The following is a 54,420-nucleotide window of genomic DNA, read 5'->3' on the forward strand; positions in this document are numbered from 1 at the left end:
CCGGCCTGGCGGTCACGGTAACCGGCAGCCTGTCAGTGTTCCAGTTGGACTTCTTTCACGGCAAGGGATGGGGCGAGACCTTCCGCAACCTCCACCGCATCGCCGTGATCGCCACTATCGTCGAGCGGGTCCCGGCCGAGCAGCGTCCCGCCCTGCTCCCCGCCCTGAACGACAGCCGCCTGACCGTGGCCTGGGAACCGCACGCAACCCCGGCGGCGCTGCGCCAGAGCGGCATGACCCGGCACCTGGCGCGAGACATTCGGGTTCTGGCGGAGACACGCGGGCTGGAACGGGTCGAGGCCGGCTATCCGGCAGGCACGGCGGCGCCGCGCTGGTTCCGGCCGGGGCCGTCTGAGGTATGGGTCGGGCTGTCAGACCGGACCTGGCTGCGCTTCGTCATCGGCGGGGAGGAGATTGGGGGCCTTTGGCCCCTCCGATTGGCGGTGTCGGCGGGCCTGATGCTCATCGGCATCGCGGCGCTGGGCGTCTGGGCCGCCCGCAAGGTGACCGCCCCGCTGGGCCGCTTCGCCCTGGCGGCCGAGCGCCTGGGCGCCAACGTGGACGCCCCGCCCCTGCGCGAACAGGGGCCCGGCGAAATCCGACAGGCGGCCAAGGCCTTCAACGGCATGCAGGCGCGCATCCGCCGGCTGATCGACGACCGCACCCTGATGCTGGCCGCGCTGTCCCATGACCTGCGCACCGCTCTCACCCGGCTGCGCTTCCGCACCGAATTCATCACCGACCCGGAACAGCGGAGCAAGGCCGACATCGACCTGGACCAGATGCAGGCCATGCTCCAGTCCGCCCTTACCTTCGCCCGCGACGACGCCGCCAGCGAGCCCACGACCCGGATCGATCTGGCCATGCTCTTGCAAAGCCTCTGCGACGACCTGCAGGATGCCGGGAAAACGATCTCCTATGCCGGGCCGGTGCACCTGAACTACCAGGGCCGTCCGGTGTCCCTGCGCCGCGCCTTCGTCAACCTCCTCGACAATGCCCTGGCTTATGGACGCGAGGTGGAAGTAACTCTGGGGGAAAGCGGCGAGGCCGTCGAGATCACCGTCTGCGACCGCGGTCCGGGCATCCCCGCGGCGATGCGGGAGCAGGTATTCGTGCCATTCTTCCGACTGGAAGCCTCCCGGAATCGTGAAACCGGCGGGGTAGGCCTGGGGCTGACGGTAGCCCGCACGGTCGTCCGCCGCCACGGCGGCGAGATCATTCTGGATGACCGTCCCGGCGGCGGTCTCCTGGTCCACATCCAGCTTCCCCTTGCCCCGAAGCCGAGTGGGTTTGGTCCGGATTGGTCAGCTTATGGTGATTGTGGTCCGGGGCCGGGAAATGGCTGTGATCAGTAAGATGACGACTGCTTCGTCATAATTGTGGTTTGGGCGCCGTCTTTTTAGCGCACCGGTGCCGTCGCGGTGGACCTTGATAATCGTACTATCGAGGCACATGGCTTCGATCTTGATCCGGATGATCTGCTGTTACTAAAGTGCTTCGATCAGCCGGTCCAAGACGCCGTTCTTCGCCTAGCGCATCACGCGGGTGTATACGGTATGCCACGGGCTGAACCGGCAGGCCGCGCCACTTACACCCATGCTCCGCCACGTAGAGGATGGGGTTGAGCACTTGAGGATTCGACAGTCGCACGTTGCCGCGCTAACGCGGCAACCCCCCGCAGAAGTCTTTCAGTGGGATATCCTCAGCTCAATAAACGGCGTTGCACTTCAGACTTGAAACCGCCCTGATTGGGTTCGGTCCCATTGTGGTTGTTTCCATCTTGGTGACCCTTCCTTGCTTGTTTGTCCTGGGGTGAAAGCTATCCAATCTCTTTCGGAAGATCAGGTTTTAAATACGCTCGATTTTGAGCCGCAACCCTCAAAAACACTAGGATGGAAAATGATCTACACCTTGCTGAAATTCGTCCATGTCTTGGGCGCCATCCTGATCGGCGGCGGACTCATTGGCGTGTGGATCTCCGATCTGCGCTCGCGGCAGGTGCGCGAACTCCCCCAGATTGCCGAAGCCGTCCGCAGCATCGCGGTGTTCTACGACGGCGTCGTGGTTCCCGGTGCGCTCCTATTGCTGGCGTCGGGAACGTGGCTGATCGTCCGTTTCTTCGGCGGCTGGGATTTCGCCGGCACGCCGTGGCTGGCCGGGATGGTAGCCTTGTTCGTCTTCGAGTTCGTGGAAGGCAACACAGTCACCCGGCTCTATTTCATACGCTTGCGCCGGCTGACTCGGGAGGCACTGTCGGCTGGCGTCATCACGCCCGAGTTGGAGAAGGCGCGGGCGGAACATCTGCCGACTTTTACGCATTTTCTGGATTTGCCTATGCTGTTCGTCATCGTTGCCTTGGGGGTGATCAAGCCGACGACCTGGATGCTGTTTATCTTCGGCACCGTGGTGGCCATCGTATCGGCAGGCTTTCTGACTCTCCTCGTACCTCGTCTTCATCCGTGGAACTCAAAGACCGTTAACCGGTCGCCGCAGACGACAGGACCTTAAACATCATGACTTGGCCGAAATCGTGAGGATTCGGGCTGCGACTCCGAACGATGCGTCCGCGATCAGTACCCTGATCCGTGCCCTGGCAGTTCGATACATAGCCCAGGAGTTTCCCGCCGATGCGGCGAATCGTCTGCTCGGCTCTATGGAAGAGTCGGCGATTCAGGGCTATATGGCCTCCGCTTACCGCTACCACGTGGCCGAGGAGAGGCACCAATTGGCCGGTGTCGTCGCGGTTCGGGACAACCGCCATCTTTATCATCTGTTCGTGTCCGAACATTTTCAGGGCAGGGGCTTGGCCCGGGAACTGTGGGAGGTGGCCAAGGCCGCCAGCCTCGACGCCGGCAATTCCGGCGTGTTCACCGTGAATTCTTCGCGCTACGCCGTCGGCATGTACGAGAAGTTCGGCTTCGTCAGGCAAGCTGAGGTGGTGGATGCGGCCGGTGTCATCTGTATCCCCATGAAACTGGAACCGACCTGAGGTGCAATTTGCCTTGACAAATCGGCAATTCGGTTCGGACCAAGGCCGGCTTGTGGTCTATTTCCACGGCGCTCCCGGTGCTCCCGGCGAAGCTGCGCTGTTTGATCGCTTGGGAAAGGCGCATGGCCTGCGCTTCCTCAGCTTCGACCGTTTCGCCTTCGACCGGTCGCTGACAGGCGAGGCGTATTTTCGCGCCTTGGCCGAGGCGATTTCCGGGGAAGCCGGCGGCGCATCGGTCGACCTGATCGGTTTTTCCATCGGTGCCTTCGTGGCTTTGCAGACCTGCCGCCATCTCGGAGCGGGTGTCCGCAGCCTCCATCTGGTATCGGCGGCGGCGCCGCTGGAAGCGGGCGACTTTCTCGGCACCATGGCCGGTGGCGGGGTTTTCAGGGTGGCGCGGACTGCCCCGGCGCTGTTCGAATGCCTATCGTGGGGACAAGGATTGCTCGCCCGAGCGTTTCCGGCAGCGTTATTCAGCCTGCTCTTTGCGAGTGCCGCCGGCGAAGACCGGGTACTGGCAGCCGACCCGGCGTTTCAGGTGAGGATGAAGGAAACGCTGCGGGACTGTTTCGTCGAGCGGATGCCTGGCTATATCAGGGACATCGAGGCTTATGTGCAGCCCTGGGGAGCCATGCTGTCCGGTGTCGAGGCCGAAACCCATGTCTGGCACGGCAGGCAGGACAGTTGGTCGCCCGTGGGAATGGCCGATTATCTGGCCTCGGAGATTCCCGGTTGTTCCCAGGTCGAGATCATGGAAGGCTTGTCGCATTATTCCTGCCTCCATCATGCGGCGGAACGCATCTGCCGCCGGCTCGCCCGGCCCGAGGGCTGATCGGGCCATTGAGAAGTTTCCCATGCCCAAATCCACCATCACCTCGGAACCCGCTGCTCCCTGAGCACGGCGGAAAATGGCAGCCCATCGCCGGATTGGAAGGCATGGCCGAGGAAATCACCCTGAGCCTGGATGAGAAGACCGGCGAATATACCCGCCTGACTCGCTTTTTTCCGTGTGCCGAAACCCAAGCCTTCGGCGGCAAGCGCCACGCCTCCCCGGAGGAAACCTTCATCGTCAACGGTCGTCTGTACGACGAGGCTTTCGGTATTTGGCTGCAACCGGGGTATTGCGCCAGCCGCCCCCGGCGAAATGCACGGGCCGTTCCGGACGGACGCGGGCTGCTTGGTGTTGGAGGTCTCGTTTCCCAATCGAACAGAGTTGGAAACCGCACGTCTGAAGTTGCGCCAGTGGCAGACCTCTGACCTGGAGCTTTTCGCGAAGATGAACGCGGACCTGCGGGTCATGGAATTTTTCCCCGCCGTCCTGAGCCGGGCGGAGAGCGATGTCATGGCTGAGCGCATGCGCTCCTTCATCGCCCAACGCGGCTTTGGATTCTGGGCGGTAGAACTCCATGAATCGCAGGCGTTCATCGGCTTCGTCGGGCTGCACGTCCCTACCGCCGAGTTGCCCTTTTCACCTTGCGTGGAAATCGGCTGGCGGCTGGGTTTTCCCTACTGGGGCCAGGGCTACGCCACCGAAGCGGCCCAGGAGGCACTGCGTTTCGCTTTTGCCGAATTGAAGCTGCCGGAGATCGTCTCCTTCACGGCCATCGGCAATCGGCGCTCCCAGGCCGTGATGCGGCGGTTGAACATGCAACCCGAACCCGAAACCTTTCAGCATCCGGACATTCCGCCCGGACATCCGTTGCGCGAGCACTGCTGGTACCGGTTGAGCCGCGAGGAGCGGGCAATGGGGCGATGCCTACGACTGAAGCGGTATCGACTCCACCCAGCGACTCGCGCTTCGACCTCAAAGCCGGGTGATCGAGCTCGCCCCACCATACCGCAAGGAGAAGCCAAGAAAATCACGGGTTCGTTGTTAGGCACCGGACCGTGTCATGAAGGCACCCCGGATGATAAACGGAAACCCTTCAATCACATGCCGTGCTTCATCGAAGCGACGGCTAAAAGCCGTGTCGAAATTGAATAGCGCCGTTCGACTGCTTAAAGAGCATTTCGCTTGATTAGGAGATCACGATGAGTCAGTTGCGCATGGCGTGTTTCAGTCTGTCCCTTGATGGATTCGCCGCCGGGCCGGAACAGAGCCTGGAAAATCCCATGGGTTTCGGGGGAATGGATCTGCACGAGTGGGTCTTGCCGACCGCGACGTGTCAGCAGCAGTTGTACGGCAAGGAAGCGGGCGCCACCGGAACAGACAACGATTTCGCCGCGCGCGGACTCCGGAACATCGGCGCGTGGATCCTGGGCCGCAATATGTTCGGTCCGATTCGCGGCCCTTGGCCGGACGAGCACTGGAAAGGCTGGTGGGGCGACAACTCGCCGTACCATACGCCGGTCTTCGTGTTGACACATCATCCGCGTGCGCCCATCGCGATGGCAGGCGGCACGACTTTTCACTTCGTCACGGAAGGAATCCATGCGGCGCTGGAGCGCGCCAGAGCGGCGGCAGGCGGCATGGATGTGCGCCTGGGTGGTGGAGTGGCAACGGCCCGGCAGTACTTGCGGGCTGGCTTGGTCGACGAACTCCATCTCGCCTACGCGCCGGTTCTGCTCGGTTCAGGGGAGAGTCTGTTCTCGGGTATCAACATGCGCTCGCTCGGCTATCAATGCGTAGAACATGCGGCTACCGACAAGGCAACTCACGTTGTCCTCAGAAAAATATGAGTATCGAGATCATGCCGCCCAACAAGGCGCTCCAGCCGACACCCTTGCCGTCGCTGCGCGGCCTCAGGACAGCGGCTGGGCTTGGGCGTTGGGCCGCACACTCGCTGCACGACCGACATCAATCTCCAAAAGGAAATAGCACCATGGCCAAGTACCTGATCTCCTTTCCCAGCGCTGCGATGGTCGTGCCCGACGGCGAGTGGGAGGCGGTAAGCCGGGACGCGCACGCCGTAATCGACGAGGCGAAAGCCGCCGGCGTCTACGTCTTCGGCGGAGGCATCGACGAAGATGTGCCGCCCGTGCTCGTCGCGGCCGACGGCGCGGTCGCCGAGGGCGGCTACCCGTGGGCGCCCCCGCTCGACGGCGGCTTCACCGTGCTCGAACTGCCCTCGCGCAAGGAGGCCGTCGCGTGGGCTGCGCGCATCGCGAAGTCCTGCCGCTGCGACCAGGAGCTGCGCGTCTTCCAGTTCGACCCGCAGTCCTGAGGGCGGCATAGAAATGGCGCAGAAAGTGCTGCCTAACGAACAAGGTTAGATCGTGAGAGCGAAGCGAACCACGATCTGAACCGGTTGTTGAGCATTGCGCTCAAGCGGGACGGTCGCTATCGCGACCGCCCTTTAGCTCTACGTTCGGTTACAGGAGAAGTCATGACCCAATATTTTGTTGCTATTCACCACCCCGACGACTACGACCCGTCGGTCGCAGAGGACGAAGCGATGTCCCGCGATATTGACGCGCTCAACGATGAAATGAAGGCTGCGGGCGTCAGGGTCTTCGTAGGCGGCCTGCGACCGGCAAGCAGCGCGAAGTCTCTGCGGACGCAGCCTAATGGTCAGGTGCTCATCAGCGACGGACCCTATCTGGAGACCACGGAGCATGTCGGCGGTTTTTGGGTGCTGGAAGCCGGTGACCTGGACGAGGCGCTGACGTGGGGGCGCAAGGCCGCCGTCGCCTGTCGGGCGCCGGTAGAGGTGCGCCCGTTTAACTGACGAAGAACTCAAGGCGGTTTCCCCGTAACCAAAATTTAAACCGCCGAACCAGGCGCTAGAGCGAATGCGACTGCGTGCACACCGTTGACCCCGGCTTCGGCCGGCTCATCACGATGAAGGAGTGACCTATGAGTAAGCCAGCAAAGAATACGATTTGCCTCTGGTACGATGGCGATGCCGAGGACGCGGCGCGGTTTTATGCCAGGACCTTTCCCGATTCATCCGTCGGCGCGGTGCACCGCGCACCGGGAGACTTTCCGTCCGGGACGAAAGGAGATGTGTTGACGGTCGAGTTCACCGTGATGGGCATTCCCTGCCTCGGGCTCAATGGCGGACCCGCATTCAGGCACAACGAAGCGTTCTCGTTTCAGGTCGCAACCGCCGACCAAGCCGAAACGGATCGCTACTGGAACGCGATCATCGGCAACGGCGGCCAGGAGAGCGGGTGCGGCTGGTGCAAGGATAAATGGGGTTTGTCCTGGCAGATTACGCCGATAGTCCTGACGAAAGCGGTCACCGATCCCGATCGCGCTGCTGCCAAGCGCGCATTCGATGCGATGATGCAGATGAAGAAGATCGACATCGCTGCAATCGAGGCGGCGCGCTGCGGTTGAGGTTGCATCTTCGACGCGTGCATCTCGGAAGCACAAGTGGCACATGGCGTGCGTGGTACAGTATTCCTGGTACAGCTATTCCATGTACAGCAATTCCAGAACGGCGCCGATCCGATCCGCTATTCAATGAAAACCTCGCCGGCCAACGGGCTGTTGCTATGCGTCTGGCGGCAAGCGTGCCGAAGTCTGCAGATTGCTCTTGCGCTCGAATCGCTCCATCGCCAAGGCGATGAGACGCTCGACCAACTGACTGTAGGGGATACCGCTGGCTTCCCAGAGTTTCGGGTACAAGCTGATTTTAGTGAAGCCGGGGATGGTGTTGATTTCGTTGACGAGCACTTTGAACCGCCCCGGGAATCGTGGAGGCGGGTTGGTTTAAGTCAGGCTGGAATGGCGGCCTGAGTGGCGAGTTGCCGGTAGTAGTTTGCCTCAGCTTCTGCGGGAGGGATATACCCGAGGGTTCAAGCAGCCTGGAGTGGTTGAACCAGGACCCCCATTCGAGCGTGGCCAGTTCGACGGATTCCCGGGTCTTCCAAGGCGCCCGCCGGTGGATCAACTCGGCCTTGTACCGTCCGTTGATCGTCTCGGCCTGGTTGGCGGGCGTACAGCGCTTGCTCCAGTGCATCCAGCACGAAATCGGTGTGCATGGAAGCGCTCACCCGCCAGCCGACGATGCGCCGGGCCAACACGTCGACGACGAACGCCACGTACAGCCAACCTTGCCAGGTCGAGACATAGGTGTAGTCCGCCACCCAAAGCCGGTTAGGATGTTCGGCCTTGAACTGCCGGTTGACCCGGTCCAGCGGGCAGAGCGCCTCAGGGGCGCTGATCGTGGTGCGCACCGACTTGCCACGGATGACGCCGCGTAGACCCTGACGTCGCCTGAGCCGCTCAACCGTACAGCGAGCCACCGCGATACCTTCTCGGTTCAACTGCCGCCAAACCTTGTCGGCACCATAGACCTGCAGGTTGGCCTGCCAGACGCGTTCGAGCTCCGCTTGGGCGAAAAAAAGCGCTGGCGAGCTTGAGTATCTCATTGGCCTTGCGCAGTTCCTTCGCCTCGCGCTCCAGCTCCTTGAGGCGTTGCTGCTCAGCGGAGGTCGCACCCTCTCGTTGCCCGGCGTCGCGTTCATGCCGTCGCACCCACTCCAGCAGCGTCTGGGGCGTGCAGCCCATCTTGCCGGCAATGGATTCAACGGCGGCCCATTGCGAGGGGTGCTCGTTGCGGCACTCCAACACCGGACGAACGGCGCGCTCGCGCACCTCGGGGGAAAAACTTCGTAGACTTTTTCATGGCTCCATCTTCTCAACGGGTGGAGCCTCCACCAAACCCGGGGCGGTTCAATCTTGTTGGCGACTGTTAGGGCTGGTGTTGGCAAGGCCGCCGATTTAGCTCCGGCCATGCCAGGTCTAACCTCAGCTCAACGTACCTGCCTGATCAAAAAACTGGTGGCGAGCAAAAATGCTTCGGCCGATAGAACCAAAAGCCCGTCAATACACCATTGGATTTGACAACAGCTACTTGATGCGTGGAGTGATACACACTTTGTCGCAAGAAGGATTCCTCTCCGCCCCTGCAAGGCGGGTCGAAAAGTTGACCCCTAATGACTGCGCCCGACGGGAGGGAGATTCGAGATTTTGGGTACTATGTGGGTTCTAAGATTTCTTCATGCCGAGCATTGGCGGAAATCAAGCGCTAACCATTTGAATTTATGGAGCTGGTGACAGGATTCGAACCCGCGACCGGCTGACTACAAACCAAAGCAGGATTTTCTGATTTCAATAGAAACAATCGCTTGCGGAGCTTGCCCATTTCAATCCGCAGTTGAGTTATCAGTCAATTGAGCCATATCGTGATTAATTGGCCTAGCCCGGCATGTGGTACCGGTGTGACGACCGCCGGTTTGGAACTTTTGGCGGGTGTCTGCCCACAAGCCGATCATACGGCTTCGGTGTAAACAGTAAGAACGCCGGTATAGCCATACAGGTGATGGCGGACGATTTCACCGCCGGCGAAGAACCTGACCAGCGGCACATCGTTACCCAGCTCGCGGCTGACCAGTTCGAACTCTGCATGCGGCGCGCCGAAATGCGGACCACCCCGGCCTGACCTGCTCCCCGATTTAGTCCGAAACGGACATAGAGTCTGCGGTTAAAAATGTGTCTGCAAACTGATCTGGCGTCAGGTAAGCCAACGAACTGTGGGGGCGTTGCTCATTGTATTCCCGACGCCACTCCTCAATGACTTGGCGAGCATGGCGCATCGAGACGAACCAATGCTCGTTCAGGCATTCATCCCGGAATTTGCCGTTGAAGCTTTCGATGTAGGCGTTCTGCTGTGGCTTACCTGGCTGGATGAAGCTCAAGCACAGTCCTTGGCTATCGGCCCATTCATCCAAAGCCTTGCCGGCAAACTCGGGGCCGTTGTCGACGGTGACTGATTTGGGCAATCCGCGGATCTCTGCCAGCCGTTGCAGCACACCGACTACACGTCTGCCAGGCAGCGAAGTATCGACTTCGATGGCCAAGCACTGCTTCGTGAAGTCATCGACGATATTCAGGCACCGCAGCCGCCGACCATCGGCCAAACCGTCCGAAACATAGTCCATAGACCAACTCTCGTTAGGCGCCGATGGCGCGACCTTGATTTGGCGCTCCACGCCGGCAATGCGCTTCCGCTTTCGTTTGCGGACCATCAGGCCGGCCTCGTGATACACGCGATAGGTGCGCTTTCGGTTGATTTCCCAACCCTCTCGGCAAAGTAGCACGTGCAGCCGGCGATACCCATAGCGCCGCTTCTGCGCTGCCAATTCGCACAGTCGTTCCTTGAGCTCCTGGTCTACTGGCCGCTTAGCTTCGTAGCGATACAGCGACCGAGAAATACCGATCAGCCCACAAGCCCGCGTGACGCCCATCTGGTGCTTTGTCATCAGATGGGAGACCGCCACCCTCTTGGCTTGTGGGCTTACCACTTTCGGCCTACAACCTCTTTCAACGCAGCATTGTCCAGCATCGCCTCCGCCAGCAGGCGCTTGAGCCGGGCATTCTCGGTCTCCAGTGCCTTGAGCCGCTGCGCATCCGACACTGTCAGGCCGCCGTATTTCGCTTTCCAGTTGTAGTACGTCGCCTCGCTGAGCCCGTGCTTGCGGCACAGCTCCGCTACTTTTAGGCCGGCTTCGGCTTCCTTCAGGATGCCAATGATCTGTTCTTCGGTGAAACGCTTCTTCATGCTGCCTCCTATCGAGGCAGACTCTACATCACGACCGGACTAATCTCGGGGAGCAGGTCAAAAGGTGTCGAAAAATTCCTGATTTTTCGCAGTGACCGATCGTTCCGTTTCGGGCTGGATGGCCGAATCGTTGAGTGGGGTGGAACCTATATTTCCGGATCGACGTTGAAATCACTCGCCGGGGTTGAGCCGATGACCCATGACGTGTGGCTGGAAGTGCCGCACGGCGAAGATCGGTTGATTGATGATGCCGAGTTATTTGACCTGTCTGCACCTGGGGTAGAGAAATTCATCACAGGTATTAAGACGATCACGATCATCGTTAATGGCAGGCCAAGACAGGTTCACAAGGTCGAGCTTTCTTTCCTTGAGGTTGTCCGGTTGGCATTTCCCGATGCCGTAATCAATGAAACTACGGCCTATACCGTTACATTCAAGCGAGGACCTGCTGACAGACCTGAAGGCAGCTTGGTTGAGGGGGAATCTGTGCGCCTTAAGAATGGGATGGTGTTCAATGTCACGGCAACTGATAAATCGTAGTCCTGATCTGAAACGGCTGCGCGACGAGGGTTATGAGGTTGAGCTCCGCTCCAACCATCTGCTGGTTCACTCAGTGCCTTATGTGAACGCACGTTGTGAGATAGCAAGAGGAACTCTCGTCTCGGACCTCACCTTGGCTGGAGAGGTCACGACTCGGCCGGGAAACCACATCGCATACTTCATTGGGGATCATCCATGCCGTGTCGATGGCGTAGAAATTCCTCAGATCAAGCATGGTAGTTCCGTCACCGCTCTAGCGCCAGACATTACAGTCAGTCATTCGTTTTCCAATAAGCCGTCTAGCGGATACCAGGACTACTACGAGAAGATGATCCGCTATATCGAGATTATCGTCGCCCATGCTGTGTCTATCGATCCGAGTGTGACGGCACGTACGTTCAGGGTCATCGAGTCCTTGGAGGAGGATTCGCCCTTCGTATACCTAGACACCGCCTCAAGTAGGGCAGGAATCGGCGCACTTTCGGAGCGGCTTGCTGCACCGAAAGTGGCGATCGTAGGGCTTGGTGGCACTGGATCATACGTACTGGACCTGCTCGCGAAGACGCCGGTGAGGGAAATCCATCTGTTCGATGGCGACTTGTTCCTTCAACACAACGCCTTCCGGTCACCGGGGGCTGCGCCGCTGGACGTTCTTAAGCATCAGCCCAGCAAAGTCGCGTACTTTAGGGATGTTTATTCAAAGATGCACAGAGGCATCGTTGTGCACGAGGGTTATGTGTCGGAGGCTGATGTGCAAGAACTACAGGGCTTTGATTTCGTGTTCCTGTGTATCGATAAGGGGAGCGTAAAAAAGCCGATCATTGAAGGCCTGCAGGCAAGCAGTACCCCATTCATTGATGTCGGCATGGGTATCCATGTCGTGGAAGGCTCGGGTGAGCTTCTGGGTGTGTGTCGTGTTACCACCAGCTCAGAGGCGAAAATGGACCATGTCAGTCGGCGCATTTCGTTCTCTGAGGAACAATTGGATGATGCCTACGCTCGTAACATCCAGATTGCTGACCTTAACGCTCTCAATGCAGCGTTGGCCGTGATGACCTGCTCCCCGATTTAGTCCGAAACGGACATAGAGTCTGCGGTTAAAAATGTGTCTGCAAACTGATCTGGCGTCAGGTAAGCCAACGAACTGTGGGGGCGTTGCTCATTGTATTCTCGACGCCACTCCTCAATGACTTGGCGAGCATGGCACATCGAGACGAACCAATGCTCGTTCAGGCATTCATCCCGGAATTTGCCGTTGAAGCTTTCGATGTAGGCGTTCTGCTGTGGCTTACCTGGCTGGATGAAGCTCAAGCACAGTCCTTGGCTATCGGCCCATTCATCCAAAGCCTTGCCGGCAAACTCGGGGCCGTTGTCGACGGTGACTGATTTGGGCAATCCGCGGATCTCTGCCAGCCGTTGCAGCACACCGACTACACGTCTGCCAGGCAGCGAAGTATCGACTTCGATGGCCAAGCACTGCTTCGTGAAGTCATCGACGATATTCAGGCACCGCAGCCGCCGACCATCGGCCAAACCGTCCGAAACATAGTCCATAGACCAACTCTCGTTAGGCGCCGATGGCGCGACCTTGATTTGGCGCTCCACGCCGGCAATGCGCTTCCGCTTTCGTTTGCGGACCATCAGGCCGGCCTCGTGATACACGCGATAGGTGCGCTTTCGGTTGATTTCCCAACCCTCTCGGCAAAGTAGCACGTGCAGCCGGCGATACCCATAGCGCCGCTTCTGCGCTGCCAATTCGCACAGTCGTTCCTTGAGCTCCTGGTCTGCTGGCCGCTTAGCTTCGTAGCGATACAGCGACCGAGAAATACCGATCAGCCCACAAGCCCGCGTGACGCCCATCTGGTGCTTTGTCATCAGATGGGAGACCGCCACCCTCTTGGCTTGTGGGCTTACCACTTTCGGCCTACAACCTCTTTCAACGCAGCATTGTCCAGCATCGCCTCCGCCAGCAGGCGCTTGAGCCGGGCATTCTCGGTCTCCAGTGCCTTGAGCCGCTGCGCATCCGACACTGTCAGGCCGCCGTATTTCGCTTTCCAGTTGTAGTACGTCGCCTCGCTGAGCCCGTGCTTGCGGCACAGCTCCGCTACTTTTAGGCCGGCTTCGGCTTCCTTCAGGATGCCAATGATCTGTTCTTCGGTGAAACGCTTCTTCATGCTGCCTCCTATCGAGGCAGACTCTACATCACGACCGGACTAATCTCGGGGAGCAGGTCAGTGATCAAGTGGAAGAAACTCTGCGGGTTCTATCAGGACATGGAGCGTGAGCACAACTCGACTTATTCGATCAATGTCAACCAGTTAACGAGCGATGAACTGGTATGAAGAAGAGCGCCTTGTCTCATCAGTTCGTGGAGTACGTACCAGAAAGGCTTCAGGAAGGTATCCTTTATATCTCGATACCGTATGCCACAGCAGCACACTCGTGCTGCTGTGGGTGCGGCAAAGAGGTCGCGACCCCATTATCACCAACGGATTGGAGACTAACTTTCGATGGTGAAACAGTCTCTTTGGAGCCATCCATTGGGAATTGGAGCTTTCCCTGTCGTTCGCACTATTGGATCAAACGAAGCAAAGTGGCATGGGCGGCAGAGTGGTCGCAGCAGGCGGTTGAAGCTGGGCGTGCATGTGATCGTGCCGCTAAGCTCAGGTATTACGATAGCAAGGATAGTTCCGTCGATGTGGTTTCAGATTCGCAGTTAACGCTGGGTACGCGCCCTACGTCCTCTACGCCAAGGTCAGGAGAAGGCTTTTTGACCATGTTCAAGCGGTGGCTATTAGGGTGAGATTGCTGCTAACTTCCGAGAACCAAAACGGCGTGACGACATATATGCTGTCTACACTGAGTCTACTCGAAATATTGGCCTCGGCGGAATATTTTATAAGATATTGATTTTATGGAGCTGGTGACAGGATTCGAACCCGCGACCGGCTGATTACAAATCAGCTGCTCTACCGACTGAGCTACACCAGCATGAGGAGGGCATGACGCCTGGCAGGAGTCGGGAGGATGGGCGCCTGCTCGGGGTTCGGATTATACCGCCTGGGGCCTCGGCGTGAAACTGCGCCGGACGAGTCTTTACTCGGGGGCTTGCGTCTTGTCCGGATACTCGCACAGGTCGGCGATGGGGCACTGCGGGCATTTGGGCTTGCGGGCGGTGCAGATGTAGCGGCCGTGGAGGATGAGGAGGTGGTGGGCATCCTTCAGGAATTCGCGGGGGGTGTGCTTCTCCAGCCCTCTTTCCACTGCAAGCACCGTCTTGCCCGGCGCCAGGCGGGTGCGGTTGGCGACGCGGAAGATGTGGGTGTCGACGGCGATGGTGTGCTGGCCGAAGGCGGTGTTGAGAATCACGTTGGCGGTCTTGCGGCCCACGCCGGGCAGGGCTTCCAGCGCGTCGCGGTCGTGCGGCACTTCTCCGCCGTGGCGCTCGATCAGACGTTCGCAGAGGCCGATGATGTTCTTGGCCTTGCTGTTGAACAGTCCGATGGTCTTGATGTATTCGCGCAGGCCGTCTTCCCCCAGGGCGAGGATGGCCTCCGGCGTATTGGCGATGGGGAAGAGCTTTGTGGTGGCCTTGTTGACGCCCTTGTCCGTGGCTTGGGCCGAGAGGACGACGGCGACCAGCAGTTCGAAGGGTGTGCCGTAGCACAGTTCGGTGGTCGGCTCGGGGATGGCGGCGGCGAGGCGTTCGAAGATCTGCCGCCGCTTGTTCGCGTTCATGCTTTCCGGGCGGCGGCGGGTTCGAACGCTACGGGCTGGCTTACTGCGACTTGGGCTCGCGCCTTGGCGCGGGCGTCGAGCAGGTTTTTCAGCGCAATGATGAGTCCCAGTCCAATGAAGGCGCCGGGCGGCAGGATGGCCAGCAGGAAGCCGTCGTAGTTCTCCACGATCCGCACGCTCCAATTGCGGGCGGCTTCGCCGAACATCAGTTCGGCTCGGTTCAGCAGGGCGCCGGTGCCGACGATTTCGCGGAAGGCGCCGAGCGCGACCAGTGCCGCGGTGAATCCCAATCCCATGAACAAGCCGTCCAGGACGGCGCGGTCGACCGTGTTCTTCGAGGCGAAGGCTTCGGCGCGGCCGATGATGGCACAGTTGGTGACGATCAGCGGGATAAAGATGCCGAGGATCTTGTACAGGTCGTGGAAGAACGCGCTCATCAGCAGCTCGATGACGGTGACGTTGGCGGCGATGACCAGCACGAACACCGGCAGGCGCACTTCCGTGGTGATGCGGTTGCGGATCAGCGAAACCACGCCGTTGGAGAATACCAGGGCGACGGTGGTGGCCAGTCCCAGCCCCAAGCTGTTGACCACGGTGCTGCTGACCGCGAGCAGCGGGCACAGGCCGAGCAGGGCGACCAGGGCTTGGTTGTTGTGCCAGAGCCCGTCCAGGATGATCTTGCGGTAGGGGCCGAGATTCATGGGGTGTCCTCCTGTTGCGGCGCCGGGGCGAACAGTATTTCACGGTTGTCGCGGAAGAATTGCAGCGTCTTGCGCACGGCTTTGACGACGGCGCGGGGCGTGATGGTGGCGCCGGTGAACTGGTCGAAGTCGCCGCCGTCCTTCTTCACGCCCCAGCGGATCTCGGGCGGATCGATCAGCGAGAGGCCTGCGAATTGGTGGATCCAGTCCGATTTGTTTTCGTCGATGGGATCGCCGAGGCCGGGGGTTTCCTTGTGGCTCAGCACCCGTACGCCGCCCAGGCTGCCGTCATAGCGGACGGCGACCAGCAGGCGGATGGCGCCGTTGTAGCCGTCCGGCGCGATGGGCGAGAGCACGGCGGTGACCGGCTGCCCGGACTTGCGGGCTCGGTAGACCGGTACGGCCTGGCTGGTGCCGAGCAGCGGATCGGCGATTTCGATGGCATCCGCCAGCGGGTCGTTGTCGAAGGCTTCCGGCGGCACCAGCGATTCGATGGAATGCAGCAGGGTGGCGCGCTCGTTGGCCTCGATCAGCGGTTCGGTGTGGCGGTAGACCGTGGATACCAGGCCGGTGCCGGCAACCGAAAATACGCCGAGGATGAGGGCGGCGACGATGACGGGGTGCTGTTTCAGGTTCATCCGGGATGCCCGTAAACCCTGGGGCGGGTGTAATGGTCGATGGTCGGGGCCGCCAGGTTGAGCAGCAGCACCGCGAAGGCCACGCCGTCCGGGTAGCCGCCCCAGGAGCGGATCACGAAGATCAAGCTGCCGATCAGTGCGCCATAGATCAGCCGGCCTTTCGGCGTGGTCGAGGCGGTGACCGGGTCGGTGGCGATGAAGAAGGCGCCGAGCATGGTGGCGCCGCCGAACAGATGGAACAGCGGGGTCGGATAGGTTTGGGGTTCCAGCAGGAAGAAGCCCAGGCTCAATCCCCCCAGCGCCGCCAGGAAGCCTGCCGGGATCTGCCAGGCGATCAGCCCGCGGCGCAGCAGCCAAAGGCCGCCGGCGAGATAGCCCAGGTTCACCCATTGCCAGCCCTTGCCGGCCAGCGCGCCGAACAGGGCGGCGGATTGGATCTCGTCCATCGTCCGGCCCAGGCCGAGCTGGGTCTTGAGGGTGTCCAGCGGCGTCGCCATCGCCAGCGCGTCGAACCCTAAGCCTTCCGGCCCCGCGCGATGGGCGATTGTGTTCCAGGCCTCCAGCAGGCCCAGTGAGGCTGCTCCGAGGTCGGTCGGCGGCAGCCAGGCGGTCATCGCTTTCGGGAAGGAGATGAGCAAGACGGCATAGCCGACCATGGCCGGGTTGAACGGGTTGTAGCCCAGGCCGCCGTAGAGCTGCTTGCCGATGACGATGGCGAACAACGCTCCGAACACGGCGATCCACCAAGGCGCGATGGGTGGCAGGGATACCGCCAGAAGAGCGGCGGTGAGTACGGCGCTCCAGTCGGACAGGCCGGCGCGGCTGGGCTGGGCGCGCAGGCGCAGCATGGCGGATTCGGCCAGCAGGGCGGTGGCGATCGCCAGAGCGAGGTTGATCAGCACGCCGGGGCCGAACTGCCAGAGCTGGGCGGCGATGCCGGGCAGCATGGCCACCAGCACCCATTGCATGATGCGGCGGGTGCTGGCGGTAGGCGCGAGGTGGGGCGCGGGAGCGGTATTGAAGCGCATGGTCTAGTTCTCGGCCGGTTCCTGTGCCGGCGGCGATTGGTCCGGTGCGGCATCCGTCGTTGGCGCGGATTCGGGCATGCGCTTGCGTGCCTTGGCGCGGGCGATGGCATCCTGGATCTCGGAAGCATCCGGCTTGGCCAGGGCGGCTTTCTTGCGCTGAGCGGCCTCGGCGCGTTCCTGCTTCTCGCGTTCCTTGCGGGCTTGCCGGGCCTCGAAGCGCTCGCGGGCATGATCCGCCTTCGATCGTTCGCGCTGCCTGGCCACGAGTTCGCTCTTCGCGGCGCGGAAATATTGCACCAGCGGAATGTGGCTGGGGCAGACGTAGTCGCAGCAGCCGCATTCTATGCAGTCCGGAAGCTGGTATTCCTGCGCCCGTTCCAGGTTGTCCGCGCGGCTGTACCAGTAGAGCTGCTGTGGCAGCAGGTTGACCGGGCAGACCTCGGCGCAGGCGCCGCAGCGGATGCAGGGGAGGGCCTGCTTGGGGCCGGTAGTCTCGCCGCGCCCGGTCACCAGCACGCAGTTCGCGGCCTTGACCAGGGGCAGGGCGTCGGAGGGGAGGGAGATTCCCATCATCGGACCGCCCAGGATCAATCGCTCGGCCGTGCCGGAATAGCCGCCGCTGTAGCGGACCAGGTCGGCGATGGGGGTGCCGATGCGGGTCAGCCAGTTGCCCGGATTCCTGACGCCTTTGCCGGTCACGGTGACGATGCGCTCGATCAGCGGCTCGCCCCGGACCACTGCCCGGAACACCGCCGCCGCGGTGCCGACGTTCTGGCAGATCACGCCGGCGTCGGCGGGGATGCCGCGGGTCGGCACTTCGCGTCCGGTGAGGATGCGGATGAGCTGCTTCTCGCCGCCGCTGGGGTAGAGGGCTGGCACGGTGACGACGTCGATGTTCGAATAATCCCCGGCTTCCCGTGTTTCCCGCAGTGCCCGGATCGCTTCCGGCATGTCGTCTTCGATGCCGAGCAGGCAGCGCTCCACGCCCAATACCCGCATCAGGATGCACGCGCCTTCCAGCACCTCGCGCGGGAAATTCCGCAGCAGGCTGTCGTCGCAGGTGATGTAGGGCTCGCACTCGGCGCCGTTGAGGATCAGGGTGTCGATTGCGCGATGGCCGGGATCGGTCTTGACCGCGGTCGAGAAGGCCGCGCCGCCCAAGCCTACGATGCCTGCCTCGAAGATGATCCGGCGCAGTTCGTCCGGCCCGAGTTCGCGGGAATGGGGAGGCGCTTCGGTTTCGAGCGCGAGATCCTCCCCATCGGTGTCGATCACGATGGCCAAGTCGGCGATGCCAGAAGGGTGCGGCAGGGGGCGCGGCTCGATGGCGCTTACGACTCCTGAGCTGGAGGAATGGATCGGCGGATTCATCGGGCCGTCGCCGCGGGCGATGACCTGACCTTTACGAACGTGGTCGCCGACCTGCACCACGGCCTCCGCGTTCTGCCCGCCGCGCTGCTGCAGCGGGAAGATCAGCCGCGGCGGGACTGGGGCCGTCGCCAGCGGGGCGAGGCTGGAATCCTCTTTGTGGGCGTCCAGGTGCAGACCGCCGTGGAATCGGTGCAGCGTGAGCATCAGTGGGTCCCGTCGGGCTTGGGCCAATGCCAGGTGCCGAGGTTGTCCCGGACCGGTTCCATCACGATGCAGTCGACCGGGCAGGGCGCCAGGCAAAGTTCGCAGCCGGTGCATTCGGAGGCGATGACCGTGTGCATCAGCTTGGCTGCGCCGAGGATGGCATCGACCGGGCAGGCCTGGATGCACAGAGTGCAGCCGATGCACTTGGTTTCGTCGATGACGGCGACGCTTTTCGGCTTCTCGGCGCCGTGTTCGCCGCTCAGCGGCTTGGGTTCGACCCCGAGCAGATCGGCCAGTGCCTGGACGCCGTCCTCGCCGCCCGGCGGGCACTGGTTGATGTCCGCCTCGCCCCGTGCGATGGCCTCGGCATAAGGGCGGCAGCCGGGGAAGCCGCACTGGCCGCACTGGGTCTGCGGCAGTACCGCGTCGATCTTGTCGGCCAGCGGATCGCCCTCCACCTTGAAGCGCCGCGAGGAATAGCCCAGCAGCGCGCCGAACAGGGTGAACAATACGCAGACCGCGAGAAACGCCAGCATCCTCTCCCCCTTTTAGCCCTTGACCAGGCCGGAGAAGCCCATGAAGGCGACGGAAATCAAACCGGCGGTGATGAGGGCGATGGCATTGCCCCGGAACGGCACCGGCACGTCGGCGGCATCGACCCGCTCCCGTAGGCCGGCGAACAGCACCAGTACCAGGGTAAAGCCGGCGGCGGCGCCGAAGCCGTACAGGAAGGATTCGATGAAATCGTGGCCGGCCTGGACGTTGAGCAGGGCCACGCCGAGCACCGCGCAGTTGGTGGTGATCAGCGGCAGGAAAATCCCCAGCACCTGGTGCAGCAACGGGCTGGTCTTCTTCACGACCAGCTCGGTGAACTGCACCACCACGGCGATCACCACGATGAAGGTGATGGTCCGCAGGTATTCCAATCCCATCGGCTCCAGCAGGAAATGGTCGACCACGTAGCTGCTGACCGAGGACAGGGTCAGCACGAAGGTCGTCGCCAGCCCCATGCCGATCGCGGTTTCGGACTTGCGCGAGACGCCCATGAACGGGCATAGCCCGAGGAACTTGACCAGGACGAAGTTGTTCACCAGGGTCGTGCTGACGAGGATCAACAGATAGTCTTTCATCTGAAGGGATGACGAAGCGCCGGCAGGGGAACGGGAAATTATATAGTTGACTGTATTGCTCGGGAAATGGCCGTCAACGTTTTTTCACGTGGCGGATCATCCGCCGGCGCTTCTTGATCTGGCGCTCGGTGAGCTCGTTGCGGCGGCCCTGGAACGGGTTTTCCGCGCTCTTGAACACCAGCTTCAGCGGCACGCCCTGCAACTTGAAGGCCTTGCGGAACTCGTTGCCGAGATAGCGTTTGTACGCGGCCGGCAGGTCCTCGGTCTGGTTGCCGTGGATCACGACGACCGGCGGGTTGTGGCCGCCCTGGTGCGCGTATTTGAGTTTGATGCGGCGGCCGCGGACCAGCGGCGGCTGGTGGGCGGTCAAACAGTCCTGCAGCACCTGGGTCAGGCGCGAGGCCGACAGGTCCAGCATGGCGGACTGGTAAATCGGCTTGACCGCGTCCATCAGCACGCCGACCCCGGTGCCGTGCAGGGCTGAGACGAAATACTTCTTGGCGAACTCGAGGAACGGCAGCTTGATGTCGATCTGGCGCTTGACCTTTTCGCGCTGCTCCGGGTCCAGTCCGTCCCATTTGTTGAAGCCGATCAGGAGGCCCCGGCCGATTTCCAGCACCATGCCGAGCAGGTTGGCGTCCTGGTCGGTGAGCCCCTCGCTGGCGTCCACCAGGTAGATCACCACATGGGCCTTTTCGATGGCCTGGAAACTCTTGAGGACGCTGAATTTTTCGATGCCTTCGTTAACCCGGGCGCGGCGGCGGATGCCGGCCGTGTCGATCAGGGTGTAGCGCTCCCCGCGCCGCTCGAACGGGATATAGATGCTGTCCCGCGTGGTGCCGGGCTGGTCGTAGACCACCACGCGCTCCTCGCCGAGGATGCGGTTGACCAGGGTCGATTTGCCGACGTTCGGCCGGCCCACCACCGCGATGCGGATGCCGGTTTCGGCGTCGGTTTCCGCTTCCGGCTCCGGTTCCGGCAGCAGCGCCTCGACCTGTTCCAGCAGGGCATGCACGCCGGTGCCGTGCGCCGCGGAGACGAGCTGCGGCTCGCCCAGTCCGAAAGCGTGGAACTCCGCTCCGGCGATCAGGGCGTTTGTGCCATCGATCTTGTTGGCGACCAGCAGCACCGGTTTGCTGATCCGGTGCAGGCGCTCGGCGATGAGTTCGTCCCCGGCGGTCATGCCGGCATGGACGTCCACCAGGAACAGGATGACGTCGGCTTCGTCGAGGACGTGGTCCACCTGCTTCATCGCCTGGTCGTCGATGCCTTCGGCGGCTTCGATGATGCCCCCGGTGTCGACCACGAAATAGTTGCGCTCGCCGCGCTGCACCCGGCCGTACTGGCGGTCCCGGGTCAGGCCGGGGTAGTCGGCCACCAGGGCGTCCCGGGTCCGGGTCAGATAGTTGAACAGTGTGGATTTGCCGACATTGGTCCGGCCGATCAGGGCGACGACGGGCAGCATATTCACTCCACCGTAACCGCGGCCAGGGTGCCGTCAGTGGCGTAGACGTAGACGATGTCGCCGTAAACCACCGGCGGATACTCGATGGGCTCGTCGGTGATCTGGACGCGTCCGACGATCCGCCCGTCCTCCTTGTTCAGCACGTGCAGATAGCCTTCGAAATCGCCGACCACCAGGTAGTCCTTCACCAGGGCGGGCGCGGTCAGGCGGCGCTGGTGCAGTTCGGCCTGCTTCCACTGGTCTTCGCCGTTGCGGACGGCGAGTTGCCAGAGGTCGGCATTGGCGTCGGTGACGTACAGCTCCTTGCGATCGGCCGTCATGCCGGCGGGCGAGGAAATGCTTTCGCGCTTCCAGAGCACCTCGCCGGTGTTGAGTCCCAGCGACGCGGTACCGCCCTGGTAGCCGGAGACGAACACCGAGTCGCTCCGCACTACCGGCGTGGCGCTCAGGTCCACCAGCCGTTCGATTTCGGAGCGGCCGTGCGGCAGGGAGACGTTGGCCTCCCAGTCCAGTTTGCCCTCCTTGAGCTGGATGGCGCTCACCTTGCCGCCCCCGAAACCGTCGATCACCAGATCGCCGGCGATGATCGGAGCGCCCCGGCTGCGTATGGCCAGCGGCGGGGCGTGGCGCTCGAAATACCAGCGCGTGGCGCCGGACTTCCGGTCCAGCCCGGTCAGATGGCCGTTCGCGCCGCGGACCACCACCACGTCGTCCGCGACGGCGGGGACGGAAAGGATTTCGCTGGCGAGCGTCGATTTCCAGACCAGTGCGCCATCGGCCGCGTTCAGCACGATGATCGCGCCTTCGGCGGTGGCCAGGAACAGCTCGCCGTCGTCGAATACGGGGCCGGCGGACAGCTCCATTTCATGGTCGACCGACCACAGCTTGTCGCCGGTCAGGCGGTTGAAAGCCAGGACCGTGCCGTGCCGCTCCGCGGCGAAGACCCGGCTGTCGTCCACCGCGGGTCCCAGGTTGATGCTTTGCTCGTCGTAGCCGTCGCCGATGTCCGCCGTCCAGAGCTTGTCCGCCCTCACCTGCGGCGTGATTTCGGCCAGCGGCTCGGGCGGCTCGGCATTGTCCTTGCCGGTAAAGTAATCCTGGATGCCTTGATAGGCATTCTGGATGGCGTCCAGCCCGGCGCAGCCGGACAGTGCGGCGAGCGAGGCGATGAGCAGTGCGCGGCGGATCATCGGGGGGCGGTCGTCCCGAGGTCGGTCAGTTTGAGTTCAAGCAGGGGGGAGGGCTGGCCTTCCCGGCGCGCTTTCAGGTAGGCGGCGCGGGCTTCTTCCGGGCGATTCATGGCGATATAAATGTCGCCCTTCAGCTCCTCGCAGAGTGCGGCGAATTCGGCGCTGCCCTTGCCCGCTACGCTTTCCGCCAGCTTGAGCGCATCCTCCGTTTCGCCGAGCCCAAGCTGGACTTCGGCCAGCCGGAACCGCGCGATCTGCAGGATCTTCTCGTCCTTGCCGGTCGCGATCAGTTGTTGCAGCAGCGTCTTGGCGCCGGCGAGGTCGTCCGCTTCGACCTTGAGCCGCACCAGGAACAGCTTGCCGTAGGTCGCATAGGCGGAGTCGGGAAACTGCTTGTCGATGCGGTCGCCTAACTGGAGCGCCGCATCGGTCTGCTTGGCAGCGACTGCGTCGAGGAGCTGCTGGTACAGCGTTCCGCCGAGCATGGCTTTTTCGTCCTGGGAGCGCTTCCAGGCGCCCCAGCCGACGATCACGGCGATGCCCAGTGCGACGCCCCAGACGACGGAGCTGGCGTTGGCTTTCCACCAGCGCTTGAGCGCTTCGAGGCGCTCTTCTTCGGTCAGATAAATTTCCATGGCAACCTCAAATCAGATATGGACACAGGATTGGATGAGCCGGACCAGGTCGGCCTGCGCGACCGTTTGCTGGGCGCCGTCCGAGCGCAGGGGTTTCAGGCTGACGCTGTCGTCCCGCATTTCGTCCTCGCCCAGGATCAGGGCGAAGGCCGCTTCGCTCTTGTCGGCGCGCTTGAACTGGTTCTTGAAGCTGCCGCCACCGCAATTGACCACCAGCCGGAGGCTGGGAAACGCGTCCCTCAGCGTTTCCGCCAGCACGGCGCTGCGCCGCTCGGCGGCCGGTCCTACCCCGATGAAATAGATATGCGGGGCGGTGTCGGGAGCCGCTTCGCCGGTCAGCTCGATCAGGCGCTCCAGGCCTAAGGCGAAGCCGATGGCGCTGGATTCGCGGCCGCCGAGCTGGGCCACCAGACCGTCGTAGCGGCCGCCGGCGCAGACGGTACCCTGGGTGCCCAGTTCATCGGTCACCCATTCGAACACCGTGTTGCAGTAGTAATCCAGCCCTCGCACCAGGCGAGGGTTGATTGCATAGGGGATCTCGGCGGCATCGAGCAGCGCCGTGAGCCCTTCGAAGTGCGTACGCGAAACCTCGCCCAGATGATCCGCCAGCACCGGCGCGCCGGCGAGCAGATCCTTCATCTCGGGATTCTTGCTGTCGAGGATGCGCAGCGGATTGGTTTCCAGGCGCCGCATGCTGTCGGCGTCCAGCGCATCGTAATTTTCGCGCAGATAATCCACGAGAATCTGGCGATAGGCCAGCCGTTCGTCCGGCGTACCCAGGGAGTTCAGTTCCAGCCGCAGCTTGTGGGTTACCCCCAAGCGCTGCCAGAGCCGGCGGCTCAAGAAAATCAGCTCCGCGTCGATGTCGGGTCCGGGCATGCCGAAGACCTCGACGCCGATCTGGTGAAACTGGCGGTAACGCCCCTTCTGCGGGCGTTCGTGGCGGAACATGGGGCCGGCATACCACAGCCGATGGGTCTGATTGTGCAGCAGGCCGTGCTCGAGGCAGGCGCGGAGGCACCCCGCGGTGCCTTCGGGGCGCAGGGTCAGCGAGTCGCCGTTGCGGTCCTCGAAAACGTACATCTCCTTTTCGACGATGTCGGTGACTTCGCCGATGGAGCGCTTGAACAGCTCGGTCTTTTCGACGATGGGCAGCCGGATTTCCCGGTAGCCGTAGCAGGCCATGACGCTGCGGATCTGGTGTTCGACATGCTGCCAGCGCGGCGTCATATCCGGCAGGATGTCGTGCATGCCGCGGATGGCTTGGATTTTTTCGCTCATTGAGTGGATCTGTCTATCGGGGGGCAAACGCTGTCACGGTTTGCCGAACAGGCGCCTTGCCTGCACGGCTTCGCCCGAATCCGGGAAATCCGTGCCTATCCGGTCGGCCAGCCGCCGGGCTTCGGCGGCGTCGCCCAGGGCCAGTTCGGTCTGGACGCCGAGCCACAGGGTTTCCGGCGTGTCTCCGGCGATGGCCTGGTGGCGCTGCAGGAAGGCGCGCGTGGACAGGTATTGCCGCGTTTCCAGGCTGACATAGGCCATTTCCAGCAGCGCCGGAGGGTAGTTCGGACTCCTCTCCAGCGCCCGGCGCAAATACGGCTCGGCTTCCGCGGGCCGGCCCGCACGGCGCAGGCAGGCGCCGGCATTGGAAAGGGGAATCCAGGGTTGCGGGTACAGCGGAGCCGAGTACGCGACTTCGAACCTGGCCATGGCGTCCTGGGTGTGTCCGGTATTGCAGAGAAAACGCCCGTAGTTGTTGAAGGCGCTGTAATTCTCCGGGTTCAGCGACAAGGCTTCGCGGAAATGCCGGTCGGCTTCCTCGGTCTTGCCCAGCTTTTCGTACAGGATGGCCAGCGCATCGTGCGCATCGCTGTTGGCGGGGTCCAGCTCCACCGCATGCTTCAAGTCTTCCAGCGCCACCTCCAGTGCTCCCTGCTCCATGTAGCGGACGCCTTTCTGGACATAGACGTCCGCGGCGCTGAGCTCGCCGTAGGGGTCGTTGGCCGCGCGCGGTCTCTGTTCCGGCATGGTGCAGGCGGCAACGGTTCCCAGCAACGCGGTCAAAACCAGCCATCCTCTCATCGTCAATGCGCGGTGTGCAGGCGGAACTGGCGCCGGCTGCGGTCGTTGACCTTGCCTACCAGTTGGCCACAGGCCGCGTCGATGTCCCGGCCCCGGGTCTTCCGGGTGGTTGTGATGAGACCCGCATCCTGGAGGATCTGGGCGAAGCGGGCGATGGTCTCCGGGCGCGAGCAGCGGTACGCCGAGTTCGGGAACGGATTGAACGGGATCAGGTTCACCTTGGAGGGCACATGGCTCAGCAACCGGATCAGGGCGCGGGCATGCTCGGGGCCGTCGTTCACGCCGTCCAGCATGACGTATTCGAAGGTGACCTTGCGCCGGTTTTCCGTGCCGACATAGCGCTTGCACGCCGCCAGCAGCTCCTTGATGGGATATTTGCGGTTGATGGGCACCAGTTCATTGCGCAACTCGTCGCTGGGCGCGTGCAGCGATACCGCCAGGCTGATGTCGCTGACGTCGGCCAGCCGGTCCAGCGCCGGCACGATGCCGGAGGTGCTGAGCGTGACCCGCCGTTTCGACAGGCCGTAGGTGAAGTCGTCCATCATCAGACGGGTCGCGGCGACGACGTTGCCGAAATTGAGCAAAGGTTCGCCCATGCCCATCAGGACCACGTTACTGATGCGCTGTTCGTCGCCGAGGCGGTGCTGCGCCACCCAGAGCTGGCCGATGATCTCGGCGGTGCTCAGGTTCCGGTTGAATCCCTGGCGGGCGGTGGAACAGAACGAGCATTCGAGCGAGCAGCCGACCTGCGAGGACACGCACAGGGTATTGCGCCCCTCGTCGGGGATCAGCACGGTCTCGACCCGGTTGACGGCGTCCACCTGCAGCACCCATTTGCGGGTGCCATCGGCCGAGCGCTGCTCGAGCACGAGTTCGGGCGGGCGTATCTCGCTCACCGCTTCGAGCCGGCTGCGCAGTGCCTTGCTCAGATTGGTCATCAGCGAGAAGTCGGTGACGCCGCGCTGATGGATCCACTGCAGCAGCTGCGAGGCGCGGAACGGCTTCTCGCCGATGCGGACGAAGAAGGCTTCCATGCCCTCCCTGTCCAGATCGAGCAGATTGACGCGGGCTTCCGCCTCAGCGGATGCGGGGGCAGAGTTCATCGCTCTTGAAGAAATAGTCGATCTCCTGGGCCGCAGTTTCCGGGCTGTCGGAGCCGTGCACCGCGTTCTCGTCGATGCTGACGGCGAAGTCCGCCCGGATGGTACCGGGAGCCGCGTCTTTCGGATTGGTGGCGCCCATCAGGTCGCGGTTCTTGGCGACGGCGTTCTCGCCTTCCAGCACCTGGATCATGACCGGGCCGCTGATCATGAACGACACCAGGTCGCTAAAGAACGGGCGCTCCCGGTGCACGGCGTAGAAGCCTTCGGCCTGTTCGCGGGACAGTTGGGCCATCTTCGCGGCCACGATCTTGAGGCCGGCTTTCTCGAAGCGGGAGTAAATCTCGCCGATGACGTTCTTGGCGACCGCGTCCGGCTTGATGATGGAAATGGTGCGTTCTACCGCCATGGAATCTCCTTAGCTTATCTCGTGTTGATTGAAATCGCGCAGGGGCTGGCTGCCCCCACAGTCGTGGCGATACCGCCAGGATGGGAAAAATCCGTTGATTTTAACGGATTTTTGTAAAGTTTTGGAGTGTCGTGATTCGGCCGGCGCGATTTCAGACCGCGAAGCTCTCGCCGCAGCCGCAACTCGCGGTGGCCTTGGGGTTGCGGAAGCGGAAGGCCGCGTTCAGTCCTTCCCGTGCGTAGTCGATTTCGACGCCGTCGAGATAGGCCAGGTCCTCGGTTTTGACCACGACCTTGACGCCGTGCTGTTCGAAGACCGTGTCGTCCGCGGCGATTTCTTCGGCGTAATCCACGACGTAGGCATAGCCCGAGCATCCCGCCTGCCTGACGCCCAGGCGCAATCCCACCCCGTGTCCGCGGAGCTGGAGCTGCCTGGCTATCTGTGTGGCGGCGTTTTCGGTCACTGTAACGGCCATGATGATGTCCTCAATAGAATGGGGTGAGATTCAGGGGAGCGGGTTGGCCCCGACGATTCGGCCGAGCGAGGAGAGCAGTTCCTCCGCTTCCGCTTCGGTGTTGCCTTTGCCGAGGCTGATTCGCACCGCGCCGGTCGCCAGGGCCGGATCGACGCCCATTGCGAGCAGCACTGGGCTCGGCTCGCGCGCTCCGCTGGCGCAGGCCGAGCCGCTGGAAACCGCGATGCCGTGCCGGTCCAGCAGCATGACGAGAGTCTCGCCGTCGTAGCCCGCCACGGCGAACTGCAGCGTATTGGGCAGCCGTTCCGCCGCGTGGGCGAAAACCATCGTCCCGGGCAGGGTTTCGATGCCACGCTCCAGGATATCCCGTAACCGGCGGAGCCGACGGCCGTGCTCCTCCAGTTCGGCGGCGGCGAGTTCGGCGGCTTTGCCGAAGCCGACGATCGCGGCGACGTTTTCGGTGCCGCCGCGCAGGCCCTTTTCCTGCTCGCCGCCGTGGATGAGCGGCGTCAGTGGGACCGACGGGGCGACGATCAGGGCGCCGGTTCCCTTGGGGCCGTAAATCTTGTGTCCCGACAGCGACATCAGATGGGCGCCGGTTTGCGGGAAGCTGAGCGGGGTTTTTCCCGCGGCCTGGACGGCGTCGCAATGGAGCCAGGCGCCGCTGTTGCGGGCCACGGCGGCGATGCGGGCGACGTCCTGGACGACGCCGGTCTCGTTGTTGGCCAGCATGACTGCGACGATATCGGGCGGGTTTTCCGCGGTCTCAGCCAGGGCAAAATCTTCGATCACGCCTTGGGCATCCACCGGCAAGGTTCGGCATTCCCATCCCTGGCTGCGTAAAAATCGCGCGGGAGCTGCAACCGAAGGGTGCTCGGTGGCGCCGATGCAAATGCGCCCGGGTTTCAGGCTCCAGGCCAGGCCCTTGATGGCGAGGTTGTTGGCTTCGCTGCCGCCGCTGGTGAACACGACCTGGGTCGGGGCTGCGCCGGTCAGGGCTGCAACTTGAGCGCGGGCGGTTTCCACCGCGTCGCGGGCGATTCGGCCGGGACGGTGCAGGCTGGAAGGATTGCCGTGGCAGGACTTCAGGTAAGGCAGCATGGCCTCCAGCACCCGGCCGTCCAGCGGGGTGGTGGCGTTGTGATCGAAATAGATCATCCGGTCTTGGCCGGCTCCTGTCCCATCAGGAGTTCGACACGCCGCAGGCTCTGGCGGTCCTGCCGTTCGGCGACCTGCCGCACCGGCTGGCGGTTCAGCACTTCGCCCAGGCTGATGGAGGCGAGGTATTCGCGAATCTGTTCGCTCAGCCCCATCCACAGATCGTGGGTCAGGCAGGGCTGGTTGTTCTGGCAGTTGGCCTTGCCGCCGCAGCGGGTGGAGTCGATCGGCTCGTCGACGGCGGCGATGATTTCGGCGATGTTGATCTCGTTTGCGCAGCGGCTCAGCTGGTAGCCGCCACCGGGGCCGCGCACGCCTTCCACCATGCCCGCCCGGCGCAGGCGGGCGAACAGTTGTTCGAGATAGGATAAGGATATATTCTGCCGCTTGGCGATATCGGTCAGCGTGACCGGGTTCGTTTCGCTGTGATACGCGAGATCCAGCATGGCGGTGACCGCATAGCGGCCCTTCGTCGTCAGTCGCACGACATTTTTCCTCCCCAGTTGACGAAATTTCAGGATTCAGCCGATCAAGCGACGGTGGCCAGATATGCCCGAGCGATTTAGTAAATTATTCTGTGGTTTTTCCACGCTCAATTCAACCGATCCGGGTGTCGGCTCGAAAGTTTTTTCCGCGGGATGGTTCCGCGGCTCCGGTGCGGGCCGGTCATGGGCCGGGGCTTTCCGGCGTAGACAGCCCCAGCCGTTAATTGGACAATCAGAGGCGGGACTCACAGAGTGAGGGAGGCGGAGTAAACGCAGATGGCCGATCATCACCACGCATCCGAGCTGGAGCACGGCGCCGCTGGAAGGAAGGCGGCTGCGGTTGTGTTCATAGTCGGCATCACGGCGCTCATCGTTGCGCTGGATCGGTTTGGTGTGTTCGGTCCCGGCCATGAGGGCGGCGAGGAGCGGGCGGAACCGGCGACGGAGCAGAGCGGTCCGGTGCCTCCACCCGAGCCTTCGGCGCGGGTGGAGGAGGAGGCGTCCGTCGGCGGCAATGAGTCGCTGCTGCCGCTTTCCGTAACGGGTAATTATTCTGGAAGCGAGATCCGTACCGCCGGTTACAGCGAGGGTATGAGTTTTTCGCTGGAGATGTCCCTGGACCAGCGCGGGCGGGCTGTCTACGGCAATTATTCCAACAGCGCCGGCGACGCGGGAAATCTGAAGGGCGAGGTAGAGGGCGAGGTTTTTTCGGGGCGCACGGAATCGCTGATGCTGCCTGGCAATTTCTGTGATTTTGAGGCTGAAGCCAGGCAGAGTGGCGTGATTATCCAAGGGGAGTTTCATTGCACCACAGGGGACCGGTCCAGGTTTACCCTCAAGCGCCGTTAGCGGGCGCTCAGCGCCGGCGCGGCGGGAACAGGCTCGGGTTGCGGGCCACGAAGCGCCGCACCAGCCGGTCGGCGATGAGCGAGTCGCCGTTCTTGACGTAGTGATAGCCCATCCAGGCGGCCAGGAAGGCGCCGGCGGCGTCGACGACGAGGTCGGTCATGGTGTCGCGCGCCGACTTCTGCATGTTGAATCCGAAGCCCTGGTCCATCAGGAATTCGAAGATTTCCCACAAGGCGCCCACCGACATCGAGTAACAGAACGCCGTGATGGCGACGTAGAACGGCGCCATTTTCACCCGATGGGTGCTGTGGAAGGCGTAGATCAGCAGGAAGCCCAGGAGGCCCATGACCAGCGCCGAAACGCTGTGCAGCAGCAGGTCCCACCACCAGAATCGTTCGTAGAACATCGCCACTTCGCCCAGGCCGAATGCCGCGTACAGGAACAGGCAGGTGAGGAAGGTGAACTCCACCGGCAACTGGACCTGGAATTGGCGGGCGATCATGGCAGGCAGGAAGGTCAGGGCCAGCACCGCGAGCGAAGTGAAGGCGACCAGCCACTGAGTCTCGTGCAGGGCGCCAATGAAGACGCCCAGGATTAGCGCCTGCAGGACCAGCGACAGCCAGACCTGCAGGCGGTCGGCCCAGTCTTCCGGGGCGAGCGCCGCGCGCAGGCGCGACGGTTTGCGGCGGCGCATGCTTAGCCCGCCCATCGCATCAAAGGGCGAGAATGTCCAGACCGGCTCCGCGCTCAGGCGCCGCGTCCGCGATGTTGCGGAGGGATTCGAGACCTGCGAAATCGAACAGCTTGGCATCGGCGAGCTGCGAGGGGGCGACGTTCTGGAGTGCCGTGAATATCGTTTCGACCCGCCCCGGATGGCGCTTCTCCCAATCCCGCAGCATTGCCTTCATGGCCTGGCGTTGGAGGTTTTCCTGGGAGCCGCACAGATTGCATGGAATGACGGGGAAATCGCGGATCCGGGCATATTCGGCGATGTCTTCTTCCTTGCAATAGGCCAGCGGCCGGATCACGATGTGCCGGCGGTCGTCGCTCAGCAGCTTGGGCGGCATGGCTTTCAAGGTGCCGCCGTAGAACAGGTTCAGGAAGAAGGTTTCCAGAATATCGTCGCGGTGGTGTCCGAGGGCGATCTTGGTGATGCCGTTGTCGGCCGCATGGCGGTACAGCAGGCCGCGCCGCAGGCGGGAGCAGAGTCCGCAGGTGGTCTTGCCTTCCGGGATGATGTTCTTGACCACGCTGTAGGTATCCTGCTCGATGATGTGGAACGGGATGCCCCGTTCCGACAAGTAGTTCGGCAGGACTTCGGCGGGAAATCCCGGCTGCTTCTGGTCCAGGTTGACCGCGATGAGGTCGAAGTTCACCGGCGCGTTGAGCCGCAGTTTGAGCAGGATGTCCAGCAGGGTGAAGGAGTCCTTACCCCCTGACAGGCAGACCATGACGCGGTCCCCCTCCCGGATCATCCCGTAGTCGGCAATGGCTTGTCCGGCGAGCCTCCGCAGCCGCTTTTGCAGCTTATTGAACTCGTAGCGTTCCTTGGCGTATAGGGAGGCTGCTGTGTTACCCGGCATAGCGTTGGAAGATCAGGGTCGCATTGGTGCCCCCGAAACCGAAACTGTTGGACATCACCGTATCGAGGTGGACGCCGTCGATTCGCTCGCGGGCAATGGGTACGCCTTCCGCGCCGGGGTCGAGGTTCCGTATGTTGGCGGAAGCACTGATGAAACCGTGATCGAGCATCAGCAGGGAGTAAATCGCCTCGTGCACGCCGGCAGCGCCCAGTGCATGGCCGGTCAGGGACTTGGTGGAGCTGACTGGCGGAACGGATTCGCCGAATACAGCCTTCATGGCTTCCAACTCGCGGATGTCCCCCACTGGTGTGCTGGTGCCGTGGGCGTTGATGTAATCGACTTTTGCCGCGGACATGGTGGTCATCGCCTGCCGCATGCAGCGCACCGCACCCTCGCCGGAGGGCTGGACCATGTCGTAGCCGTCGGAGGTGGCGCCGTAGCCGGTGAGTTCCGCGTAGATCCGGGCGCCGCGCGCCTTGGCGTGCTCCAGCTCCTCCATGACGAGGACGCCGCCGCCGCCGGAGATGACAAAGCCGTCGCGGTCCGCATCGTATGGCCTGGAGGCAAGTTCCGGCGTGTCGTTGTACTTGGCCGACAAGGCGCCCATGGCATCGAACAGAACGCTCATGGTCCAGTGGATCTCTTCGCCGCCGCCGGCGAATACGACGTCCTGTTTGCCCAGTTGGATCTGTTCCGCGGCATTGCCGATGCAGTGGGCGCTGGTGGCGCAAGCCGAGCTGATCGAATAGTTGACGCCCTTGATCTGGAAGGGTGTGGCCAGGCAGGCGGAGTTGGTGTTGGACATCGACCGCGGCACCATGTAAGGCCCGACCTTCTTGACGCCTTTTTCGCGGAAAGTGCTCCAGGCGGCCAGCATATTCGAGGTCGACGGTCCGCCGGATCCCATGATCAGGCCGGTGCGCGGGTCGGAAACTTCGCCGGCTTCGAGCCCCGCGTCGGCGATGGCTTCCTGCATGGCGAGATAGTTGAAAGCGGCGCCGTCGCCCATGAAGCGACGGATCTTGCGGTCAATGAGATCATCGGGATTCAGGCGGATGGGGGCGTAGACTTGGCTGCGGAAGCCGAGTTCGCCGTATTCCTCGGAGCGGCAGACGCCGGAGCGCCCAAGCCGCAGGGACTCCGCGACCTCTGCCTTGTTGTTGCCGATGCTGGAAACGATGCCGATGCCGGTAACGACTACACGTCTCATGTCTATGCTCCTTAGAAGTCGTCCGTGCTCGTGAAAAGACCGACTCGAAGGTCGTTGGCCTCGTAGATGACCTTACCGTCGCACTCCATCTCGGCGTCGGCAATGCCCATGACCAGTTTGCGCAGGATCACCCGCTTGAGGTTAATGCGGTAGGTCACGAGCTTGTTGTGCGGGAGGACTTGGCCGCGGAATTTGACCTCCCCGACGCCGAGTGCGCGGCCCCGCCCCTTGCCGCCGATCCAGCCCAGGTAGAATCCGACCATCTGCCACATGGCGTCCAGTCCCAGGCAGCCAGGCATCACGGGGTCCGAGATGAAATGGCAATCGAAAAACCACAGTTCGGGTTTGACGTCCAGTTCGGCGACGATCATGCCCTTGTCGAAGGTGCCGCCCACTGAGTCGATGTGTGTGATGCGATCGAACATCAGCATGGGTGGGGCGGGCAGTTGGGCGTTGCCGGGCCCGAACATTTCACCTCGGGCGCATTGCAGCAACTCGTCCCACGTATAGCTGTTGCGTCTTGACATCGACTTTTCTTCTTATGGTAGTCTGGGAACAGAGAAATTCTCGCATTGTATCAAGAAAATACGGGTTCCAGGAGTGACGGTATCGCTTAAGCGTCCGGGCTAGCGATATAGGCGCACCATTTCCCGCTCTTCGATCCATGCGGTTTCGTCCGGAAGGGTGAGCGCGTCGAGATCCGCCGGCGTTGCGGCGGGATCGTCTACCCAAAGGCGGAGCAATTCGGAGCCGTTGATCAGATCGATGGCGAGGCGGTCGAATTCGTATTCGTAAGGGAAGTCCCGCCAGATCGGATAGTCCGGTTGTAGCTTGCGCAGCGCCTTGAATGCCAGAGCCATGAGTCGCCAGGGGCGGAAGCCCTCATGCTGGTAGGCGGCGGTTTCGGTGTGAATCTGGATGCCGGAGCACAGCCGGCCGGCGTGCTTGTGGAACGTCGGTTCGAACCAGCATTCCCGCAGGATGCAGCCATCCAGCCAGTGGGGCGCCAGCGAGCGCATCGTGGCCATGAGCTCTTGCGCGTCGATGTCCGGCGCCCCGAACAGTTCCAGGGGGCGGGTGGTCCCCCGTCCCTCGGAGAGGGTCGTGCCTTCCAGCATGACCGTCCCGGCGTAGCAGCGCGCCATCGACAGATTGGGGGCGTTCGGGCTGGGGTTCACCCAGGCGTATTCACCCGCCGGCCAGCCGTAGCCGGGGGCCTCGGTGGCGCTCCATCCCTCCATGGCGACCACTTCCATATCCAGATCCAGACGCATCGTCTGTACGAACCACCGTGCGAGTTCGCCCATGGTCAGGCCGTGGCGCATGGGCAGCGGGCCTGCGCCGACGAAACTTTCCCACCCTTGCCGCAACCGCAGTCCCTCCACCGGCCGGCCGGCCGGGTTGGGGCGGTCGAGTATCCATATTGTCTTGCCATGGTCGGCGGCGGCTTCCAGGACGTAGCGCAAGGTGGTGATGAATGTGTAGATGCGGCAGCCGAGGTCCTGCAGATCGACCAGCAGCACATCGAAACTGTCCAGCATCGCTCCAGTCGGCCGGCGGGTTTCCCCATAGAGGCTGAACACCGGGATGCGGTGGCGGGGGTCGAGGAAATCCTGGGATTCGACCATGTTGTCCTGTTTGTCGCCACGCAAGCCGTGCTGGGGGCCGAAGGCTGCGGTCAGATCGATCCCGCCCGCCGCGGCGAGGGCGTCCAGGATGTGCGTCAGGTCGCGGGTGACGGATGCGGGGTGCGCCAGCAGGGCGACCCGGCGACCTTTCAATGGGACTCGCAGCCCCGAGTCCTGCAGCAGGCGTTCGATGCCGAGCTTCATGGGATGTCCTGGCTTTTCAGTAGCTGTCTCGTTTCCGGGCGGTGTGCAAGCTTGAGTGCGAAGCTGTCCGGATGGTGGAAGTCGGGCGCTTCCGCCGGATGGCGGAGGGCCCAGTAGGAGAGGGCGCCCCCCGCGTCTTCGACGACTGCGCATAACGCGATCCGCAAGCTCGTATAGACGCCGAGGCCAGCAAGAAGTTCGGCGCTTAGGGTAACGCCCAGCTCGAGCCGGCATTCGGTCTGCCGGCGGGTCAGCACGGGCTGCAGCCCCTGTCCGAATTCTTGCCCGTCGCGATAGCCAATAAAATCGAATGCGGCCCATTGGCCCGATGGACAAAAATTGAATTCAAGATACCGGGTGCCTTCGTCTGGCCTGAGGAAGGCTTCGAAGCAGGTATGCTCCCACAGGCCATGGGTCCAGCGCCCGTGCGACGGGGCGGGAAGGGAGAGTCTCGCCAGATCGCCTTCGAGCATGAAGCGTAGCTCCAGGGTGCCATCGCCTGGCCGGCGCGCGCGTGCTTCGATCCGATGGACCGATGGACAGAGTCGGGAGCGGTGGCAGACGAGGTCCGCCGTGCAAAAGCGAGAAGCGTTCATCGTGCGGACGGTGTCAGTTTTCACCGGCAGGTTGCGTTTCTGCATCATCGGGAACGAAGTCTGGCGGCATGTGCGGCTGGCCGGAGTTTTCCTGGCGCCCTCGCATCAGCAGGGTGCGGATGCGTTCGGACAGCTCGTGCTGGGCTTTGGCTTTTTCGGCCTCGATTTTCTCCGAGGCCGCCCGGGCAGTCTGTTCCTGGCGGAGCCGCCAGGTCTCGACCGTGAAGTGGGAGGCCAGCGTACCCAGGAATACGCCGATCGCGATTTGCAGTACCAGTTTCATTGCGCTCGCCAGGAGGGTATCCGCGGAAATTGTTGTCGATCTGCTAATCCTACCGCGGGGAGGTGTGTCGTGAATATTTTTCCGGCACGTTCCGCGATGCTGGACGGTGTGGTGGTTTTCCCACAAAATAGTCGCACATGACGCATTTCACAGTTCGCCAGGCTCTGATGATCGATTTGCTGCCGACGCGCTTTCCCTCGGACCGGAGCGATTCGAGCGGGAATTGGCATAGGCTCTCATCCGGGCAGGCATCATCCCGGTTCCTCAGATATCCCGAGTTCGGCAAGCAGCGATCTTGAACGCTCAACACGAGGAAAGCATCGGAGAGATGCCCGGCGGGGCGGCGCAGCGCGCCAGCGCGGCCATGAAGCATCTGCTCTCTCTGCAGCGGCCTGCCGGCGACTGGGAAGGAGAAATGGTATGGTGCACCATGATCCTCGCCCAGGCGGTGATCGTGCGCACAGTCGTCGGGCATCCCTATTCGGAACGGGAACGGGTGGAAATCGTCAAGCATTTCGAGGTTTCCCAGCTTCCCGACGGCGCCTGGGGCATGCATCCGGAAAGCCCGGGCTATGTCTTTTTCACCGCCCTGGCCTATGTCGCGTTGCGCCTTCTGGGTCTCGGGCCGGATACGCCTCTGCTCGCCAGAGCGCGGGCGTGGCTTCATGCCCGGCCGGACGGCGTCAAGGCGGTTCCCACTTGGGGCAAGTTCTGGCTGGCGCTGCTCGGTCTGTACGGGCGGGAAGGCGTCAACGCCGTGCCGCCGGAGCTGTTCCTCCTGCCGCGCTGGCTGCCGTTTCATCCGAGCCGGTTCTACTGCCATACGCGTCTGATCTATCTGGGCATCGCCTATCTTTCCGGGGTCCGGTTCGGCGCGTCCCTCCCGGAGCCGCTGCGGGATACACTACGGACTGAATTGCATAACGAGCCGTACGAGGCCATCGATTTCGGGGCTTATCGCCATGCCGTCGCGGGGACGGATCTCTACGTGCCGATCAGCCGCGTTCTGAAGATGGTTTACGATCTTCTGGCGCGTTACGAGCATCGGCCCTGGAAGGGGCTGCGGCAGAGGGCGCTGGAGGTCTGTTTCGAACAGATATTGAGAGAGCAGCGCTCCACGCGTTATCAGGGTATTTCCCCAGTCAGCGGCTTGCTGAACTGTCTGGCGATCTTTGCGCGTGATCCGCGTCACCCCGATTTTGTGCCCAGCCTCGAAGGCGTCGAGGCTTGGCGCTGGGAGGACGAAGTCGAGGGGCTGCGCTATGTGGGCGCGCGTTCCAACTCCTGGGACACGGCTTTCGCCGTGCAGGCATTGGCCGAACTGCCGCAGTTGGACGAGGAGGTGGAGCGCGCGCTGAACCGGGCTCATGGTTTTCTCGACCAGGCGCAGATGACCGAGGAACTGGCCGATTACCGCGAGGCATGGCGCGATCCCGCGCTCGGGGGCTGGTGCTTTTCCGATGGCCGGCATCGCTGGCCGGTGAGCGATTGCGCGGCAGAGGCGGTGAGCGCACTGTGTGCGTTGTACGAGCGAGGGGATGTCCGGATTGCGGCGCGCCTGGGAGCCGACCGCCTGCGTCTGGGCGTGGAATTCATCCTGTCGCGCCAGAACGCGGATGGCGGTTTCGGCACCTATGAGCGGCGGCGGGGCGGACGGCTGCTGGAGATGGTCAACCCTTCCGAAATGTTCGGTCAATGCATGACCGAGCTGTCCTATATAGAGTGTACGGGGTCTTCCCTTGGGGCATTGGCGCATTATCTGCGGCAATATCCGGACCTCCCGGGAGGAAGGATCGCGAAGGCGATCCGGAAAGCGGAGAGTTTCCTGAGGAGTGGGCAGCGTGACGACGGCTCGTTTCCGGGCTTCTGGGGTATCAACTATACCTATGCGGCGTTCCACGTGGTCAAGGGATTGCGCCTGGCCGGCGCCCAGACGGACGATCCGGTTCTGCAGTCGGCAGCTGGCTGGCTGATCGGGAAGCAGCGTGCCGACGGCGGTTGGGGCGAGCACTATTCGGGCTGTCTCGAAGGGCGTTACGTCGAAAGCGAGCGCAGCCAGGCCGTGATGACCGCCTGGGCGCTGCTCGCGCTCATGGAGGTTTATCCAGCCGAGCACGAGGCTGTCGAGCGAGGTATTGCCTGGCTGTCTTCTCAACAGCAGGGCGATGGCGGCTGGCCGCGGCAAGGGGTGAATGGCGTATTTTTTGGCGCAGCCATGCTGGATTACCGGCTCTACCATATTTATTTCCCGGCCTGGGCGCTGGCGCGCTACGTCCGGGCGAAAAGCGCAAAAGCTTCGGCTTGCGCAAATTTGAACAACGCCGGTCCGGCCTATGCCGGAGCCGAAGGACATCATGACACGGGTTATCGCAGATGAGTTCGATTGAATTGGGGGAGTGGGACGTTCTGATCGCCGGCGGCAGTGTTGCCGGTTCCGCGGCTGCGGCAGCATTGTCGGGACTGGGCTTGCGCGTCCTGATCGTCGAGCCCGATCCTGACCCCGGCCGCAGGCTGGCAGGTGAGCTGATCCATCCTCCCGGCATCGACGGGCTGCGCGAGCTCGGATTGATCCGGGACGATTCGCCGCGGGGAAGCGTGGTCAACGGCTTTGCCATATTTCCCTTCAACGATGGCGAAGGCTCGCCTGCGACACTGCTGCCGTACGGCGAGATCCATGGGCGTCGGCGCTGCGGCCGTGTGATCGAGCATAGTCTGCTCAAGAGCCATCTGCTCAAGACGGTGCACGGTTTCGAGCGGGTCTCCGTCTGGCTCGGCGCCAGGGTGACGGGGATGGAGTACGAGGACGGCAAGGGCTATGTCGCCACCGTAACTCACGAAGGAACCGAGACGCGGGTGGAGGCTCGCCTGATCATAGGGGCCGACGGCCCGATGTCCCAGTTGCGGAAAATGGTCGGCATTTCCCACGAAACCCAGCGCTATTCCGGCATGATCGGTCTCGAGGTCGAGGACGCCCATCTGCCGAACCCGGGCTACGGCAACATCTTTCTGAACCCCGCCGGCGTGTCCTATGCCTATGGCATCGGCGGCGGGCGGGCCCGGGTCATGTTCGAGGTGCTCAAGGGGGCGGATTCGAAGGAGTCCATCCGTGAGCATCTGCGTCTGTTCCCCGCGCCCTTCCGGGACGACATCGAGGCGGTGTTGGCGCAGGGCAAGCCCTTGGCGGCGGCGAACTACTGCATCGTTCCGGAGGCGAGCGTTAAGGCGAACGTCGCCCTGATCGGGGATGCGCGGGGCTGCTGCCATCCGCTGACCGCTTCCGGCATCACCGCTGCGGTCAAGGATGCCTTCGTCATGCGGGATGCCCTCCAGGCGACCGGATTGAACTTTGAGGCGGCGCTCAAACGCTATTCGGTCCAGTGCGGCCGCTTGCAACTCACCCGCCGAACCCTGGCGGAAGAGCTGCGCGAGGCGTTCCTGGCACAGACGCCGGAAGCCGAGCTGCTCAGCCAGTGCATCTTTTCCTATTGGCGCAACAGCCCCAAGGGGAGGCAGGCCTCCATGGCCCTGTTGTCGACCCTCGACAGCAGCATCTTCTCGCTGGCTTCGCAGTATGCCCTGGTAGGTCTCCAGGCTTTCCGCCTGCTGCCGCAGTGGCTGAGCGCCAAGACGGCGGGCGACTGGCTCCGAGGCGTGGCGCAGCTCGTTTCCAAAAGCCTCAAGTTCCAGCAGGATGCGCTGAACCAGGCGCTGCGGGCGAAATGACTTCGGGGCGTTTTCGCAAATCTACGCGGCGACCCGCGTAAACACGTCTGCCGGCGCCAGGAGCGCGGCCGCGAATTCTTCGTGGCGGTCGCGATGGCAAAGCCAGGCACGGGTCTTTCCCACGCTCAAACAGTGTCCGAAGGCCTGATCGACCAGGCCTGAAGCCTGTGCGGCGCCGACGCTCGCTTCGACAGGCGGCAGCGGTGCCGATTTGATCAGCACGAGGTCGTCGGCGCCGATTTTCCCGGCGAGCCACACGGCTAGGCTGTCCGAGGTCACTTCCCATCCCGGTTTTACGGCGATGTCGTCGGGGTGGGGGAGCCATACCGCGGATTTCCCTTCCTCGAGCAGCGTTCGCACCGCCGCCGGGTCCCGGGCGGTTTCCAGATCGGGCTCCAGTCCTTTCAGCATCAGGCCGTATTGTGCCATCGCCAGGATGGCCATGGCGTGAGCGGCCTCATCGCCGAAAGCTCGGCGCTCCTGGGCCCGGCGCACAGCATCCGCGAATTCTCCACCGCCGGGGACGATCGCTACCCCGGAATTTTTCAGGGTTCGCAGCCAAGGGACCAATGTAGGGGAGTCGCCAAGGCTGCCACCGAGCTTAACGACCCACATGGTCGCCGGTACGGGCGATGCGGAAGCGCTCCAGAAGGTTCAGCAGTGCGGCGGCCTTGTCGAAGCATTCCTGGTATTCCGAGGAGGCCGAAGAGTCCGCCACGATGCCGCCGCCGGCCCAGAAGCGGATCGTGCTGTCCGACTGCACCAGGGTGCGGATGGCGATGTTGGTGTCCATGTTGCCATCGAAGCCGAGATAGCCGATAGCGCCGCAATAGACGCCGCGCCGGTTGGGTTCGAGTTCCTCGATGATTTCCATGGAGCGGATCTTGGGTGCCCCGGTAATCGAGCCGCCGGGAAAGCTGTCGCGCAGCAGGCTGATGGCGTCGTGGCCGGGCGCCAGCGTGCCGGTGACGGTGCTGACCAGATGGTGGACGGTGGCGTAGCTTTCGACGTCGAAAAGCTTGGGTACCCGCACCGAGCCGGGCTGGCAGTGTTTGCCTATGTCGTTGCGGAGCAGATCCACGATCATCAGGTTCTCCGCCCGGTCTTTCTCGCTGTGCCGCAGGGTTTCCTCCTGGCGGCGATCTTCCAGAGGATCGGTGGAACGTGGCCGGGTGCCCTTGATGGGCTTGGTTTCCACCCTGCCGTCGAGCACGCGCAGGAAGCGCTCCGGAGATGAGCTGAGTATGCGCGCCTGGGGTCCGTTGATGAATGCGCTGAAAGGCGCCGGATTGGCCTGGCGCAGGGTCTGGTAAAGCGTCCAGGCGTTGCCGCGGCAGGGCGCGGCAAAGCGCTGCGCCAGGTTCACCTGATAGCAGTCGCCTTCGCGGATGTAATGCTGGATCCGCTCAAAGGCGGCGACGTATTCCCGCCAGTTCATGTTCGCCCGCACCGGTGCCAGCACGTCAAAACCGGTGCGCTGCCATCCCAGCGTCTGGATCTGGCTGAACGACCGCACCAGATGCGGCCAGCGGGCGGCGGTGGCGGGAGAGCGGCCCTGGCTTACCAGCCAGCTGCGGCCTTGCAGATGGTCCACGATCACAGCCCAGTCGTAGACGCCCACGGCCATGTCCGCAATGTTTTCGGCGTCGGCCGCATGTTCCGGCAGTCTTTCCAGCCGCCGGCCCAGGTCGTAGCCGAAATAGCCTATGGCGCCTCCGGTGAACGGCAGTTCGCCGAAAGGATTGGCGGTGGCGCCCAGCTCCCGACGCAGGAGGGAAAACGGATCTTCCGGCGACAGGGCGACCTCGCCGCCCTGCCGGCGGATCTCGCTGAGGCGGCCGCGCGCAACCAGCGTGGCCGTCGGCTCGGCGGCGATGATGTCATAGCGGCCGTGCCTGCAATGAGGAAAGCCGCTGTCGAGGAATACTGCCCAGCGCCGGTCCGCCCACGGCCCGAACAAGGCGGCGCTGTCTTGGAAATAGGGAAGTTCGGCGATTCGGGGGGTCATGCTTTTTCCTGGAGCGGGAACGCCAGACAGGCCACGGCCGCCGCCGGAAGGCAATCTGAAACCGAGAGCGCCGTGGCGGTGGCTGGGCGGGGAAGGAGCTCAATGGCGTCCAGATAAGTCCGGCCCGAGCGTGCGGCGATGACACGAGCCAGGAAACGCCCTGCGCCGGCGCCGACCAGCGGGCTCTCCGCCGGCAGCAGGGTTCGGGAGAACTGCCGTTCGACCGCTCGGGTGATGCGTGAAAGCTGGCGCTCCCGCAAACAGAGGGCCAAGTGTCGCCATTGCTCGGGGCTGCCGTCGTCCCGGTCTCGTCCCAGCAGCCGCGCAAGGCGCCGTTCACTGCCGGCGACGCTCTTCTCGCCGCCATCCGCCGCAGGCATCTGGTCCGTGTGTTCTGCGAGTTCGCCGGTGAGGCGATAGATGTCGGCGGTGGTCGCGAAGTGTTCCGCCATGAGGTTGACCCATTCTCCTTCGAAGGGAAGCTCGTCGGCCAGCGCCATGGCGGAGGTGCGCACGACGCCGGTGTAGATGAGTTCATCGTATCGCAATCTGTCATAATCGGTATAGCCTCGGCTATGGACCTCTCCGCCAGCCAGTACGATCAGATCGGTCGTCGTGCTGCCGATGTCGACGAGCAAGGCCGGCTGCCGCAGTTGGTTGGCGATGAGTGATGCGCTTGCCAGCCAGTTGACCGATGCAATGTCGAGTGCATGTTGAGGCTTTACGGCGTCGGCACGGAGGAAGCCAGCGCGTCCGGCGAAAACCAGGATTCGGTCTGCGCCGAAACGCCGTAACATCGTCGACATCAGAGCCTGAACCCCTGCAGCGCGGTTTTCGAAATGATCTGCCAGTTCGCCGGTCATCGTGACGGCGTGGCGGCAGGAGGGGGTGATGCCGAGATCGCTCACGGCTGCGGAAAGGGCGCTTTCCAGTTTTTCCGGACCCAACCAAAGAGGGGAGGGGTATTGCCGGACGTCGGCGATGGTGCCGGTGTCCGACAGGGCGACGGCTTTGAGGTGAGCCCCGCCAATGTCCCAGCCGACCAGTTCAATGCGCATCGGAGTGCTCCAGATTCAGAGTAACCGGCCTTCCCCGTCGAGTCCGGGGGGAGGGCAGACGGCCGGTCCGGTGGAGTTCGAGGGTCATGGCGGCGGGATTTTCCCCGGTGGCCGCCTTCAGGCCGGCGTAGGAGGTAGTCACCCGAGGGTTGACTTCAAGGATGACGGGGCCGTCGGCTGTCCGGATCAGGTCTATTCCCGCATAGCCCCAGAGTTCCGGCAGTGCGGTTGCCACGCCGCAGGCGAGCGTTTGCCAGCGGCCGTCCGGATCGTCCAGGGCATTGACGGTGCAACCGCGAAGGGCGAATCCGTCGCCGGTTTTTTCCACGTGCTGGCGGTTGCAGCTCAGCAAGCGGGCATGGCCGCGGGAAAACAGGACGCTGAGACTGAAGGAATCGCCTTCGAGCAACGGCTGTGCAATCCACCGCCCCGGCCCCGGAGCGAAATCACATCCGGACCGGATGACCCTTGCGCCCTCGCAGCCGGCGCCGTCATCGGGCTTGACGACGAGGGCGGATGAAGCATCGTATTGCCGCGCCGGCCAGGATGAAGTCGGTACGGTCGGCAGACGGTGGCGTTCCAGTGTCTTGGCCGTCGCGAGTTTGCTCGCCGCGACCGTGACGGCACTCGCGGGGCTGGTCAGCAGCGGGGTTGCCGTGCGCTCGACCTCCCGGCAGAGCCGTTCGAGCACGCCGCCGGTTTCCGGCGCGATGGGCCAGGCCGCGTCGCACTGTCCGATGGCGTCCTGCCAAATCCGGTCGGGCTCGTCTCCCGCCGCGATGGGCGTGGCCGTGACGCCACGCGGCAGGCAGCCGAAATCCAGGCGGTCGTCCCGGAGGATGAGCGGCCTGACGCCCGGTATCTCGAGCAGGTCCTCGACCAGAGCGCGCAGCATGAGGTCGCCTTCGGTAGCAAGCCCGGGCGGCAGAGGTTTCTGCCGCAGGCCGCCGCCGGTGATGAACTCGAAAACCAGTATGTCCATGCGCCCGATTTCTAAGGAGGGGCGGCCAACGCCAATGAATCAATGAAGATCATTCCCGTGCTCGATCTCACGCAGGGGCTTGTCGTTCATGCTGTCAAAGGGCGGCGCGAGAGCTATCAGCCGCTCAGCAGCCCTCTCTGCCGGGATGCCGATCCCTTCGCGGTGGTTGAAGCCTTCCTGAGTCTCCATCCGTTCGACACTTTTTATATCGCCGATCTGGACGCCCTCATGGGCTTCGGCTGTCAGAACAGGCTCGTTGCGGCGCTGCGTACGGCGTTTCCCGGTATTGTCTTTTGGCTGGATCAAGGGGTGCCCGAGGCAAGGGAGGCGGCGCGGGACGCCATCGTCCCGGTCATCGGCAGTGAATCGCTTCCGGCGGTGGAGCGGCTGCAGCGAATTACGGCTCACGATTGGATCTTGTCGCTGGACTTTTTCGACGGGGGGCTGAAAGGGTGTTCCGAAATCCTGGACACGCCGCAAAGCTGGCCGGAGAGGGTGATCGTCATGACTCTGAACCGGGTCGGCAGTTTCGACGGTCCCGATCTGGGTCTCCTCGACCGCGTCCGTCAACTGGCGCCGGACAGGGCGCTGATAGCGGCGGGAGGAGTGCGCCACGGCGGAGACCTGGAGGCTCTGGAGGGGCGGGGTGTTCATGCCGTTCTGGTGGCGAGCGCTTTGCATTCCGGCTCGCTCGAATTGAGCCGGCCCAGCGGTGCAGCACCCTGAAAAAAGGAAAAGCGCTAAAAACAGCGCTTTTCCCTTACCGCTGCGAAACTGCCAAAAAATCCGGCAGTCCAGGCAGATCGCAATTAGTTGTGAGCTGCGAACGGATGAGCTTCGCTGCCCTTGCGAGCGACGACGTCTGCAGCCTTCGGCTCGCCGGCGACGGCGCGCTTGATGGACAGCTTGGTCGCTTCGTAGTTGTAGTCCTGGATCTTCGCGTCGTCTTCGGCCAGCCAGTGGATGAACACGCCCACGCAGATGAACAGGTCGTCGGCTTCGTCGGCCGGAATGGTGCCGTCTTCCACGCAATCGGCAACGGCCATGGCGACACCGCGCTGTGCAGGTCCGAACATCTGGGTGGCCTGCTTGCCGTTCTTGATGGTGACCTTGTTGAACATGACGGTGTTCGGCTTGCACAGCAGGTTGGGTGCAACCACTGCCAGCAGGGAGGTGAAGCCGTCTTTGTTGTTGGTCAGGGTGTTGGCGAATGCCGCTTCCGCAGCGCTGCCGCGGGGACCCATGATCAGGTCGATGTGAGCGATCTCGTTGCCGCCGCCGCACAGTGCTTCGCCGACCAACAACTTGTTTACTTTACCCATCTGAATTTCCTCTTGTGAAAAAAACGAAAAAAACTTTTTTAATAAGGACATGGTTATTTCCCCGGGAGAGGTTCTCAAGACCGAAGTTTCTCGCGGAGTGTCCGCATCGGTCCCACGTGTCCGAAGGTTTAACCCCGGCGTGTCCCGGCGAAAATCGCCTCCAGGCGCACGGCGAGCAGACCGGCGACCGTCAGGTCGGCAGTCGTGCCAGGGTTTATCCCGCACGTCTTGAAATCGGCATCCACGTCCCGTAGAAGCCCCAAAACCGATTCAGGTCGCGCGGTATAGGACAGCGTTTTCTCGATGAGCACCATCTTCTCCGATACCCACGGGGAGTAACGGGGCCCGAATTTGCGTTCGATGTGGCTGTCCGGAATACGCGCAAGCACACCGGAAAACGCAGCCACCGCCGCCCAGCCTTCATTGTCCCATCGGGACAGCGCACTATGATAGCGTGGAATTATGAAATCAAAAACATCCGTATAGTCGCAGGTGTATTGAAAGGCAATGCGGTCCCGGCCGGCGGCCAGCCGCATCGCGTCGCGCAGCGGGATGCTCGGCGGGATGCGCACATCGTGCTCGGGGGCTTCGCCCAGGCCGCCGGGTTGGGCCAGGCGGATGGCCCGGTACACCCACGCGGCGTCATCAATCGTGGTGGCGCGTAGGACTCGTTGCAGGCCGTTTCTCAGTGATTCTTCTTTCCGTTTGGTCTGGCCTGCGGCGATCAGTGGCGCGGCCAGGAGCACGATGCCCAGATTGGTGTTGCACTCCACTGCGTCCCACGTGGCTTCGATTGCCCGGTAAATGCGTTCGCCCAGGCACGGTTCCGTCCGGCACAGCTCCGGCGCGCTGGCCAGAGCGCTCTGCCGGAAATGTTCCACGGTCATGCCATGGCCTTCGGAGTGCACGCTGACGTTGCCGGGTTTGAATGCCTGCAGTTCGGTCTCGCACGCCCAGCGATAGGCGGCTTCGAGTGACGCGGCGGACACGGTCATGTCGCGGCGCAGCGCACGGACTCGGCGTGTTGGCAGCGGCCGAGAAAGTCGTCGGCGAGCAGATCGGCGATGACCACGTCGCTGACGCTCTGAAGGCCCTTCCACGCTGGCACGCTGTTGACTTCCAGTACCGTGTAGCGCCCGTGCTGGTCGCGGATGATGTCGACGCCGGCATAGGCCATGTCCAGTGTCCTGGCGGCATCTTCCGCCAGGCGGCACAGGAGGATGTCGTCGAGCCGGGCAGGTTCGCAGCGCGCGCCTTGCGCCACGTTGTTCAGCCAGGTCACGCCACAGCGGCGCATCGCCGCCACGGTGCGCCCGCGGATGACGAAAATGCGCCAGTCGTGGGGGGCGTTCTCGTCGCAGCAGACGTAACGCTGGAGGTAATAGATTCCGTTGGCGGGGGCCAGGTTTGCCAAGTCTTCCAGGCGGTCGTGGCGTTGCAGGCCGGTGCCTTGTGAGCCGAACAACGGCTTGGAGACGAGGCGATGCCCGGCCGCCAGCTCGCGGCGGGCGATCTCCATGGCGGCCTCGGGATCTCCGAGCACCCAGGTCGGCGGTGTCGGAATCCCGGCCCGCAGCAGCAGGAAGCTGGTCATGCCCTTGTCCACGGTGCGTTCGATGGCCCGGGCATCGTTGTAGACGGGGATGCCGAGCAGGTTTAGCCCGTGCAGGATGTCGAGGTAGAAGGTCACCTGTTCCAGCGAGCCGCCTGGGACGCCCCGTACGAACACGCCCGCGGGCAGGTGTTCGCGGAAGCCCGGCAGGCGGACCGGCAGCGCCGGGTCTACCAAGTCCAGCCGGCAGTCGGTCAGCGACACGTAGGCGCAGCCGAAACCGCGCTCGGCGAACGCCTGTTTCAGCCGCGCCCCGTGCCAGCCCGGGTCATCCGTGATGATGGCGATGCGCCCCGGTTCAGCCACCGAACGAACGCTCCAGGAGTTCCACGTCCACTTCCCCGGCATGGAAGCTGCGGCCGGAGTCCACGGTTGTGACTATCACGCTGGCTGGGCTGAACAGCATGGCGTCGACTTTGAAGAAGTCGTATTTGTATTCCTTGAATACTTCGGCGAACGGCTTGCCGTAGTCCCGCGAGACCGAGCTCGGCAGCTCATTGGCCAGGGTTTCGGCGGCTTCATCGCTGCCCTTGACGAACAGATGTACGCGCCCGCCAAACAAGATGGCGTCGTTGGTGCGGCCCATGGCCTTGATGAAGTTCGGGTGCGGCGGCGGCACCGGGGCGCAGCCGGTGCCGTCGATGATGTTTTCCAGTGGGAAATGCAAGGCATGCGCCTTGTGCAAGGCGACTTCGAGTACCCGTGCCACTACCTGCATGCCGCCCGCCAGACTGCTGGTCGGGGTGAGGATGACGGTGAGATGATTGGGATCCAGCTTGCAGGCGCGGGCGATTTTGTCGGTGACCTCGACCGGCGGGATCTTGTCGACTTCCATCACGATCGCCGTTTCGGTATGGCTGTCACGGTAGTTCAGTTCCTTGTACAGCTCTTCCACGGGCTCTTCGTTGCCGTCCTTGATTTTGGTGGCCATGGCGCGCGCCGGTCCCGAGCCGAGGGCATAGAAGCCTTCCTTGCCTTCGCCGTGCGAAAGGCTCCACCCGGCATATTGGCTGCCGAGGCAGGCGATCACCGGATTGGAGGTGTGGACGTTAACCATCAACGGCCATTTGCTGAAGGTGTCGGTGTGGGTGAGCGTGACGCGCCCGAGCCCGCCCATACAGATTTCGCCGATGAGGCGGCCTGCTTCCAGGCTTCCGGGTACCTTGATGCCTGCGTCGATGATGGTACAGCCGTTGGGCAGCCGGTCGATCTGGAGGCGCAGCTTGTCGGCATAGGTGATCAGGTATTTGACGATGGGCTGGCTGTGAGCGTTGACGCTGACGCGGTTCTGCATGATGGTCCTCTTGAAAATAGGAATTACGGATGTTTCGCTGATCGGCTGCCGGGCGGGCGGCAGATGGCCGCGAGATCGTACCCGGCGGTCATCGTTCGCATGAGGGAGGTTTCCCGTGCGACGAGACTTCGAAGCACGCCGCTTACGTCGGCTCCTTCGGCTGTGATCGTGCACAGCGGTGCGCCTTTCTCGATGCTGCACCCGGGGCCGGGCCGGTCCCGGCACCACGATGGCCATTCTAGTGGCCCTCGAGGCTTCACGTCATCGGGGGCGTAGAGGATTCGGAAGGCACGGACCGGGCTTGCGGACACTTCAAATTCGGGCAGCCTCTCGAGGCAGGCGCGGATATGAAGCCTGGCCAGGCCGGAGGGGAACTCGTCGTCGTAAAGCGCCATGGTAGCGCTGGGGCGCGGATTGAGTTCGAGCACACGGATTTCCCCATCCTTGCCTGCCATGAAATCGAGGCTGTTCAGGCCGCGCAACCGCAGAGCCGGGACGAGCCCGGCCACAATCCCGCGTACCGTCTCCCGTTGGGACACGCTCAGCGATGCCCGGTTGATTGCTCCGGCAAACCGGAACGGCAGGTGCGGATCGGTTGCCAATGTCCAAAGGGTATTGAAACCGACGATTTTCGATTCCGTGCCATCGGCTAGAAACAAGGCCGACATGGGGGGGGTGTCAAGGTGGCGCTGGAAGTAGCGGTCCGGTCTTGAGGTTTCCGTATCGCTGGCGAAAGCCACGGCGCCTCCACCCTCGCTACCGCCATGCTTGACCAGCCAGCCGCAAACGTCGCGGGGCGGGTCGAAGCGCGTTTCCGGGAACGGTATACCCAGGCCGGAAAGCAGTGCAAAGAACAGGCGGGGCGTCTTTGCGAGCCGGACGGTTTCTGCGGCATTGCCCGCGAGGAGGCGTCCCCGGGCGAGGTGTTCGATCACGCCGGGCAGCGAATCCAGGCCGCCGCCGTAAAGCGCGACGTCGGTGGGTTCCATCCGGTCAAGGGCCGATCGCAGGGCAGAGGCGTCGAAGCCGTTCCTGCCGAGCGGCACGACCCGGCATTCGCTGCAGTGTTCCCGGGTGTCAAGGTCGCCGAATCCGTCGATCGCGAACGGCGTCCATCCTCCTCGCTTCAGCGAGCGGCTGAGAGTGGAGGCGGATGCCGCAACCACCAGGGCGGAGCCGGTTTCCCCCATCTGGATGCTAGGCTTGGGCGGGATCCGGCTCGGCGGCCGGTATTGCAAGCGTCACGTCGGCCCCCCGGTTGCGGGGGCGGGCGATCTTGAAATCGAGATACGCCGCGATATCCGGCGCGCCGTTCGCCGCCGCCAGCCGCTGCGCCTCTCGTTCGGAAGCGACGAGACAAAAGCCCGTCGGTCCCCAAGAGCTCTGCCCGACGCCCACAGCCCCTTGGGTTGCGAGCCACTCGAGGGCTGCGGCGACGTCGGGGCTGGTGAAGCGCCCGCCTTGTGCGGGCGCGAAATAGTCGCCCACGGATCGTTGGATCTCGGTGATGCCGGCACCGAAGGTCTCGAGCCGGTTTTCCGCGAGGGCGGGCAATGTCTGCATCAGAATCAGGTGGCTCAGGCGGGCGGCCTCGTGCTCCGGGAACGGCGGCAAGGCCCGGAAGGCGTCGATTTCCTGCGAGCCGTGAAGGCCCTGTCCTCGTGAGTCGAACACCAGGATGAAGCGCCAGTCTTCCGGTATCGGCAGGCGCGCGATCACCGGCGGGCTGACGGTTTGCGGGCCGCGTCCGCCGTCGACGATCAGTCCGCCCTGTTCGAACGATGCCAGTCCGATTCCCGACCGCGCGCCCCTTTCGATGAGCGGCGCGAGATCTCTGGGAGTGAGCGGCAGCCCATAGGCCCGGATCAGAGCGCTGCCCAAGGCAAGAGCCATTTGCGTGCCGGATCCCAGGCCTACATGCTCCGGAATTGCGGATTCGATTTCGACTGTGGCTGATCCCGGCAGGCTCAAAGCGGCTTGGAGCTTTTCCAGGATTGCCAGCGCTTTTTCCGCCGACGGTCCGACAACGCGCGGCTCTCGGCTCGGCCAAAGGTTCAGGCGCGTGGATATGTCCTCGATCGCGACGCCGATGCTGCCGAATCTGCGCCCGAATGTGCCGGAGATGTCGATGAACCCGAGATGCAGACGGGCGGGGGCGTGGACGCGGACGCGGGGAGACGGTTTCGGCATGGCGTTCGGAGGGTGATGCTGGGGCGATATCTGCGCCGGTCGAGGGGCTTGGCGCGTTCGGTCGACACGGCGCGGCAAAAGGTCTTTAGCCTAGAGGAATGGGACCGTTTTGTCGATTGTTCGCCCCGTTCGGCATGGCTGGCCGCAAGTTGAAAAACGGGTCTGGATTCCCTATTCTTGCCAGCCACGCGGATGGCTGCCTGTCCACGTCCCTGATGACGCCGGATTTGGAACCACTTCAGACTCTCAATCAGAGCATATTAAGGAAAGGGCATGACCGACAACACCTCGGCCAAGGTCTGGGACAACGTTCCCAGTCCGTTCTGCGGTATCGCCTCCGACGACCTGAAAGTTGAGGTTTCCGGTTCGAGCGTGCGGGTGCTGGCAAATGGCGATGCCGTCACGATTCCCGGTTTCGAACTACCCGTGACCGATTGCGCTCCCCGTATCGCCGGCAAGCCGGTTTCCCTGGCTGAGGCGGTGCAGCGGGCGGCGACGATTCTGAGGGATGCCAGGCTGCCGGTGTTCAGCGGCTTCGGAACCGATGTCAACGACACTCGCGCCGCGCTCTCGCTTATCGACAAGGCCCGCGGTGTCTTCGATCAGGCCCGCGCCGGCGGCGGCGTCCGCAACCTGCTGGTGCTGGCCGATTCGGGTTGGATCGCGACGACGCTGGCCGAAGTGAAGAACCGCGTCGAAGTGCTCCTGGTGTTCGGCAGCGATGTCGAGGCCGCCTTTCCCCGTTTTTTCGAGCGCTTCGTCTGGAACCAGGAAACCCTGTTCGGGCAGGATCCCGCCAAGCGGGAAGTGATCTATCTCGGCCGGGCTCCAAGTGGCGATGCGGCTGCATCTCCCGACGGGCGTCGTCCACAGGTGATCGAATGCGCTCCCCAGCATTTGCCGGAACTCGCCGCTGCGCTGTCGGCCCTTGCGCGGGGTGCATCGCTCCAAGCCGAAACGGCGGGCGGCGTGCCGGTCGCTGCGCTGCAGGGCGTCGTGGACCGGCTCAAGCGATCGAGCTACAGCGTCGTGACATGGGTGGCCGGGCAGCTCGATTTTCCCCACGCCGACCTGACGGTGCAGCAGGTTTGCCAGGCGGTGACGGCGCTCAACAAGGAGACCCGCGCTGCGGTGTTGCCCTTGGGGGGGCAAGACGGCGACCGGACCGCCAGCCAAGTCTGCGCCTGGCTGACCGGCTATCCTACCCGCGTGAGTTTCGCCCGCGGCTTTCCCGAATACGACCCGTACCTCAACGATACCGCGCGCTTGCTGAGCGAGGGCGAAGCCGACGCGCTGGTCTGGGTGTCCAGCCTCTCGGTGGCGCCGCCGCCGGCCGCCGAGCTGCCGACGGTGGTGATCGGCCGTTCCGGCATGCAGTTCGACAAGGAGCCGGAGGTGTACATTCCCGTCGGCGTTCCGGGTATCGACCATGCGGGCCACATGTACCGCTGCGACAACGTCGTGGCCATGCCGCTCTATCCGCTGCGCGATTGCGGGTTGACGAGTGCTGCCGCCGCGCTGGCGGCGATCGAGCAGTCGCTCTAGCGCCTGCTTCCTTGGGAGATTCGAAATCATGCTGATCAAGCTTACGGGCGGCACCGTTTACGATCCGGCGAACGGCATCAACGGACAGGTGCGCAACCTTTTCATCCGCGACGGCAGGATTGTCCATTCGCTGAACGGCGCAACGCCGGATCAAGAGTACGACCTGCGCGGCAAGGTGGTGATGGCCGGCGCCATCGACATGCATACCCACATCGGCGGCGGCAAGGTGACCATCGCCCGCAACCTGCTGCCGGAAGACCATCGTGCCGACCCCGAGCCGCGCCGGGGCCTGATGCGGGCAGGCTGCGGCCACGCCGCACCTTCGACCCTGACCACCGGCTACCGTTACGCGGAGATGGGCTACACCGCCGGTTTCGAGCCCGCCGTGCTGCCCATCAATGCGCGCCAGGCCCACATGGAGATGGCGGACGTTCCGCTGTTGGACGTCGGCGGCTACGTCATGCTGGGCAGCGACGATTTCTTCCTGCGGCTCTTGTCCTCCGGAACCGACCAGCAGCTGATCAACGACTACGTCGCCTGGACGATCCGTTCCGCCAAGGCGATCGGCATCAAAGTGGTCAATCCCGGGGGCATCAGCGCGTTCAAGTTCAACCAGCGCATGCTGGATCTGGACGAAAAGCACGTGTACTACGGCGTGACGCCTCGGCAGATTCTGAAATCCCTCGCGCGCGCCGTCCATGAACTGGGCGTGCCGCATCCGCTGCACGTCCACGGCTGCAACCTCGGGGTGCCGGGCAATGTCGAGACGACGCTGAACACCATCAGCGGCATCGAAGGCCTGCCGATGCATCTGACCCACATCCAGTTCCACAGCTACGGCGTCGAGGGGGACCGCAAGTTCTCCTCCGGCGCGGCGCGCATCGCCGAGGCCATCAACGCCAACAAGAACATCACGATCGACGTCGGGCAGATTCTATTCGGCCAGACCGTCACGGCTTCGGGCGATTCGATGCGTCAGCACGCCAACGCGGGCCATGCCCACCCGGACAAATGGGTCTGCATGGACATCGAATGCGACGCCGGCTGCGGCGTGGTGCCGTTCAAATACCGCGACAAGAACTTCGTCAACGCGCTGCAGTGGTGTATCGGCCTGGAAACCTTCCTGCTGATCGAAGATCCCTGGCGCGTCTTCCTGACCACGGATCACCCCAATGGGGCGCCGTTCACCGCCTATCCGCATCTGATCCGGCTGCTGATGGACAAGAGCTTCCGCAACGACATGTTGTCCACGGTCAATCCGGAAGCGGCAGCGCTGAGCACCCTGGGGACGCTCGACCGCGAATATTCCTTATATGAAATCGCCATCATGACCCGGGCCGGCGCGGCCCGGCTGCTGGGGCTGACCGACCGCGGCCACCTGGGGGCAGGAGCGGCGGCGGACATCACCGTCTACACCGATCAGGCCGATAAGGAAAAGATGTTCACCCGGCCGGATTACGTCTTCAAGGACGGCGAACTGGTCGTGCGCAACGGCGAGGTCGTCAAGGTCGTGTGGGGAAATCTGCATACCGTCCAGCCGGAATTCGACAGCGGCATCGAAGCGCGGCTGCGCGATTACTTCGACCGCTACCACACCATGAAGCTCGATAATTTCGTTATCAACGATTGGGAAATCGAGGGCGATGGCCGCAGCAAGATCCTCGTCCATCCCTGCCATCAGGGGGCACGGTCATGATCATCAACGGCGTACATATCGACGAGACGTTCGCGGAGGCGTTCCCGATGCGCGCCACGCGCGTGATCGTCACGGCCCAGAATCTCAAGTGGGCCCATCACGCGGCCCAGGCCATGACGGGCTTCGCGACCTCGGTCATCGCCTGCGGCTGCGAAGCTGGCATCGAGCGGGAACTCGATCCCGCCGAAACTCCGGACGGACGTCCTGGCGTATCGGCGCTGCTGTTCGCCATGGGCGGCAAGGGGCTGGCGAAGCAACTGGAGACACGGGCCGGGCAGTGCGTGCTGACCTCGCCCACCTCCGCGCTGTTCGCAGGGATCGACGAAGGCGAGCAAATCCCCCTGGGGAAGAATCTGCGTTATTTCGGTGACGGCTTCCAGATTTCCAAGCGGATCGGCGGCAAGCGCTATTGGCGCGTACCGGTTATGGACGGAGAGTTCCTCTGCCAGGAGACCACCGGGATGATCAAGGCGGTCGGCGGCGGCAATTTTCTCATCCTGGCCGAATCGCAGCCCCAGGCGTTGGCCGCGTGCGAGGCGGCGATCGAGGCGATGCGCAGGATTCCCAACGTCATCATGCCGTTCCCCGGCGGCGTCGTCCGGTCGGGTTCCAAGGTCGGCTCGAAGTACAAAACCCTGCCGGCATCGACCAACGACGCCTTCTGCCCGACCTTGAAAGGGCAAACGCGGACCGAGCTTTCGCCGGAAATCGAGTCGGTGATGGAAATCGTGATCGATGGCTTGAGCGATGCCGATATCACCAAGGCGATGCGCGCAGGCATCGAGGCGGCTTGCGGGCTGGGTGCAGCCAACGGCATCCGGCGCGTCAGCGCCGGCAACTACGGTGGCAAGCTCGGGCCGTTCCTGTTCCACCTCCGCGAAATCATGGCTTGAACGCCGTCAGGCCGCGGCCAACAAGGAATCGATTATGACTGCATTGAGCTTTACGCTGAAGTCGCCGCTGCAGCAGCGGCTGGACGTTTCTCCGCTCGTTCCGGATTTATTGGTGGGCAAGTCGCAAAAGGAGGTTTCCGCGCTGACCCTGCAATACGGCAATCATCGGATCGCCGCGGGGGAACTGTTCGCTATCGAAGGAGACGATGCGGAGTCGGTCCGTATTTCCGGCTCGCCGAAACTCGACTTCGCCGGCAGAGGGATGACGCGAGGTTCCCTCGTTATAGAGGGTGATGCTGGCGCTTACGCCGGTATGCACATGAAAGGAGGGCGTTTGTACGTGTCAGGTTCAGCCGGCCTGTATACGGCGTGCGAGCTCAAGGGCGGTATCGTCGAGATTTCCGGGAATGTCGGCGACCTGCTCGGCGGCGCTCTTCCCGGCAATAAAAAGGGCATGTCGGAAGGCGTCGTGATCGTTCGCGGCGATGCCGGAGACCGCGTCGGCGACCATATGCGCCGCGGTTCAATTCTGATCGAGGGCAATGCCGGGTCGTATCTCGGGGCCCGGATGACGGCCGGCACGATAGCCGTACGGGGTCGCATCGGCGCCTGTGCCGGCTATGCCATGAAGCGCGGAACCCTGTTGCTGTATGGTTCTCCGGTGGCCATCGGCGCCACCTTCAACGACTGCGGTCTGCATACCCTGGGTTTCCTGCCTTTGCTGCTCAAGGGGTACTACGGTCTGGACACTTGGTTCTCTGGCCCTCAAGCACGCCGCGCGCGCGCGCGTCGGCTGGCCGGAGATCTGTCGGTGCAAGGCAAGGGCGAAATCCTGTTGGTCGCTTGACCCCCACCAGCGCGTCCCGCGCATACCGTTTGCGGGTCTAGCCTCCCT

The 54,420-nt window shown here is 63.1% G+C and carries 58 protein-coding genes, 1 tRNA gene and 2 pseudogenes (1 of these 61 running past the window's edge); 21 read left to right on the forward strand and 40 right to left on the reverse strand.

The window, feature by feature from the left end; all coding sequences use genetic code 11:
• Positions 1-1,355, forward strand: the 3' portion of a protein-coding gene (locus tag OOT43_RS13750; RefSeq protein ID WP_266021143.1) for an ATP-binding protein. 61 nt of this gene lie to the left of the window's left edge; only the last 1,355 of its 1,416 coding nucleotides appear in the window; the start codon falls outside the window, past its left edge; it ends in the stop codon at positions 1,353-1,355.
• A gap of 30 nt (positions 1,356-1,385) precedes the next feature.
• Here the strand turns inward: OOT43_RS13750 and OOT43_RS13755 are convergent.
• A pseudogene (locus tag OOT43_RS13755) lies at positions 1,386-1,659 on the reverse strand (transposase); the annotation flags it as partial.
• A gap of 240 nt (positions 1,660-1,899) precedes the next feature.
• Between OOT43_RS13755 and OOT43_RS13760 the strand changes: the two are divergent.
• The 9 genes from OOT43_RS13760 to OOT43_RS13800 all read left to right on the forward strand — a co-directional run bounded on the left by OOT43_RS13760 (position 1,900) and on the right by OOT43_RS13800 (position 7,271).
• Positions 1,900-2,508 carry a DUF2269 domain-containing protein gene (locus tag OOT43_RS13760; RefSeq protein ID WP_266021144.1) on the forward strand — a complete coding sequence of 203 codons (609 nt, stop codon included), beginning with the start codon at positions 1,900-1,902 and terminating at the stop codon, positions 2,506-2,508.
• Between the two features lie 10 nt (positions 2,509-2,518).
• Complete coding sequence (locus tag OOT43_RS13765) at positions 2,519-2,989, forward strand: GNAT family N-acetyltransferase (RefSeq protein ID WP_266021145.1); 471 nt, start codon at positions 2,519-2,521, stop codon at positions 2,987-2,989.
• Between the two features lie 13 nt (positions 2,990-3,002).
• On the forward strand, positions 3,003-3,821 hold the full coding sequence (locus tag OOT43_RS13770) for an alpha/beta fold hydrolase (RefSeq protein ID WP_266021146.1): 819 nt from the start codon (positions 3,003-3,005) through the stop codon (positions 3,819-3,821).
• Between the two features lie 104 nt (positions 3,822-3,925).
• Positions 3,926-4,246: a hypothetical protein gene (locus OOT43_RS13775; RefSeq protein WP_266021147.1), complete on the forward strand. Its 321-nt coding sequence runs from the start codon at positions 3,926-3,928 to the stop codon at positions 4,244-4,246.
• Complete coding sequence (locus tag OOT43_RS13780) at positions 4,203-4,973, forward strand: GNAT family N-acetyltransferase (protein WP_266021148.1); 771 nt, start codon at positions 4,203-4,205, stop codon at positions 4,971-4,973. Before OOT43_RS13775 ends, OOT43_RS13780 begins: the two co-directional genes overlap by 44 nt.
• A 47-nt stretch (positions 4,974-5,020) precedes the next feature.
• Entirely contained in the window at positions 5,021-5,668 is a 648-nt protein-coding gene (locus OOT43_RS13785) for a dihydrofolate reductase family protein (protein WP_266021149.1), read from the forward strand.
• Between the two features lie 143 nt (positions 5,669-5,811).
• The gene (locus tag OOT43_RS13790; protein ID WP_266021150.1) at positions 5,812-6,153 is read left to right on the forward strand and encodes a YciI family protein; all 342 of its coding nucleotides are present in this window, start codon (positions 5,812-5,814) and stop codon (positions 6,151-6,153) included.
• A gap of 162 nt (positions 6,154-6,315) precedes the next feature.
• Positions 6,316-6,657 carry a YciI family protein gene (locus tag OOT43_RS13795; protein ID WP_266021151.1) on the forward strand — a complete coding sequence of 114 codons (342 nt, stop codon included), beginning with the start codon at positions 6,316-6,318 and terminating at the stop codon, positions 6,655-6,657.
• A gap of 128 nt (positions 6,658-6,785) precedes the next feature.
• On the forward strand, positions 6,786-7,271 hold the full coding sequence (locus OOT43_RS13800; RefSeq protein WP_266021152.1) for a VOC family protein: 486 nt from the start codon (positions 6,786-6,788) through the stop codon (positions 7,269-7,271).
• A gap of 156 nt (positions 7,272-7,427) precedes the next feature.
• Here the strand turns inward: OOT43_RS13800 and OOT43_RS13805 are convergent, their stop codons facing one another.
• From OOT43_RS13805 to OOT43_RS13815, 3 genes and pseudogenes are all read right to left on the reverse strand, one after another.
• Complete coding sequence (locus OOT43_RS13805) at positions 7,428-7,610, reverse strand: hypothetical protein (protein ID WP_266021153.1); 183 nt, start codon at positions 7,608-7,610, stop codon at positions 7,428-7,430.
• A gap of 41 nt (positions 7,611-7,651) precedes the next feature.
• Positions 7,652-8,534, reverse strand: a pseudogene (locus OOT43_RS13810) (transposase).
• An 860-nt stretch (positions 8,535-9,394) separates the two neighbouring features.
• Positions 9,395-10,500 (reverse strand): IS3 family transposase gene (locus tag OOT43_RS13815; protein WP_394358008.1). Its coding sequence is split into 2 segments (ribosomal slippage): positions 9,395-10,242 and positions 10,242-10,500, totalling 1,107 coding nucleotides; the frame shifts between segments, so codons are not numbered across the junction.
• A gap of 114 nt (positions 10,501-10,614) precedes the next feature.
• Here OOT43_RS13815 and OOT43_RS13820 point away from each other — a divergent pair.
• Positions 10,615-11,040, forward strand: a complete 426-nt coding sequence (locus OOT43_RS13820) for a multiubiquitin domain-containing protein (protein ID WP_266024927.1) — start codon at positions 10,615-10,617, stop codon at positions 11,038-11,040.
• A complete protein-coding gene (locus tag OOT43_RS13825) occupies positions 11,015-12,112 on the forward strand; it encodes a ThiF family adenylyltransferase (RefSeq protein ID WP_266021154.1) in 1,098 nt (365 codons plus the stop codon). The genes OOT43_RS13820 and OOT43_RS13825 overlap by 26 nt, the downstream gene beginning before the upstream one ends.
• On the opposite strand, the gene OOT43_RS13830 is transcribed toward OOT43_RS13825, so the two are convergent.
• Positions 12,109-13,214, reverse strand: a protein-coding gene (locus OOT43_RS13830; RefSeq protein ID WP_394358012.1) for an IS3 family transposase whose coding sequence is annotated in 2 segments (ribosomal slippage) — positions 12,109-12,956 and positions 12,956-13,214 — 1,107 coding nt in all. Because the reading frame shifts where the segments join, the coding sequence is not laid out codon by codon here. The two genes, OOT43_RS13825 and OOT43_RS13830, sit on opposite strands and share 4 nt — an antisense overlap.
• 164 nt (positions 13,215-13,378) lie before the next feature.
• On the opposite strand from OOT43_RS13830, the gene OOT43_RS20635 reads away from it, so the two are divergent.
• A complete protein-coding gene (locus OOT43_RS20635; protein WP_394358015.1) occupies positions 13,379-13,843 on the forward strand; it encodes a DUF6527 family protein in 465 nt (154 codons plus the stop codon).
• A 112-nt stretch (positions 13,844-13,955) separates the two neighbouring features.
• On the opposite strand, the gene OOT43_RS13835 is transcribed toward OOT43_RS20635, so the two are convergent.
• The 18 genes from OOT43_RS13835 to iscR all read right to left on the reverse strand — a co-directional run bounded on the left by OOT43_RS13835 (position 13,956) and on the right by iscR (position 28,849).
• Positions 13,956-14,031: transfer RNA gene (locus OOT43_RS13835), tRNA-Thr, on the reverse strand.
• A gap of 105 nt (positions 14,032-14,136) precedes the next feature.
• Positions 14,137-14,778 (reverse strand): endonuclease III, encoded by a 642-nt coding sequence (gene nth, locus OOT43_RS13840; RefSeq protein ID WP_266021155.1) that lies wholly within the window; start codon positions 14,776-14,778, stop codon positions 14,137-14,139.
• Entirely contained in the window at positions 14,775-15,479 is a 705-nt protein-coding gene (locus OOT43_RS13845) for an electron transport complex subunit E (RefSeq protein ID WP_266021156.1), read from the reverse strand. The genes nth and OOT43_RS13845 overlap by 4 nt, the downstream gene beginning before the upstream one ends.
• Positions 15,476-16,117: an electron transport complex subunit RsxG gene (rsxG, locus tag OOT43_RS13850; RefSeq protein WP_266021157.1), complete on the reverse strand. Its 642-nt coding sequence runs from the start codon at positions 16,115-16,117 to the stop codon at positions 15,476-15,478. The genes OOT43_RS13845 and rsxG overlap by 4 nt, the downstream gene beginning before the upstream one ends.
• The gene (rsxD, locus tag OOT43_RS13855; protein WP_266021158.1) at positions 16,114-17,145 is read right to left on the reverse strand and encodes an electron transport complex subunit RsxD; all 1,032 of its coding nucleotides are present in this window, start codon (positions 17,143-17,145) and stop codon (positions 16,114-16,116) included. Before rsxD ends, rsxG begins: the two co-directional genes overlap by 4 nt.
• A 3-nt stretch (positions 17,146-17,148) precedes the next feature.
• Positions 17,149-18,720 (reverse strand): electron transport complex subunit RsxC, encoded by a 1,572-nt coding sequence (rsxC, locus tag OOT43_RS13860; RefSeq protein ID WP_266021159.1) that lies wholly within the window; start codon positions 18,718-18,720, stop codon positions 17,149-17,151.
• Positions 18,720-19,256 (reverse strand): electron transport complex subunit RsxB, encoded by a 537-nt coding sequence (gene rsxB, locus OOT43_RS13865; protein ID WP_266021160.1) that lies wholly within the window; start codon positions 19,254-19,256, stop codon positions 18,720-18,722. The genes rsxC and rsxB overlap by 1 nt, the downstream gene beginning before the upstream one ends.
• Before the next feature lie 12 nt (positions 19,257-19,268).
• Complete coding sequence (gene rsxA, locus OOT43_RS13870; RefSeq protein WP_266021161.1) at positions 19,269-19,850, reverse strand: electron transport complex subunit RsxA; 582 nt, start codon at positions 19,848-19,850, stop codon at positions 19,269-19,271.
• Between the two features lie 73 nt (positions 19,851-19,923).
• Positions 19,924-21,315, reverse strand: a complete 1,392-nt coding sequence (der, locus tag OOT43_RS13875) for a ribosome biogenesis GTPase Der (RefSeq protein ID WP_266021162.1) — start codon at positions 21,313-21,315, stop codon at positions 19,924-19,926.
• A 2-nt stretch (positions 21,316-21,317) separates the two neighbouring features.
• A complete protein-coding gene (bamB, locus tag OOT43_RS13880; RefSeq protein ID WP_266021163.1) occupies positions 21,318-22,505 on the reverse strand; it encodes an outer membrane protein assembly factor BamB in 1,188 nt (395 codons plus the stop codon).
• Positions 22,502-23,140 (reverse strand): YfgM family protein, encoded by a 639-nt coding sequence (locus tag OOT43_RS13885; RefSeq protein ID WP_266021164.1) that lies wholly within the window; start codon positions 23,138-23,140, stop codon positions 22,502-22,504. The genes bamB and OOT43_RS13885 overlap by 4 nt, the downstream gene beginning before the upstream one ends.
• Before the next feature lie 12 nt (positions 23,141-23,152).
• Positions 23,153-24,421 carry a histidine--tRNA ligase gene (hisS, locus tag OOT43_RS13890; RefSeq protein WP_266021166.1) on the reverse strand — a complete coding sequence of 423 codons (1,269 nt, stop codon included), beginning with the start codon at positions 24,419-24,421 and terminating at the stop codon, positions 23,153-23,155.
• 33 nt (positions 24,422-24,454) lie between these two features.
• The gene (gene pilW / locus OOT43_RS13895) at positions 24,455-25,204 is read right to left on the reverse strand and encodes a type IV pilus biogenesis/stability protein PilW (RefSeq protein WP_266021167.1); all 750 of its coding nucleotides are present in this window, start codon (positions 25,202-25,204) and stop codon (positions 24,455-24,457) included.
• A 20-nt stretch (positions 25,205-25,224) separates the two neighbouring features.
• A complete protein-coding gene (gene rlmN / locus OOT43_RS13900; protein ID WP_266021168.1) occupies positions 25,225-26,325 on the reverse strand; it encodes a 23S rRNA (adenine(2503)-C(2))-methyltransferase RlmN in 1,101 nt (366 codons plus the stop codon).
• A complete protein-coding gene (gene ndk / locus OOT43_RS13905; protein WP_266021169.1) occupies positions 26,300-26,731 on the reverse strand; it encodes a nucleoside-diphosphate kinase in 432 nt (143 codons plus the stop codon). The genes rlmN and ndk overlap by 26 nt, the downstream gene beginning before the upstream one ends.
• 151 nt (positions 26,732-26,882) lie before the next feature.
• A complete protein-coding gene (locus tag OOT43_RS13910; RefSeq protein WP_266021170.1) occupies positions 26,883-27,206 on the reverse strand; it encodes a HesB/IscA family protein in 324 nt (107 codons plus the stop codon).
• 30 nt (positions 27,207-27,236) lie between these two features.
• Entirely contained in the window at positions 27,237-28,364 is a 1,128-nt protein-coding gene (locus OOT43_RS13915) for a cysteine desulfurase family protein (protein ID WP_266021171.1), read from the reverse strand.
• A complete protein-coding gene (gene iscR, locus OOT43_RS13920) occupies positions 28,361-28,849 on the reverse strand; it encodes a Fe-S cluster assembly transcriptional regulator IscR (protein WP_218808493.1) in 489 nt (162 codons plus the stop codon). Before iscR ends, OOT43_RS13915 begins: the two co-directional genes overlap by 4 nt.
• A 276-nt stretch (positions 28,850-29,125) precedes the next feature.
• Here iscR and OOT43_RS13925 point away from each other — a divergent pair, with 276 nt between their 5' ends.
• Positions 29,126-29,698 (forward strand): hypothetical protein, encoded by a 573-nt coding sequence (locus OOT43_RS13925; protein ID WP_266021172.1) that lies wholly within the window; start codon positions 29,126-29,128, stop codon positions 29,696-29,698.
• 7 nt (positions 29,699-29,705) lie between these two features.
• Here OOT43_RS13925 and OOT43_RS13930 read toward each other — a convergent pair whose 3' ends face one another.
• The 7 genes from OOT43_RS13930 to OOT43_RS13960 form a co-directional block, all read right to left on the reverse strand.
• Positions 29,706-30,392, reverse strand: coding sequence for a hypothetical protein (locus tag OOT43_RS13930; protein ID WP_266021174.1), 687 nt, complete (start codon positions 30,390-30,392; stop codon positions 29,706-29,708).
• 19 nt (positions 30,393-30,411) lie between these two features.
• A complete protein-coding gene (gene ttcA / locus OOT43_RS13935; RefSeq protein WP_266021175.1) occupies positions 30,412-31,281 on the reverse strand; it encodes a tRNA 2-thiocytidine(32) synthetase TtcA in 870 nt (289 codons plus the stop codon).
• Positions 31,271-32,491: a beta-ketoacyl-ACP synthase I gene (fabB, locus tag OOT43_RS13940; RefSeq protein ID WP_266021176.1), complete on the reverse strand. Its 1,221-nt coding sequence runs from the start codon at positions 32,489-32,491 to the stop codon at positions 31,271-31,273. The genes ttcA and fabB overlap by 11 nt, the downstream gene beginning before the upstream one ends.
• Positions 32,492-32,502: 11 nt before the next feature.
• On the reverse strand, positions 32,503-33,018 hold the full coding sequence (gene fabA, locus OOT43_RS13945; protein WP_266021177.1) for a 3-hydroxyacyl-[acyl-carrier-protein] dehydratase FabA: 516 nt from the start codon (positions 33,016-33,018) through the stop codon (positions 32,503-32,505).
• Positions 33,019-33,117: 99 nt separating this feature from the next.
• Positions 33,118-34,323, reverse strand: coding sequence for an exo-beta-N-acetylmuramidase NamZ family protein (locus tag OOT43_RS13950; RefSeq protein WP_266021178.1), 1,206 nt, complete (start codon positions 34,321-34,323; stop codon positions 33,118-33,120).
• A complete protein-coding gene (locus OOT43_RS13955) occupies positions 34,320-34,796 on the reverse strand; it encodes a DOMON-like domain-containing protein (protein WP_266021179.1) in 477 nt (158 codons plus the stop codon). Before OOT43_RS13955 ends, OOT43_RS13950 begins: the two co-directional genes overlap by 4 nt.
• Positions 34,797-34,932: 136 nt before the next feature.
• Positions 34,933-35,202, reverse strand: a complete 270-nt coding sequence (locus tag OOT43_RS13960; RefSeq protein WP_266021180.1) for a hypothetical protein — start codon at positions 35,200-35,202, stop codon at positions 34,933-34,935.
• 295 nt (positions 35,203-35,497) lie between these two features.
• Between OOT43_RS13960 and OOT43_RS13965 the strand changes: the two genes are divergently transcribed.
• Both OOT43_RS13965 and OOT43_RS13970 read left to right on the forward strand, forming a co-directional pair.
• Positions 35,498-37,579 carry a 2,3-oxidosqualene cyclase gene (locus OOT43_RS13965; protein ID WP_266021181.1) on the forward strand — a complete coding sequence of 694 codons (2,082 nt, stop codon included), beginning with the start codon at positions 35,498-35,500 and terminating at the stop codon, positions 37,577-37,579.
• A complete protein-coding gene (locus OOT43_RS13970; protein ID WP_266021182.1) occupies positions 37,576-38,925 on the forward strand; it encodes a squalene monooxygenase in 1,350 nt (449 codons plus the stop codon). The genes OOT43_RS13965 and OOT43_RS13970 overlap by 4 nt, the downstream gene beginning before the upstream one ends.
• Positions 38,926-38,946: 21 nt before the next feature.
• Here the strand turns inward: OOT43_RS13970 and OOT43_RS13975 are convergent, their stop codons facing one another.
• From OOT43_RS13975 to OOT43_RS13990, 4 genes are read right to left on the reverse strand one after another with little or no spacing between them, the layout of a single operon-like run.
• Complete coding sequence (locus tag OOT43_RS13975; RefSeq protein ID WP_266021183.1) at positions 38,947-39,540, reverse strand: amino acid kinase family protein; 594 nt, start codon at positions 39,538-39,540, stop codon at positions 38,947-38,949.
• Positions 39,527-40,933 carry an aminodeoxychorismate synthase component I gene (gene pabB / locus OOT43_RS13980; RefSeq protein ID WP_266021184.1) on the reverse strand — a complete coding sequence of 469 codons (1,407 nt, stop codon included), beginning with the start codon at positions 40,931-40,933 and terminating at the stop codon, positions 39,527-39,529. Before pabB ends, OOT43_RS13975 begins: the two co-directional genes overlap by 14 nt.
• Entirely contained in the window at positions 40,930-41,991 is a 1,062-nt protein-coding gene (locus OOT43_RS13985; RefSeq protein ID WP_266021185.1) for a hydantoinase/oxoprolinase family protein, read from the reverse strand. The genes pabB and OOT43_RS13985 overlap by 4 nt, the downstream gene beginning before the upstream one ends.
• Positions 41,981-42,973, reverse strand: coding sequence for an ATP-grasp domain-containing protein (locus tag OOT43_RS13990; RefSeq protein ID WP_266021186.1), 993 nt, complete (start codon positions 42,971-42,973; stop codon positions 41,981-41,983). Before OOT43_RS13990 ends, OOT43_RS13985 begins: the two co-directional genes overlap by 11 nt.
• 42 nt (positions 42,974-43,015) lie before the next feature.
• Between OOT43_RS13990 and OOT43_RS13995 the strand changes: the two genes are divergently transcribed.
• Positions 43,016-43,699, forward strand: a complete 684-nt coding sequence (locus OOT43_RS13995) for a HisA/HisF-related TIM barrel protein (RefSeq protein WP_266021187.1) — start codon at positions 43,016-43,018, stop codon at positions 43,697-43,699.
• A gap of 83 nt (positions 43,700-43,782) precedes the next feature.
• Here OOT43_RS13995 and fae read toward each other — a convergent pair whose 3' ends face one another.
• The 6 genes from fae to OOT43_RS14025 form a co-directional block, all read right to left on the reverse strand.
• Positions 43,783-44,295, reverse strand: a complete 513-nt coding sequence (gene fae / locus OOT43_RS14000; protein WP_218809003.1) for a formaldehyde-activating enzyme — start codon at positions 44,293-44,295, stop codon at positions 43,783-43,785.
• A 128-nt stretch (positions 44,296-44,423) separates the two neighbouring features.
• The gene (locus tag OOT43_RS14005) at positions 44,424-45,290 is read right to left on the reverse strand and encodes a triphosphoribosyl-dephospho-CoA synthase (protein WP_266021188.1); all 867 of its coding nucleotides are present in this window, start codon (positions 45,288-45,290) and stop codon (positions 44,424-44,426) included.
• Complete coding sequence (locus OOT43_RS14010; protein WP_266021189.1) at positions 45,287-46,213, reverse strand: ATP-grasp domain-containing protein; 927 nt, start codon at positions 46,211-46,213, stop codon at positions 45,287-45,289. The genes OOT43_RS14005 and OOT43_RS14010 overlap by 4 nt, the downstream gene beginning before the upstream one ends.
• Positions 46,206-47,201 (reverse strand): methenyltetrahydromethanopterin cyclohydrolase, encoded by a 996-nt coding sequence (gene mch, locus OOT43_RS14015; protein WP_266021190.1) that lies wholly within the window; start codon positions 47,199-47,201, stop codon positions 46,206-46,208. Before mch ends, OOT43_RS14010 begins: the two co-directional genes overlap by 8 nt.
• A gap of 23 nt (positions 47,202-47,224) precedes the next feature.
• Positions 47,225-48,391, reverse strand: coding sequence for an ATP-grasp domain-containing protein (locus OOT43_RS14020; RefSeq protein ID WP_266021191.1), 1,167 nt, complete (start codon positions 48,389-48,391; stop codon positions 47,225-47,227).
• Positions 48,392-48,398: 7 nt separating this feature from the next.
• The gene (locus tag OOT43_RS14025) at positions 48,399-49,391 is read right to left on the reverse strand and encodes a beta-ribofuranosylaminobenzene 5'-phosphate synthase family protein (RefSeq protein ID WP_266021192.1); all 993 of its coding nucleotides are present in this window, start codon (positions 49,389-49,391) and stop codon (positions 48,399-48,401) included.
• Between the two features lie 273 nt (positions 49,392-49,664).
• On the opposite strand from OOT43_RS14025, the gene OOT43_RS14030 reads away from it, so the two are divergent.
• From OOT43_RS14030 to OOT43_RS14045, 4 genes are read left to right on the forward strand one after another with little or no spacing between them, the layout of a single operon-like run.
• On the forward strand, positions 49,665-50,936 hold the full coding sequence (locus OOT43_RS14030; RefSeq protein WP_266021193.1) for a formylmethanofuran dehydrogenase subunit B: 1,272 nt from the start codon (positions 49,665-49,667) through the stop codon (positions 50,934-50,936).
• A gap of 28 nt (positions 50,937-50,964) precedes the next feature.
• Positions 50,965-52,632, forward strand: coding sequence for a formylmethanofuran dehydrogenase subunit A (locus tag OOT43_RS14035; protein WP_266021194.1), 1,668 nt, complete (start codon positions 50,965-50,967; stop codon positions 52,630-52,632).
• Positions 52,629-53,525 carry a formylmethanofuran--tetrahydromethanopterin N-formyltransferase gene (gene fhcD / locus OOT43_RS14040; protein WP_266021195.1) on the forward strand — a complete coding sequence of 299 codons (897 nt, stop codon included), beginning with the start codon at positions 52,629-52,631 and terminating at the stop codon, positions 53,523-53,525. The genes OOT43_RS14035 and fhcD overlap by 4 nt, the downstream gene beginning before the upstream one ends.
• 34 nt (positions 53,526-53,559) lie before the next feature.
• A complete protein-coding gene (locus OOT43_RS14045) occupies positions 53,560-54,372 on the forward strand; it encodes a formylmethanofuran dehydrogenase subunit C (protein WP_266024930.1) in 813 nt (270 codons plus the stop codon).
• Positions 54,373-54,420: the final 48 nt, after the last annotated feature.

Origin of the sequence: Methylococcus mesophilus, from assembly GCF_026247885.1 — a bacterium.
GTDB classification, from domain to species: domain Bacteria; phylum Pseudomonadota; class Gammaproteobacteria; order Methylococcales; family Methylococcaceae; genus Methylococcus; species Methylococcus mesophilus.

What these genes read in the sequence shown, in the direction of transcription:
- der (WP_266021162.1), bottom strand. Translation starts at nt 21,315, where the DNA reads ATGCTGCCCGTCGTCGCCCTGATCGGCCGGACCAATGTCGGCAAATCC.
- OOT43_RS13985 (WP_266021185.1), bottom strand. Translation starts at nt 41,991, where the DNA reads ATGCGCATTGAACTGGTCGGCTGGGACATTGGCGGGGCTCACCTCAAA.
- OOT43_RS13775 (WP_266021147.1), top strand. Translation starts at nt 3,926, where the DNA reads ATGGCCGAGGAAATCACCCTGAGCCTGGATGAGAAGACCGGCGAATAT.
- OOT43_RS13785 (WP_266021149.1), top strand. Translation starts at nt 5,021, where the DNA reads ATGAGTCAGTTGCGCATGGCGTGTTTCAGTCTGTCCCTTGATGGATTC.
- OOT43_RS13960 (WP_266021180.1), bottom strand. Translation starts at nt 35,202, where the DNA reads ATGAAACTGGTACTGCAAATCGCGATCGGCGTATTCCTGGGTACGCTG.
- OOT43_RS14035 (WP_266021194.1), top strand. Translation starts at nt 50,965, where the DNA reads ATGCTGATCAAGCTTACGGGCGGCACCGTTTACGATCCGGCGAACGGC.
- hisS (WP_266021166.1), bottom strand. Translation starts at nt 24,421, where the DNA reads ATGAGCGAAAAAATCCAAGCCATCCGCGGCATGCACGACATCCTGCCG.
- rsxB (WP_266021160.1), bottom strand. Translation starts at nt 19,256, where the DNA reads ATGCTGGCGTTTCTCGCGGTCTGCGTATTGTTCACCCTGTTCGGCGCG.
- OOT43_RS14030 (WP_266021193.1), top strand. Translation starts at nt 49,665, where the DNA reads ATGACCGACAACACCTCGGCCAAGGTCTGGGACAACGTTCCCAGTCCG.
- OOT43_RS13845 (WP_266021156.1), bottom strand. Translation starts at nt 15,479, where the DNA reads ATGAATCTCGGCCCCTACCGCAAGATCATCCTGGACGGGCTCTGGCAC.
- fabB (WP_266021176.1), bottom strand. Translation starts at nt 32,491, where the DNA reads ATGAGACGTGTAGTCGTTACCGGCATCGGCATCGTTTCCAGCATCGGC.
- OOT43_RS13760 (WP_266021144.1), top strand. Translation starts at nt 1,900, where the DNA reads ATGATCTACACCTTGCTGAAATTCGTCCATGTCTTGGGCGCCATCCTG.
- OOT43_RS13975 (WP_266021183.1), bottom strand. Translation starts at nt 39,540, where the DNA reads ATGTGGGTCGTTAAGCTCGGTGGCAGCCTTGGCGACTCCCCTACATTG.
- OOT43_RS13970 (WP_266021182.1), top strand. Translation starts at nt 37,576, where the DNA reads ATGAGTTCGATTGAATTGGGGGAGTGGGACGTTCTGATCGCCGGCGGC.
- OOT43_RS13925 (WP_266021172.1), top strand. Translation starts at nt 29,126, where the DNA reads ATGGCCGATCATCACCACGCATCCGAGCTGGAGCACGGCGCCGCTGGA.
- OOT43_RS13825 (WP_266021154.1), top strand. Translation starts at nt 11,015, where the DNA reads ATGTCACGGCAACTGATAAATCGTAGTCCTGATCTGAAACGGCTGCGC.
- OOT43_RS13885 (WP_266021164.1), bottom strand. Translation starts at nt 23,140, where the DNA reads ATGGAAATTTATCTGACCGAAGAAGAGCGCCTCGAAGCGCTCAAGCGC.
- OOT43_RS13800 (WP_266021152.1), top strand. Translation starts at nt 6,786, where the DNA reads ATGAGTAAGCCAGCAAAGAATACGATTTGCCTCTGGTACGATGGCGAT.
- OOT43_RS13930 (WP_266021174.1), bottom strand. Translation starts at nt 30,392, where the DNA reads ATGCGCCGCCGCAAACCGTCGCGCCTGCGCGCGGCGCTCGCCCCGGAA.
- bamB (WP_266021163.1), bottom strand. Translation starts at nt 22,505, where the DNA reads ATGATCCGCCGCGCACTGCTCATCGCCTCGCTCGCCGCACTGTCCGGC.
- nth (WP_266021155.1), bottom strand. Translation starts at nt 14,778, where the DNA reads ATGAACGCGAACAAGCGGCGGCAGATCTTCGAACGCCTCGCCGCCGCC.
- OOT43_RS14020 (WP_266021191.1), bottom strand. Translation starts at nt 48,391, where the DNA reads ATGGGGGAAACCGGCTCCGCCCTGGTGGTTGCGGCATCCGCCTCCACT.
- rsxA (WP_266021161.1), bottom strand. Translation starts at nt 19,850, where the DNA reads ATGAAAGACTATCTGTTGATCCTCGTCAGCACGACCCTGGTGAACAAC.
- OOT43_RS13990 (WP_266021186.1), bottom strand. Translation starts at nt 42,973, where the DNA reads ATGGACATACTGGTTTTCGAGTTCATCACCGGCGGCGGCCTGCGGCAG.
- OOT43_RS13955 (WP_266021179.1), bottom strand. Translation starts at nt 34,796, where the DNA reads ATGCTCGAAGGCGATCTGGCGAGACTCTCCCTTCCCGCCCCGTCGCAC.
- OOT43_RS13915 (WP_266021171.1), bottom strand. Translation starts at nt 28,364, where the DNA reads ATGATCTATTTCGATCACAACGCCACCACCCCGCTGGACGGCCGGGTG.
- OOT43_RS14025 (WP_266021192.1), bottom strand. Translation starts at nt 49,391, where the DNA reads ATGCCGAAACCGTCTCCCCGCGTCCGCGTCCACGCCCCCGCCCGTCTG.
- rlmN (WP_266021168.1), bottom strand. Translation starts at nt 26,325, where the DNA reads ATGAACTCTGCCCCCGCATCCGCTGAGGCGGAAGCCCGCGTCAATCTG.
- fabA (WP_266021177.1), bottom strand. Translation starts at nt 33,018, where the DNA reads ATGTCAAGACGCAACAGCTATACGTGGGACGAGTTGCTGCAATGCGCC.
- OOT43_RS13790 (WP_266021150.1), top strand. Translation starts at nt 5,812, where the DNA reads ATGGCCAAGTACCTGATCTCCTTTCCCAGCGCTGCGATGGTCGTGCCC.
- OOT43_RS14005 (WP_266021188.1), bottom strand. Translation starts at nt 45,290, where the DNA reads ATGACCGTGTCCGCCGCGTCACTCGAAGCCGCCTATCGCTGGGCGTGC.
- OOT43_RS20635 (WP_394358015.1), top strand. Translation starts at nt 13,379, where the DNA reads ATGAAGAAGAGCGCCTTGTCTCATCAGTTCGTGGAGTACGTACCAGAA.
- rsxG (WP_266021157.1), bottom strand. Translation starts at nt 16,117, where the DNA reads ATGAACCTGAAACAGCACCCCGTCATCGTCGCCGCCCTCATCCTCGGC.
- OOT43_RS14045 (WP_266024930.1), top strand. Translation starts at nt 53,560, where the DNA reads ATGACTGCATTGAGCTTTACGCTGAAGTCGCCGCTGCAGCAGCGGCTG.
- fae (WP_218809003.1), bottom strand. Translation starts at nt 44,295, where the DNA reads ATGGGTAAAGTAAACAAGTTGTTGGTCGGCGAAGCACTGTGCGGCGGC.
- OOT43_RS13995 (WP_266021187.1), top strand. Translation starts at nt 43,016, where the DNA reads ATGAAGATCATTCCCGTGCTCGATCTCACGCAGGGGCTTGTCGTTCAT.
- fhcD (WP_266021195.1), top strand. Translation starts at nt 52,629, where the DNA reads ATGATCATCAACGGCGTACATATCGACGAGACGTTCGCGGAGGCGTTC.
- ttcA (WP_266021175.1), bottom strand. Translation starts at nt 31,281, where the DNA reads ATGCCGGGTAACACAGCAGCCTCCCTATACGCCAAGGAACGCTACGAG.
- pabB (WP_266021184.1), bottom strand. Translation starts at nt 40,933, where the DNA reads ATGACCCCCCGAATCGCCGAACTTCCCTATTTCCAAGACAGCGCCGCC.
- OOT43_RS13910 (WP_266021170.1), bottom strand. Translation starts at nt 27,206, where the DNA reads ATGGCCGTTACAGTGACCGAAAACGCCGCCACACAGATAGCCAGGCAG.
- rsxC (WP_266021159.1), bottom strand. Translation starts at nt 18,720, where the DNA reads ATGCTCACGCTGCACCGATTCCACGGCGGTCTGCACCTGGACGCCCAC.
- OOT43_RS13795 (WP_266021151.1), top strand. Translation starts at nt 6,316, where the DNA reads ATGACCCAATATTTTGTTGCTATTCACCACCCCGACGACTACGACCCG.
- rsxD (WP_266021158.1), bottom strand. Translation starts at nt 17,145, where the DNA reads ATGCGCTTCAATACCGCTCCCGCGCCCCACCTCGCGCCTACCGCCAGC.
- mch (WP_266021190.1), bottom strand. Translation starts at nt 47,201, where the DNA reads ATGCAGAACCGCGTCAGCGTCAACGCTCACAGCCAGCCCATCGTCAAA.
- OOT43_RS13950 (WP_266021178.1), bottom strand. Translation starts at nt 34,323, where the DNA reads ATGAAGCTCGGCATCGAACGCCTGCTGCAGGACTCGGGGCTGCGAGTC.
- ndk (WP_266021169.1), bottom strand. Translation starts at nt 26,731, where the DNA reads ATGGCGGTAGAACGCACCATTTCCATCATCAAGCCGGACGCGGTCGCC.